The following is a 56207-nucleotide window of genomic DNA, read 5'->3' as shown; positions in this document are numbered from 1 at the left end:
TCATCGCCAAGTCGTAGCCGGGGCCGGCGGCGGGTCCGGTGCCCATCGAGACGCAGAAGCAGGTGGCGCCGGGCTCCGTGCACTCGACCACGATCAGCAGTGCCCCGGAGCGCCGCCCCGCGTAGACGGGGTCGCGGTACGCCCCACCGGTCAGTACCCGGTCCTGGATGGCGATGGCCCGCAGGTCACAGGGACGCACGCCGAGGAAGGCGTACCGGGAAGGCGCGGCCTGGTCGGCCGTGAGGACCAACTCGCCCCCCACCCGGTCGGCGCTCCACTCCCGCACCCGCGCCGGATGCAGGAACGACTTCCAGGACTGGGGGCCCGCCGCGTTCGCGAAGGCCGCGCCGTCGGACCGCTCGCGCAGCCGGTACCGCCCGGCCTCCAGCTCCACGCCCCATCCGTACGGCAACTCGTCGGCCGACCGCAGCTCCGCCAGTACGATCGCACTGTCCCGCACCGTGGGGCCGATCACGGTGAACCCGCGTCCGATCAGCACGTCCACGAGCGCGGCCATTCCGTCCTTGCCCATCACGAGCCCGTCGGTCGCGGCAGGCGGGAAGGCGTTCGCATCGACATCGGTGCTCATGACCGATCTCCTTCAGCGCCGTGGACGGCAGAGCTGGCGTCTTGCCGTCCTCTCAAGCCCACGATCGCAGCATTTACGGTGCGGCGACGCGCCGATAGAGCCATGTGGGCACCTTTTCAGTCCATTTGTCCCGTTGTTCCCATCGGAGCAGCCGACAGCCCCCGCGCAGGATGGATCGCAGTTCGGCGTGCTCCTCGGCGACGAGCCGGACGTCCACTCGGCCCTCGGGCAGCTGCGCCCCGAGGCCACCGTCGAACACGACACGATGACGGCCGTGGACGACCAGCAGGCCGGCCGGTGCGAAACGTGGCGACGCCATGGCGCCCACTCCCAGCAAAACGTGTGAGCCGTAGCCGAGGCGCCATACCCGTCACCTCCCGGGAACGCGACCTGGTCGTCGTCTCAGGCAGGCGGCAGCAGTGGACCTGAGCCGTCCGGGCACGTACGGGGGCCGTTCGACCCAGTGCGGGCGGAGCGGCCCGGACGGATGGTTGAAGAAGGCCCGAAGGAAGGAGGGCTGGCATGCGGTGGGAGACGATCCGGAAGGACACTCCGCCTCGGATTGCCCCCAATCTGGGTGACTACGACGAGGAGTGTGCCGGCTTTTCGTGGTCAGAGGCACGAGCCAGGCTGGAGGGGCTGCCCGGCGGGCGGGGACTGAACATCGCGCACGAGGCCGTTGACCGGCACGCGGCATCGACCCGGGCGACCGCAGTCGCGCTGCGCTGCGTCGGGCGCGACGACTCCGTGACCTGCGTGACCTACGCGGATCTGGCCCGTTCGACGGCACGATTCGCCAACGTGCTCCGTACCCTCGGGCTCGGTCACGGCGACCGGGTGGTGACGCTGCTGGGGCGGTGCCCCGAGCTGTACACCGTGGTTCTCGGCACACTGAAGAACACCAGCGTTCTGTGCCCGCTGTTCTCCGCCTTCGGACCCGACCCGGTCGCCCAGCGAGTGACACTGAGCGACGCGCAGGTGCTGGTCACCACGGCGGAGCTGTACCGCAGGAAGGTCGCCGGACGACGCGGCGCACTTGCCGCCCTGCGCCATGTGCTGATCGTCGGCGAAGGCGCCGATGAACTGCCCGGCACTGTTCCCCTCACCGCACTGATGGCCGACGCGGCCGACACCTTCACCATCCCGCCCACGTCGCCCCACGACATGGCCCTGCTGCACTTCACGAGCGGCACCACAGGCATCCCCAAGGGCGCAGTGCACGTGCACGAGGCGGCCGTCGCCCACTACATCTCCGCGCTCTACGCCCTCGACCTCCACCAGGACGACGTGTTCTGGTGCACCGCCGACCCGGGGTGGGTCACCGGCATGTCCTACGGGATCGTCGCACCGCTCATGCACGGCGTGACGGTCGTGGTGGACGAGGGCGACTACGACGCCCGTCGCTGGTACCGGATCCTCGCCGAGCAACGGGTGAGCGTCTGGTACACGGCGCCGACGGCCCTGCGCATGCTGATGCGGACAACGCCGAGGACCGGACCGTACGACCTGCCTCACTCGTTCGACCTGAGCGCGCTGCGGTTCATCGCGTCGGTCGGCGAGCCGCTCAACCCGGAGGCCGTGGTGTGGGGACGGGACGTGCTCGGAATGCCGGTGCACGACAACTGGTGGCAGACCGAGACAGGCGCGATCATGATCGCCAACTTTGCCGGCTGCGACATCCGCCCCGGCTCCATGGGCCGTCCGCTGCCCGGTGTGGAAGCAGCGGTGCTGCGGCGTGGCGAGGACGGCCGGGCCCAGATCATCGGCGGACAGGTCACGACGCTGGAGGAGCCCGGCCTGGAAGGCGAACTGGCACTCCGGCCCGGCTGGCCGTCCATGTTCCGCGGCTACCTGCACGACGAGCCACGCGCTGCGGCGGCCTTCGCGGACGGCTGGTACCTCACCGGCGACCTGGTGCGACGCGACGCTGACGGCTGGTACTGGTTCGTCGGGCGCGCCGACGACGTCATCAAGTCGGCGGGACACCTCATCGGGCCGTTCGAGGTCGAGAGCGTCCTGATGGAGCACCCCGCGGTCGCCGAGGCCGGGGTCATCGGCCGACCCGATCCGGTCGCCGGGAACATCGTCAAGGCGTTCGTCGCGCTGCGGCCGGGCTTCGACGCGACCACCACGACCCGGCAGGAACTGCTGGCCTTCGCCAGGCGTCGACTGGGCCCGGCCGTCGCGCCGCGCGAGATCGCCTTCGACCAGCACCTGCCGCACACCCGCAGCGGCAAGGTCATGCGCCGCCTGCTGAGGGCACGTGAACTCGGCCTGCCCGAGGGCGACACCTCCACTCTGGAGAAAGACACCTCCTCCCCCGAGGAAGACGCCTCCTCCCTGGCGAGGACGGAGCAATCCGCATGAGCACCACCCGCACCCCGCACGCACCGCGATCCGCCACCCGGCCGAACCGTCAAGCCGCTCACCGCCTGGCCCTGCTCGAGTCGATGCTGCGCGTCCGCCGGTTCGAGGAACGCTGCGTGGAGTTGTACAGCGCCGCCCGCATCCGGGGATTCATGCACCTCTACATCGGTGAGGAAGCCGTGGCCGTCGGCGTCAACGAGGCGCTCACGGACGACGACGCGGTCGTGTCGACGTACCGCGAACACGGGCACGCACTCGCCCGCGGGGTTCCGGCCGAGGCGATCATGGCCGAGATGTTCGGCAAGGTCACCGGTTGCAGCCGTGGCCGGGGCGGATCCATGCACCTGTTCGACGCCGGCCACCGCTTCTACGGCGGCAACGCGATCGTCGGCGGCGGGATCCCTCTCGCGGCCGGCCTCGCCCTCGCCGACCGCATGACCGGCCGCAACCGAGTCACCTGCTGTTTCTTCGGCGACGGCGCCTTCGCCGAGGGCGAGTTCCACGAGACCGCCAACCTCGCCGCGCTCTGGGGACTGCCCTTGCTGCTGGTCTGCGAGAACAACCTTTACGCAATGGGCGCGGCCCTGGCCCGCCACCAGGCCCAGACCGACCTCGCGCTGCGGGCCGCCGGGTACGGCATGGTCTCCTGGGCCGTCGACGGCATGGACGTCTTCGCCGTCGAGGACGCAGCCCGGCGGGCGGCCGAAGGCGTGCGTGCCGGAACCGGACCCCACTTCCTGGAGATGCACACGTACCGCTTCCGCGCCCACTCCATGTACGACCCCGACCGTTACCGCGACAAGGCCGAGATCGAGCACTGGAAGGAGCGCGACCCGGTCGAAGCGCTCGCCCGGCGCCTGCGGGATGCGAAGGAGCTGTCCGACAAGGCCCGCACCGCCCTGGAGGACCGTCTGTCCGCCGAGATCGACAGTGCCGTCGAGGCCGCCGAGCAGGCTCCCGAAGAGCCCATCGAGGATCTGCTGAAGTACGTCACCAGCCCGGTGGAGGCGAGCCGGCCATGACCGCGACCCACACCCGTACCGCCAAGCCCGCTGCTTCCTCCGACCGGAAGACGACCTATCGGGAGGCGATGCGCGAGGCCCTGCGCGAGGCGCTGCGCACCGACGAGCGCGTGTTCCTGATGGGCGAGGACGTCGGCCGGTACGGCGGCTGCTTCGGTGTCAGCCTCGGACTGCTGGAGGAGTTCGGACCCGGATGCCCCGCTGTCGGAGTCCGCCTTCGTCGGCGCCGGCATCGGCGCCGCCCTGGCGGGCATGCGGCCGATCGTCGAGATCATGACAGTCAACTTCAGCCTGTTGGCCCTGGACCAGATCCTCAACAACGCGGCGACCCTGCTGCACATGTCGGGCGGTCAGCTGCCGGTACCGATCGTGATCCGGATGACCACGGGTGCGGGTCGGCAGCTGGCGGCCCAGCACTCTCACAGCCTGGAAGGCTGGTACGCGCACATCCCCGGCCTGCGGGTCCTGGCCCCGGCGACCCTCACCGACGCCCGGTACATGCTGGCCCCCGCGCTCGCCGATCCCGACCCCGTGCTGATCTTCGAGCACGGCAGCCTGTACAACGTCTCGGGCGACCTGCCGGCCGACGCGGGCCCGGTCGACATCGATCACGCGGCCGTCCGCCGACCCGGCACGGACGTCTCCCTGATCACTTACGGCGGCTCGCTGCCCAAAGCACTCGCCGCCGCCGACGACCTGGCGAACGACGGCATCAGCGCGGAGGTCGTCGACCTGCGTACCCTGCGCCCCCTCGACGACACCACCATCGGCGACTCCATCGCGCGCACCCACCGTGCCGTCGTCATCGACGAGGGATGGCGCACCGGCAGCCTGGCGGCGGAGATCTCTGCACGCCTCACCGAGCAGCACTTCTACGACCTCGACGCCTCCGTGGAGCGGGTGTGCAGCGCCGAAGTGCCCATGCCGTACGCGCGCAGGCTGGAGGAGGCCGCGCTGCCCCAGGCCGGCGGAATCGTCGCCGCCGCACGCCGCACGGTCGGCGACCCCATGCCGACCGGTCCCGACGCGGCGGAACAACAGGCGGTCACGGGGAGGACGGGCTGAGATGACCGAGTTCACCATGCCCTCGCTCGGCGCGGACATGGACGAAGGCGTGTTGCAGGAGTGGCTCGTGGGCCCTGGCGACCGGGTGCGCAAGGGCGATGTCGTGGCGGTCGTGGAGACCGACAAGGCGGCCATCGAGGTCGAGTGTTTCGAATCCGGCACCGTGGGACAGCTGCTCGTCCCGCCGGGGACCCGGGTGCCGGTGGGGACACCTCTCGCGGTGATCCAAGGCGAGGGCGCACCCGAGGTGCAGGCGAGGATCGCGGCGGAGCAGGGCTCCCCCCTGGCCGCCGAGACGGTCGCCGAAGTTCCCCATCGGGAGACGGCCCGGGCGCCCCAGCACGCCAAGGCCGAACAGGAGCCGCTTGCGCACGACGAGCGTCCACAGTCTCGCCGCAAGGCAGTCCGCGAGCGGAAGTCGGTTCAGGAGCCAGCACGCACGAAGTCCCGGAAGAAGTCCGCCGGGCAGCCCGTACGCGCAACGGGCAGCCTCACGCACCCGCCGCCGGAGATGTCCCCCGAGGCCGAGTCGGCCCTGGGAGCCGGACCCCTGGTGCGGCACCTCGCGACGCTGCGGGGCCTCGACCTGACGACACTGCACGGCACAGGACCCGGCGGACGGATCACCCGTGCCGACGTGGAGCACGCCCCACCGCCCCTTGCGCCCAGAGTGCGGGCCACCCCATACGCCAGGCGGCTTGCCCGTGACCTGAGCATCGACCTGACGGCGCTGCAGGGCACCGGGGACGGCGGAGCCGTGCGAGCGGCGGACGTGCACACAGCTGTGCGCGCACGCGCCGGGCGGCACGAACCGGGCGAGCCGGCCGAACGCCGTCGGGACGACGAGCAGCACCCGCACATCACGGTGCCGACCGACAGCGGGGCGGAACAGCGTAAGGACACCATGCGCCGTACCATCGCCGACCTCATGACCCGCTCCAAACGGGAGATCCCCCACTACTACCTGTCCACCACCATCGACCTGACAGCGGCCGGGGACTGGCTGCACCGGACCAACCGCGGCCGCCCGCCCGCCGACCGCCTGGTGCCTGCGGCTCTCCTGTTGAAGGCCGCCGCCGTGGCGGCACACGAAGTGCCGAGCCTGAACGGCTACTGGCAGAACGACAAGTTCGTCCCCGGCCCCGCGGTCAACCTGGGTGTCGCGGTGTCGCTCCGGCAGGGCGGACTGCTCGCCCCGGTCATCCACGGCGCCGACACACTGCCGCCCGACGCCCTCATGACGGTCCTCAAAGACCTGGTCCAGCGCGCCCGCCGGGGAAAGCTGCGCGGCAGCGACATGACCGGCGCCACCCTGACCGTCACCAACCTCGGCGACCAGGGCGTGGAGACCGTCTTCGGTGTCATCCATCCGCCCCAGGTGGCCCTGGTCGGCTTCGGCACGGTCGTCGAGCGGCCCTGGGCCGCGAACGGCATGCTCGGCGTGCGTCCCCTGGTGACCGCGACTCTGGCCGCCGACCACCGGGCCACGGACGGTGCCGTCGGGGCCCGCTACCTCACGGCGGTCGACCGACTGCTGCAGAAACCGGAGGAGTTGTGAGTCAGATGAAGCCCCTGGACAACGCTGAGGCCATGGCCGTGGTCAAGGAGTCGATCACCCAGATCATCCCCGACGCCGACTTCACTCAGGTCGAACCGGACGACAAGTTCCGTGATGTTCTCGAACTCGATTCGCTCGACTTCCTCAGCCTGGTGGAGCTGCTGTCCGAGCGCACGGGAATCCGGATCGACGAGGAGGACTACCCGGAACTGACCACGCTGTCCGCTGCCACGCGGTTCCTGGTCGCCAGGTCGCAGGACAGTGCCAGCTCGGCGCGGTGGCGGTGGTCGTTCAAAGCTGACCATCCTTGACTTCTCCCCTTCCTGAAGGACGGAGTATCCACGGAGGGATCAGATGACACCCCCGGTCAGGCGCCGCTGGAGGGACGCCGAGCGTCGTCCGTGCGATAGGCGATGTGGCTGTGGACCGAGACGACGCCATCGACTCCGCGGCACAATTGTTCAATCACGGGGATCAGACCCCTGTACTCCACGGCGCCATCGAGGGCAACCCGCCCGTCTCGTACCTCGACCGTCACCTCCGTCGGATCGATCCCCATGGTGTGCCGCAGCAGGTCGCCGGTGATCTCCTCACGGATGGCGTCGTCACGGCGCAGGAAGATCCGCAGCAGATCACCACGGCTGACGATGCCCAGGAGCCGGTCCGCCTCATCCACCACGGGCAGCCGCTTGACGTGCTGGGCCTCCATGAGGCGGGCAGCCTCGACAACGCTCCACTCCGGGCGCGCGCACACCGCCGGGGCCGACATGAGTTCCTCGGCGCGGGAGCCCTCGGCCTTGGCCCGCTCCCAGGCTTCCAGGTGCGGAACGGGGGTCCTGCCCGACGGATCGGCCTGATCGGCGCTCTTGCGCAGCAGGTCGGCCTCGGACACCACCCCCATGGGGCGGTCCAGATCGTCCACCACGGGCACGGCAGTGACATCGTTCTCCGCCAGGAGCCTGACGAGCTCCTTGAACGGCGTGTCACGTCGAGCCCGGACGACGCCCCGGGTCATGAGCTCATCGACCGTTCGGTGGTGCATGGTGCCTCCCGGATGCGAACCGCCCGCCTCGCGGACGCGGAGCTCTCGGCCGTGCGGCGGTCTGTCCCGCGGGGCAGGTTGGATACAGCACCATTCTGAGGAGAGGGCGGCGATCATGCGAGCTCACCTCGGCGACCAACTCGTCATCGAAGGTCCGACGACCGGCGCCGCCAGGCGCGACGGCGAGATCGTCGGCCTCCATCACGAGGACGGAACGCCCCCTACGACGTGCGCTGGTCGGACACGTACGAGGTGACGCTCGTGTCCCCCGGGCCGACGCGCACATCCACCACCTGGAACACGGACAGCCCGAGGCCACGCACGACTCACGGCAGGACACCGCTGAGGCGGCGGCCGTGTCTCCGTCTGCCCCACCGAGCGGGGCAACCAACCCCGTCGGCATCGGCCGACGCGTGGCCGCCGAACGCCGGAGACACGGGATCAGCCGGGAGGAAACAGCCCGCCGCGCCCGGATGTCGCCCGGCCACCTCACGTACCTCAAGCCGACGGGCCGCCCGGTCCGGGAGCCGGTGGGTGTGTCGCGGCGATTCGCGAACGGTGCGACGGTGTTTACAGGAGGCGCCCGACAGTCGGACGGAGAAGGCGGTGGCGATGATGGAACTCCCGCTGGTCGTGGGTATCGACGGATCGGACTCCAGTCTGCTGGCGGTCGACTGGGCGGTGGACGAGGCGGCGCGGCGCGGGCTGCCGCTGCGCCTGGTCCACGCCTCCCTGTGGGAGCGCTATGAGGGAGTCCGGCCGTCCTTCGGCACCGACCGTCCTGCCGAGCAGGTCATGGCAGAGCACATCGTCGCTTCCTGCGTGGAGCGTGCCCGGCTGCGGAATCCCGAGGTCAAGGCGTCGGGCGAAGTACTGCCCGACGACGCCGTTTCCGCGCTGCTGCAGGCGGGGCCCGAGGCCTTCGCCCTGGTCACAGGCGTTCGTGGGCGGGGCCAGATAGCCGGGCTGCTGCTGGGGTCGGTCAGCCTCGCGGTGGCGGCTCGTGCCGTGTGCCCGGTCATCGTGGTCCGTGGCGCGGAGCGTAACCGCCAGGGAGTACTCGGCCGCGTCGTGGTAGGGGTCGGGGACCCGACCGGCAGCGCGAGCGCTGTGCGGTTCGCCGTGCGCGAGGCTGAGGCGCGCGGCTGCGACCTGACGGCCGTGCGAGCCTGGCGCAGCCCGGCCAACGAGCCCGTGGACCACATGCTGATCGCCGACGACGCCGCCCGGCTGCGCGAGGAGCGGGCCTCGGCCGGCATCGACGACGCCCTGCGCGAGATCGAACAGGAACACCCACGGGTCGATATCCATCACCAAACGGTCGAAGGCCCCGCCCACCACGTCCTGCTGGATGCGACAGCCGAGGCCGACCTGGTCGTCGTCGGCGCTCTGCGCCGCCCCGGTCGCTTCGGTCTGCAACTCGGCAGGGTCGCCCACACCCTGCTGCACCACTCGGGATGCCCGGTCGCCGTCATCCCCCAGCCAGTCTGAGTCTCACCGCACGGGCTACGACCCCGCTGCCGAACAGTTGCCTGAATCGCTCTGCACTCTCGGCAGTGGGTACACCTGGTCAACCTCCCGAACCGGCTGCTCCTCCGGTTCCGTGTGCGCCGCGCCGCGGGAGCGTGGGGCCCGTGGTTTTTCCCTCACACGCACGCCTTCCTGGACCACCGCCACATCCTGGATCTGCGCCGCGCCATCCTCACCAGGTCCTCCGCCACCGGAACGACGAGACGGGCGGCGACGATCGCCGCGGCGAGCAGCACGGCGGTCTGTATCCGCGGCTGGGACGTGTTTCAGAAGTCGGTGATCTGCCTGGTTGGTCGCCCGGGGACGTGGCGGGCGGCCAACCAGACGGTGCGGTCGTGGGCAATGTCGTTGATGCTGGTCGAAGTGATGACCTCGTGTTCACGGCGGCACGCATCGCGGCTGACGACCTCATGGCCGCCTTCGTCCAGGACAGCCACTTGGCGCAAGCCTGTCGGAAGCACATTCGGCCGCCGGCGCGAAGCCTCTACCGTTCGAAGAGTTCGTCGATGTGCCGATCCACGGCTCCGCCGCCTGCACCGTGGAGTGGTGACGCCACGGGCGCAGGCTCACTCACTCCTGACCGCCACCGTGTGCCCGGTCAGTCGTGCGGCACCACCGCCACTGGAGCGGCGGCATGGTGCAGCACTGCTTGCGTCACCGGTCCGATGTGCGGACCGACCGGCGTACGCCGGTTGCGACGCCCGACCACGACCAGTGCCGCGTCCCTGGAGGCGTCGACCAGGTGGGAGCCCGCGCTGCCGACCACCGCCTGCTCGTTCACCTCGATGCCGGGGAACTTCTCCCGCCACGGCCGCAGTACCTCGATCATGTTGTGCCGGACCTGCGCGCGCAGTTCCGCGTTGAGGTCGAGGTCGAAGGCGCCGCCGTAGGCGTAGGAGGACGGCAGACTCCATCCGTGGAGGACGCGAAGGTTCCGCCCGCGCCGAGAAGCGGCTTCGAACGCGAAGCCGATCAGGGAACCGTCCGGGCGCTCCAGGTCGAGGCCGAGCACGACACCGCCCTTCAGGTGGTCGTCTGCGACACGTTCGCCGGCTCGTACGAGGACGACCGGCCGCTCGGTCCTGGCCACGACGGCCAGTGCCACGGAGCCGACGATGAACCCGGTCACTCCGCCGAGGCCCCGGGACCCGAGCACCAGGAGATCAGCCTCCTCGGCGGCAGCCAGCAGCGCGGTGACGGGCTGCTCCGGGATCCGCTCGGCTGAGATGTGCAGGCCGGGGTGGCGCTCGGCAAGGCGGGCGGCGGTCTCCCGCGGCAGGCGCTCGGCCCACTCGCCCTGCGGGTCGTCCACGGGCGGCACGGAGACGCCCGCAAGCGGGGAGTACACGTAGGGCTGCCACTGCCAGGCGTGCACGAGGCGCAGGGGCGCGTCGCGCAGCTGCGCCTCGTGGGCGGCCCAGTCTGCTGCTGCGAGACTCTCGGGCGAACCGTCCAGACCGACGGTGACGTTGCGGGACATGTGCGGACCTCCTCAAGGGGATGCGACTCAGTCTCCGGGTGGCAGGCTCACGTCAGGAGGGGCCGCAGGTCCCGGCCCGGGGCCGAACGGCCCATCCGCACATGCCCCGTTCTCCCGCGAGGGTCCGTTCACACGATCGCGACCGGGCAGTGGGAGTGGTGCAGCAGGACGGCGGTGACCGGGCCCGGTCGCGGGCCGATGCGGTGGGGGTGGCCGTGGGCACCGACGACTACGACGGCGGCTTCGCGGGTCGCCTCCAGCAGCGAGTGCACTCGGCCGGAGTCGAACGTGTGGAGCACCACTTCGACTTGGGGATAGCGCTGCCGCAGCCCGGCAACCGCACGGCGCGGTGCAGCCTGTTCGGTCGGTACTCGCACGACGGCATCGTCCCGCGCCCGATCCGCGTGACTCGGGGCCGGTGGTGCGGGCGCCGGGTGTCGCGAGGCCGCGGCGTCCAGCACACTCAGCCGGACCCCGCGGCGCGCCGCCTCCGCGAAGGCGTATGCCGCGGCATCCGCGTCGGCGTCGCCTTCCATGCCGAGCAACACCCCACCGCGGCGGGCGGACCGGTGGTTCCCGCGTACGACGAGCAGCGGACCGCGCGTCCGCGCGGCCAGCCGCAGGCTCACCGAGCCGAACAGTAAGCCGGCGACACCGCCGAGTCCTCGCGTGCCGACCACGGTGAGCTCGGCGTCCCGACCGTGCTGAACCAGCGCCTGGACCGGTCCGCCCTCGAAGGCGGAGGTCGTGACGGGCAGGCCGGGGTGCCGCTCGTGTACCCGGGCAGCCGCGGACGCCAGTACCGGGCCGGCCTCGTCGAGGTCGGGCACGGCGTACACGATGTCCAGCAGGGCGCCGCGCAGCACCGCTTCCTCGGCGGCCCGGTCCAGCGCCCTTACGGCGATGAGCGTGCCGTCCACGCCGACGGTCACATGACGGGTGGTCATGTCTTTCCCTCCCCTTGGTCGGTGTCGTCTAGGTGGCCGCGGACGCCCCGTCCGCCCGGTTCGCCAGTGCCGCGCGGCCCGCTTCCAGGCGGGCGACCGGAACGCGGAACGGCGAGCAGGAGACGTAGTCGAGGCCGGTGTCGTGGAAGAAGTGGATGGAGTCCGGGTCGCCGCCGTGCTCGCCGCAGACGCCGATCTTCAGGGTCGGGTTCGTCGCGCGGCCCTCCTCGACGGCGATCCGGACCAGTCGGCCGACTCCGTCCCGGTCGAGGGTCTCGAAGGGCGAGGTGGCGAAGATGCCCTGGGCGAGGTAGGCGGGGAAGAAGGACGCCTCGACGTCGTCGCGGGACAGTCCCCACGCCGTCTGCGTCAGATCGTTGGTGCCGAAGGAGAAGAAATCGGCGGCCTCGGCGATCCGGCCGGCGGTCAGCGCGGCACGGGGCAGTTCGATCATCGTGCCCATGGGGCAGTCGACCGTGAGTCCGGACGACTTCGACACCTCGGCGAGTACGCGCTCCGCGGCCGCCCGTACGATCCGCAGCTCCTCCACCGTGCCGACCAGCGGAACCATGATCTCGGCCCGGGGGTCTCCCCCGTCCCGCAGCCGCTCCACGCAGGCTTCGGCGATCGCCCGTACCTGCATCTCGACCAGCCCCGGGACGACGAGTCCGAGGCGCACACCGCGCAGCCCGAGCATCGGGTTGCTCTCGTGCGTGCGCTCCACGGCGGCCAGCAGACGCCGGTCGTGCGCGGTGGGGTGGGTGGCGACACGGACGGCGAGTTCGGTGCGGTCGGGCAGGAACTCGTGCAGCGGGGGGTCGATCAGCCGGATCGTCACCGGCAGCCCGTCCATCGCGGCCAGGATGCCGGCGAAGTCGGCCCGCTGGAGCGGCAGCAGCGCGTCCAGGGCGGCGCGCCGCCCGCTCTCGTCCTCGGCGAGGATCATCGACTCGACCAGGCCGCGCCGCTCGCCGAGGAACATGTGCTCGGTGCGGCACAGTCCGATCCCCTCGGCTCCGTAGCGGCGGGCGCGGGCCGCGTCCTCTGGGGTGTCGGCGTTGGCGCGCACCCCCAGGCGGCGTACGGAGTCGGCGTGTTCGAGGGTGCGGGCCACGGCGTGGGTCAATGCCCCGTCGCGTTCCCCGGTGTCCAGGAAGTGGCCCACCGGCGAGTCGGTCAGCGGCAGTGCCCCGAGGTGGACCGTGCCCGCCGTGCCGTCCACGGAGATCACCGTGCCTTCGGCGAGCACGGTCCGGTCGGGGGCGGTGAGCGTCCGTGCCTCGACGTCCACCGTCAGTTCCTCGGCGCCGCACACGCACACCTTGCCCATGCCGCGCGCCACGACAGCCGCGTGGCTGGTCTTGCCGCCACGGCTGGTGAGCACGGCCTCGGCCGCGACCATCCCGGGCAGGTCGTCGGGGGTGGTCTCCCGGCGTACGAGGATCACCTTCTCCCCCGTCGCGGCGCGCCGCACCGCCTCGGCCGAGTCGAAGGCGATGGCTCCGACTGCGGCGCCGGGGGATGCCGGGACGCCGTGGGCGAGCGGCTTCGTCTCGGCGTGTGCTTCGAAGCGGGGGAACATCAGGCGGCCGAGTTGCGCGCCCGAGACCCGGGCGAGCGCTTCGTCCTCGCCGATCAGTTCCTCGTCGACGAGTGCCTCTGCGATACGGAAGGCGGCCTCGGCGGTGCGCTTGCCGACCCGGGTCTGGAGCATCCAGAGTGTGCCCCGCTCGATGGTGAACTCGATGTCGCACAGGTCGCGGTAGTGGCGTTCCAACGCGTCCATGTGGTTGACGAGTTGCCGGTACGAGGGCGGGTCGAGCCGTTCCAGTTCGGCAAGTGGCACGGCGTTGCGGATGCCGGCGACGACGTCCTCGCCCTGGGCGTCCTGCAGGTAGTCGCCGTAGACGCCGCGGGCGCCGGTGGCCGGGTCGCGGGTGAAGGCGACTCCCGTGCCGGAGTCCGGACCGAGGTTGCCGAACACCATCATCTGGATGTTGACGGCGGTGCCCAGGTCGTCGGGGATGTGTTCGCGGCGGCGGTAGAGGCGGGCGCGCTCGCTGTCCCAGGAGCGGAAGACCGCCCGGATCGAGCGGTACAGCTGCGCGCCGGGGTCCTGCGGGAACTCCTCACCCGTCGCGTCCCGGATCACCTGCTTGTAGTCCTCGACGAGCCGGGCGGGATCGTCGGTGCTCCCCCGCCGGTCGAACAGTTCCGGGGCGATGCCGAGCACCGTGCGGCCGTACATCTGGAGGAGGCGGCGGTACGAATCCCACGCGAAGCGCTCGCTGCCGGTGGCCTTGGCGAGTCCGAGGACGGATGCGTCGCCGAGGCCGATGTCCAGGATCGTCTCCATCATCCCGGGCATCGAGAACTTGCTGCCCGAACGCACGGACAGCAGCAGAGGGTTGTCACGGCACCCCAGCTCGCGTCCGGTGCCTCGTTCCAGCTCCACCAGTGCGTGCGCGACCTGGGCGGCCAGTTCCCCCGGTTCCTCGCCGGTGGCCAGGTACTCCCGGCAGGCGTCGGTGGTGACGGTGAAGCCGGGCGGTACCGGCAGTCCCAGCCGGGTCATCTCCGCCAGGTTGGCTCCCTTGCCGCCGAGCAGGTCCGCCATGTCACGGCCGCCCTCGGAGAACTCGTACACGTAGCTGGTCATCTCGCATCCTCCGGGGCTGTTCAGGCGTGCGGGACGACGGCGACGGGGCAGGGCGCGTGGTGCAGTACAGCGTGCGCGACGGAGCCGAGGTGGGTGCCGAGCCGGGTCTCGCGCACCCTGCGGCCCACCACGAGGAGGGCCGCGCCGGCCGAAGCGTGGATCAGCTCGCCGCCCGCCCGCCCTTCGGTGACGGTCTCGGTCACGGCGACCTCGGGGAACTTCTCGCACCAGGGGCGAAGCGTCGTGACCACGGCGCGCTCGTGCTCGGCGAGCAGCTCGGGGCCGTTCTCGGGGGCGAGCCTGTCGATCGCCGCGTAGGCGGGCGGAGGGCTGAAGGCATGGACCACGCGCAGCGGGGTGGCACGGCGCCGGGCGGCGTCGAAGGCGAACTCGATCAGTTCGTCGCAGGGCCGGGCCGTGTCGAGGCCGAGCACGACCTCGCGGTACGGGGTCTCGGGTATCTCGTCGGGGGAGATACCGTCCACCGCCGAGAAGTGCTCGTCGGCGGTGCACTCCCCCGCCCGCACGAGCACCACGGGGCGCGGTGACCTGGCGACCACCCGCTGTGACACCGATCCGGTCAGGAAGCCCGCGACGCCGCTGATCCCGTGGGAGCCGAGGACCAGCAGATCGGCCTCCTCGGCCGCCGCGAGCAGGGCCCCGACCGGTGCGTCGGCGACCGAGTGGGTGATGACCTGCAGGCCGAAGTGTGCGGCGCGCAAGCTGTCCGACGCCTGCGCCAGCATGTCCTCGGCCCAGGATCGCTGCGACATGTCCGCGGGGACGCTCGGGGCCGGCCGCGGCTGCCACTCCCAGGCGTGCACCAGGCGCAGCGCCGTGCCTCGGCGCATGGCTTCCCTGGCCGCCCAGTGCGCGGCGGCCAGGCCTTCGGGAGAACCGTCGATCCCCGCGGCGACGTGTCGAAGCATGGTCCGCACCTCCTGCGTTGATGCCGGTGGATTCCTCTTCTCCCATCGAGCCTGATACCGGGCCGTGCCCGTGCGCAGGGGCCGGGCAGGCCCTTCCGAGGGGCCCTTCGGCCCATGGTGGAAGGGGGGCCGGGAGCAGAGATTGGAGGTGGCAGGGTCGCGCTCCTGGAAGAGGAGCTCGAGGAAGAGGACACGATCATGAACGCTTCCCCCACTTCCAGCATGCTGCGGGCATTGCCCGCCGAGCACGGCGAGCGGCTGATGCACATCGCCCGGGAGGTGTCGTTCCCGCTGGGAACGCGTCTGTTCGAGGAGGGCCGACGAGCGGACCGGTTCTGGATCATCCGTACCGGCACGGTGGCCCTCGACATGCGCGTGCCCGGCCGCCGTGCGGCCGTCATCGAGACCGTCGGGCACAACGAACTCGTCGGCTGGTCCTGGCTGTTCGGACCGCACACCTGGCACCTGGGCGCCGAGGCCACGAGTCCGGTGCGCGCGTACGAGTTCGACGCCGAAGCCGTCCGCGAGATGTGTCAGGCCGATCCGGCGCTGGGCATGGCCGTGAGCCAGTGGGTGGGAGACACGGTCGCCCGACGGCTGCGGTCGGCCAGGACCCGGCTGCTGGACATGTACGCGCCCTACGGCAGCGGAAGCCTCAGTTGACCACGTCGCAATCCACCGAGGAGTCACCGTGCACGGCACCCCGCACATCGTCAGCGACGTGATGACCCACACCGTCGCCGCCATCGGCCGCAAGGCCAACTTCAAGGAGATCGTGCAGTTGATGGAGCAGTGGAAGGTCAGTGCGCTGCCCGTCCTGGAGGGCGAGGGCCGGGTGGTCGGCGTGGTCTCCGAGGCCGATCTGCTCCCCAAGGAGGAGTTCCGCGACACCGATCCGGACCGGTACACGCAGCTGCAGCGACTCTCCGATCTCGCCAAGGCCGGCGCCGTGACCGCCGAGGACCTGATGACGGCCCCGGCCGTCACCGTCCAGGCGAACGCGACTCTCGCGCAGGCCGCACGAACCATGGCGCACGCCAAGGTCAAGCGGCTCCCCGTCGTCGACGAGGTGGGCCTGCTCGAAGGCGTCGTCAGCCGCGGCGACCTTCTGAAGGTGTTCCTGCGGGACGACGAGGACATCGCCGAGGAGGTGCGCCGCGAAGTGGTGTCGTATCTGTTCCGTGCGCCGTTGTCACCGGTGCGGGTACAGGTGCACGACGGGGTCGTCACCCTCACCGGGCGTGTCCGGGACACCTCGTTGGTGCCCGTGGCCGCGCGCCTGGTGCGGGCCGTCGAAGGTGTGGTGGACGTCGAGTTCGAACTGCCGGGGCCGTCCGGGCAGCAGGAGCGGTGACCGGCGGTCGATTCCAGGACCGGTCTCAAGTTGGGCCGGTCGGCCCTAGTGCGTTCGGCCCCGGAGCGTGATGATCGTCGTCACAACCCGCTCGTGGTCCGCAGTCCACCACTGAAACTGAACAAGGGGTCGTCATGGCCGAGGCGCGCACCTTCACGGAACAGAACCCCATCCGGGTCTTCCTGCTGGACGACCACGAGGTGGTGCGCCGCGGTCTGGCCGATCTCCTGGACGCCGAGCCGGACATCTCGGTGGTCGGCGACGCGGGCAGCGTCGAGCACGCGCTGGTGCGCGGGCCGGCGCTGCGGCCGCACGTGGCCGTCCTGGACGTACGTCTGCCGGACGGTGACGGGATCAGCGTCTGCCGGGAGCTGCGCAACCAGATGCCGGAGCTGGCCTGTCTGATGCTGACGTCGTTCGACGACGAGGAGGCCCTGCTCGACGCGATCATGGCCGGAGCCTCGGGGTACGTGCTCAAGCAGATCAAGGGCTCCGACCTGGTCGCGGCGATCCGCACCGTGGCTTCCGGCCAGTCGATGCTGGACCCCACGACGACGGCCCGGCTCATGCGGTCTCTGCGCGCGGACCCCACCGAGGCCCCGGCACTCGCTCCCGAACTCGCCGGCCTCTCGCCCCGCGAGCGCGACATCCTCGCGCTGATCGGGGACGGACTCACCAACCGTGAGATCGGCAAGAAGCTCTACCTGTCCGAGAAGACGGTGAAGAACCACATCTCCCGACTGCTGGCCAAACTAGGCGTCCAGCGCAGGGTCCAGGCGGCTGTCCTGGCCAGCCAGTTGGAGCACCCCGACACCGCCGACCACCAGACTCGCTGACCCCGGGAGTGCCCTTCAGGGGCGCGGTGACCTGCGCGGCCGGCCCCCGTCACCCGCAGCCGACGGACATCGGACGCACAGGTCACCGACAGTCTCAGCCATTCGCAGGACCGGGCCCCGGACCCGCGCTGGGCGCGCCCACCGGTACCCGCCACACCAGCCGCGTGCCACCGCCCTCGGGCCGCTCGCCGAGCGTCAGTACGCCCCCGAGGGCGACGGCCCGCTCCTCCATGTTCTTCAGCCCGCTGCGCCGTACGTCACCCGACACCCCGCAACCGTCGTCCGTCACGGTGAGCGTCAACTCGCCCCCGGCACAGTGGAGTCGGACGTCCACGGCATGCGCTCCGGAGTGCCGGGCCGCGTTGCTCAGCGCTTCACCGAGCACCGCGACGGCGTGGTCGGCGACGTCCCCGGGAACATCGGTCTCGACGAGCCCCTCGATCCGCAGCGCGGGCGCGAACCCGAACGACGTGGTCGCGGCCGTGACCGCCTCGGAAACCCGGCCGCGCAGACCGTTGCCCTCCCGGCCGGCCCCGCCGTGCGTTCGCAGGCCGAAGATCGTGGAACGGATGATCTTGATGGTGTCGTCGAGGTCGTCGACGGTCCGTGTCAGTCGCTCCATGCCCTCGGCATGCTCCATGAAGCGCTGGGCGCTCTGCAGTGTCATGCCGGCCGCGAAGAGCCGCTGGATGGCGAGGTCGTGCAGGTCCCGGGCGATGCGGTCGCGGTCCTGGAGCAGCGCGATCTGTTCCGCGTCCCGCCGTCGCTCGGCCAGCTCCAGCGCCAGTGCGGCCTGGTCGGCGAACCCGAGCAGCGGTCCGGTGTCCGCATCTCCGAAGGGCGCGCCGCCCTGGACCCGCCCGAGGAGCAGCACGCCCCGGGCCTTCCCGCTGGTACCGAGCGGCACCGCCACGACGGGTCCGAGCCCGGCCCACTGGGCTTCGCCCTCGCCCGCGCGGGCATCGTGTGCGATGTCGGCGCTGACCACAGGCTCCGCGGAGCTCAGCGCGGCTCCGACGAAGCCGTCCCGGGCCGACATCACCAGGCCGCCGCGCCGCTCCGCGCCGAGCCCGACGGCCAGCGCGGGCCTCAGCGCCTCCTCACCCGGTACGCCCTCCGCGATCATTCCCATGTCCGCGGAGACGATCTTCCGGGCCTCGTCGACGATGAGCTCCAGCACCTCCGCGCTCGGCGCGCCGGTCAGCAGGACGCTGGTGACCTTCCCGCTGGCCCCCTGCCAGCGTTCGCGGAGCCTGGTCTCCTCGTACAGCCGCGCGTTCTCGATGGCGACGCCGGCGGCCACGGCCAGCGTCGACAGGACGGACTCGTCCTCCGCGTCGAACTCCCGCTCGTCGCGCTTCTCGGTGAGGTACAGGTTCCCGAACACCTCGTCGCGCACCCGGATCGGTACGCCGAGGAAGGAGTGCATCGGCGGGTGGTGGGCGGGGAAGCCGTACGACTCGGGGTGCTCGGAGAGCTCCGGCAGCCTCAGGGGCACCGGGTGCCGGATCAGCTCACCGAGGAGCCCGTGCCCACTGGGCAGCGCCCCGATCTCGGCCCGCCGCTCCTCGTCGATGCCGACGGTGATGAACGCGGACAGCTTCCGGTCGCCGCCGATCACGCCCAGGGCGCCGTACTCGGCGTCCACCAGGACCACCGCGGCCTCGACGATGCTGCGCAGCACCTGGGGCAGGTCCAGCTCCCGTCCGACGGACAGGACGGCCTCCAGCAGGCTGTGCAGGCGGTCCCGAGTGCCGCGGACGGCGTCGATGCGCACCTGCAGTTCGCCCAGCAGTTCGTCGAGGCGAAGCTTGGGCAGATGCTGCTCGGATCCCCCACGCGTGTCCGCGCCCATCGCTTCCTCCGGCCCATCAAGCGGACAAGGCCGCGCACCAGTTCGCCTGCCCTCACGGTACTGCCTGGGAGGTCTCGGCAGCATCACGCACTGCCTCGACGACGGGAATTCCGAACACAGTTCAGGCCATCGGACCGTCGTCGAGTTCCCGTCCGGTCGCATCACGCTTCAGGTCGGCGTGAGGGCACAACCGGAAAGGTTCCGGTTGCGCCCGGTCCCGAAGCGGCACGGGGTTCAATCCGACCGCACTCCGGACACCAGTTCGGTTCCGATGTCCGTGGCCCACGCCTCGATCTGCCCGAAGTCTCGGAAGTCCCCGCCCTTCCCGGAGGAAACGATCTTCCGGGCGACGAATCCGTTGGCCCCTTCCTCCAGGCAGCCCCCGAACGTGACGTGCGCACGGACACCGAGCCGGGTCATGGCCCGCCGCACTCCGGGGACGGGCGGGATGTCCTTCTCCGTGGCCGAGGCGTCGAGCGGACCGCTACTGAAGAACCACAGCGGACGCCCCGCGAGCACACGGCCGTGCCGACGGACGAAGCGGCGAGCGTCCTTGTGCCAGCGCCCCGCGTACAGTCCACCGCCCACGACCACGGCGTCGTACGACTCGACGCCCGTCACCGAGTGAGCGGGCACCGCCTCGGTGGGCACGCCCCCCTTGCGCAGGACTTTTGCGATGGTCTCCGCGATCCGCGCGGTCGATCCGTTCGTCGTCCCATAGGCGACGAGCACCTTGGTCGGCATGGCGGTACCCCTCCTCTCGCCGTGCTTCACAGCTTGCGCAGCCATTCCTCGGTGACACCGTGCAGGGCCGGCTCGTCCGGCCGCAGGTGCGAGTCGTCCAGTCGGTAGGTCAGGCTGTCGACCACCGCGACCACGCCGTCGATCCGGTCGGTCATGGAGACGGCGATCTCCGCCTCGCTCCTGCGCTCCACATGGCCGGTCAGCGTGACGACCCTCTCGTACACGGCGACCTCGACGGTCGAGGGGCTCAACCACAGCGTGCGGACCAGCACCTCGTCGATCACCTGGCGGCGGATCACGTCGTCCGGCTGCAGGAAGACCTGGATCAGATCGCGGCGGGTGACGATGCCGACGACCCGGTCCTCGTCGTCCACCACCGGCAGCCGCTCCACGCGGCTGCGCGCCATGGTCCGGGCGGCCTCGGCGATGGTTTCGTCGGCGTGCACGGTGACCGGTGGCACGGACATCAGCTGTCCGGCGGTACGTGCGTGCCCCTTCGCGGCCTGCCGTCGGGCTCCGCGGGTCAGCCCGGTGAACCGGAAGCGGCGCGGCGTCCCGTAGGGCTCAGGGACGCCCGACTGCCGGACCATGAGGTCGGTCTCGGAGATCACACCGAGGACCTTGTCGTCCTCGTCGATCACCGGCAGCCCGCTGACGCGGTGCTCGGTGAGCAGCCGTGCCACTTCCTTGAAGGGGGTGCCGTACCGGGCCGTGACGACCTTCGTGGCCATCACCGATCCGACCTTGTTCTGCCTCATCTCTGTTCCTCCTCAGCGCAGTCGGCGCAGATAGGGGTCCTGGGCCCGGCGCGGCAGCAGGCGGACGCGCGCGTCGAGCACGGTGACCGCGGCGGGCGTCGCCAGGACGGGGTTGAAGTCGGCCTCGGCGAGCTGCGGCAGGTCGCCCGCCATGCGGGACAGCCGCAGCAGGAGCTGTTCGAGGCCCTGGAGATCGGCCGGCCTACTGCCGTGCGCGCCCAGCAGCAGGGGCGCGCAGCGTGGCGCGGTGATCAGGTCGTGCACGTCGTGGTCGGTCAGCGGGGCGAGGCGGGCGGCGTGGTCGGCCAGCACCTCGGTCGCCGTGCCGCCTAGCCCGAACAGCACCAGGGGGCCGAAGACGTCGTCCTGCGCCACGCCCGCGAACAGCTCGGTGCCGCGCGCCGCCAGCGGCTGGACGACGACTCCGGTCATGAGTCCGGCGAACCGGGTCTCGAAGTCCCTGAAAGCGGCACGTACTTGGGCGTCGCCCTGGAGGTCGAGATGGATCGCGTGCTGTTCGGTCTTGTGGACCAGGCCGGGCCAGTGGGCCTTCATGACCACGCGGCCGTCGGCACCGCGCAACCGTTCGGCGGCGATGACGGCGTCGTCCTCGGTCTCGGCCCAGGCCCACGGGAGTTGCGAGATGCCGTAGCAGGAGAGGAGTTCGGCGCAGGTGCGCGGGTCGAGCCAGCCACCGTCGGGATGTGCGGCGAGGTAGGTCTCGGCGACCGTGTGCGCCGAGGCCGTGTCGACCTCCATCAGCTCCGGGATCGTGCCCGCGGGCCGGTTCAGCCAGGCCGCACGACGGGCGGCGTGCGCCAGGGCACGTGCCGCCGCGACCGGTTCGGCGTACGAGGGGATGGCGCCGCCCTCCCGCGCGGGCAACAGCTTGACCGGCAGGTCCTGCTCCAGGCGTACGACGGCGACGGGCCGTTCCCGCCGTCCGGGACCGTCGGTGACGGCGTGGCCGAGGTCGTCGCCGGTCGCCACGGCGACGGCGGTGGGGACGAGGGCCAGCAGCACGGTGTCGATGCCCGGGTAGCGCAGGAGCCGGTCCACGCAGTCCCTGAGCTGGTCCTCCGTGACGGCCGCCGTGGCGTCGACGGGGTTGCCCACGGCCGCCCCTTCGGGCAGCACGGCGAGCAGGTCGTCGATCAGTTCGGGGGTGGGGGCGGGCAGGGTCAGCCCGGCCTCGGCGCAGGCGTCCGCCGCGAGGACACCCGCACCGCCCGCGTTGGTGACGATCGCCACGCGGGACCCGGCCGGGAGCGGCTGGGCGTGCAACAGGGCGGCGGTTTCGAGGAGTTCGCCCACCGACCGGGTCGCGGTGACGCCCGCCTGGGTGAACAGCGCCTGTCGGGTCATGGTCCGGGTCGCGGCGGCCGCGGTGTGCGAGGCGGCGGCACGGCGACCGGCCTCGGTACGGCCCGCGTCGACCGTCAGTACGGGCATCAGGCGGGTCACGCGCCGGGCGGTGCGGGAGAACGCCCTCGGGTTGCCGAAGGACTCCAGGTGCAGCAGGGCCAGGCCGGTGCGGCCGTCGCTCTCCCACCACTGGAGCATGTCATTGCCGCTGACGTCGTACTTGTCGCCGAGCGACACGAAGGACGAGACACCGATGCCGAGCCGGGACAGCCCGTCGAGCAGGGCGATGCCCACGCCGCCGGACTGTACGGCGACGCCCGCCGTGCCGGAGCGCGCGTGCTCGGCCGCGAAGGTGGCGTCAAGGCGGAGCCTCGGGTCGGTGTTGGAGATGCCGAGGCAGTTGGGGCCGACGAGCCGCATGCCGTAGGTGCGGCACGCGGTCATGAGCGCTTCCGCCTGGTCGGGGTCGAGCCCGGCCGTCACCACGAGCAGCGCCCGTACGCCGGCCTTGCCGCACTCTTCGGCCGTGGCGGGCACGGCGTCCGCGGGTATCGCGAGGACCGCGAGATCGGGGACCTTGGGCAGTGCGCTGACCGACGGGTAGGAGGGCACGCCGAGGATTGAGGAGACGTGAGGGTTCACCGCGAAGAGCCGTCGGGTGAAGCCCCCCGCGTGCAGATGGTGCAGGAGAGCCCGCCCCACCGATCCGGGCCTGCGTCCGGCGCCGACCACGGCGACCGCGTCGGGGCGCAGCAGCGGTTCCAGGCTGGCGACATCGGCGGCCCGGCCACGGGCCTCGACGGCCGCGAGATAGGTGTCGTCCTCGTCGAGCGCGATGGTGCAGCGCACCTCCGGACCCTCGAACCGGCGTCCGGCACGCAGACCCAGGTCGGTGAAGAGCCGCAGCACCTCGTAGTTCTCGCTGAGCGCGTCGGCGGTGAACGTGGTGACGCCGTCCGCACGCGCGGCGGAGACGAGGTGTTCGACCAGGAGGGTGCCGACGCCCCGGTGGTGCAGCCCGTCGGCCACGGCGATGGACATCTCGGCCGTCTCGGGGTCGTCACCGGTCTCGTACTCGGCCAGGCCGATCACCCGGCCCTGCGTCTCGGCGAGCAGTGCCCGGTAGCCGGGGCGGGCCGGCGCCGCGGCCCGGTCGGCGGCCAGGTCGGCGGAGCGGCAGCTCGCGGCGAAGAACCGCAGCCGGAGGTGCTCCGGTGACATCTCCTCGTAGAGCCCTCGCAGCTGCTCGTGGTCGTCAGGCCGCACGGACCGTATGCACACGGTGGTGCCGTCCGCGAGCAAGGCGTGCACGGTGGGGCGGTCGCGCTCGTCGTCCCTCATCTCGGGCCTCCTCAAAACCTCTCGGCCCTTCGAGCATCCAGCGGTGCGAGGCCCCGCCCCAGGGGCTGGTCGGGTGCGCCGCATGGGCCGGTCGGCCCCTGTCTCGTGGTCCGGTCCACGGCGGAGGCTGGACACCCTGGAATCCCGTACACATGGAGGGATGAACCGCCATGACCGAGCCGATCATTGTCGGGGTCGACGCCTCCGCGCCCAGCAGGGCGGCGGCCGAGTGGGCGGCGGGGGACGCGCGGCTGCGCGGACTGCCGTTGCGGGTCGTGCACATCGACGGGGCCGACCCGGCCGGAGGAGTCGCCGGGGCGCTGCTCTCGCTGGGCTCGCGGGCCGCGTGCACCGTTCTCGGGCTGCGCGGCGAGGACGGTGTGCCGGAGCCGGCCGTGGGCTCCGTGGCCCATGAGGTGGCGGCCCGCTCGGACCGGCCGGTGGTGCTGGTGCCGGGCGGTCCGCACCCTGCGAGCGGCGGGCGCCGGACGGAGTGGGTGACGCTGGGCGTCGACGCCCGTGATCCGGTGAGCGGCGCGGTCGTGGACTTCGCGTTCGACGCCGCCCGGCGCCGCGGTGCCCGGCTGCACGCCGTGCACGCCTGGCGGCTGCCCTCCCGCACCGAGCGGTGGATGCCGTACGCACTGCCGGAGGAGGACCGGGGCGCATGGGAGGACCAGGAGGTGCAGCTGCTGTCGGACGCGCTGCGGCCGTGGCGGGAGAAGTATCCGCAGGTGGACGTCTACGAGGACGTCCGCCTGCAGAGCCCGTCGGCCGCCCTGGTCCAGGCGTCGGCCTCGGCGGAGCTCCTGGTGGTCGGCCGCGCGGGCCGGACGCTCGGCCCCACTGTGGGGGACGTGCTGGAGCACACCGAGTGCCCGGTGGCCGTGATTCCGCGCTGATGTGCAAAACCCTACGGTCACCGGTCCGGCAGGCTGAGGGTGCAGGATTCCCCGGGGGCCACGGACACCGTGCGGTCCGCGAGGGCGAGGTCGATCGGGTCCTGGTCGGAAGCCGGCACGGCAATCCTCAACTGGTCCGACGTCAGGCGTAGTTGTACCCCGCGATGGCCGCGGTAGCGGATCCCGAAGCCGTACTCGGAGAACTCCGGCAGCGGCACCGGATCGAGTCGCAGCACGCCGCCCCGGGTCTCCAGACCGGTCAGGCAGCGCTGGACCAGATCGAGGGTGCCCGCCATGGCGCCGAGGTGGATGCCCTCCCCCGTGGTGCCGCCCTGCAGATCGGCGATGTCCCCGGCCAGGGCCTCGTGCACAAACGTCCACGCCTCCGCGCGCCGGGCCCGCGCCAGCACCCACCCGTGCACCACGCTGCTCAGCGTCGAGCCGTGGCTCGTGCGCCGCAGGTAGTGGTCGACGGTGCGCCGCCAGACGGCGTCGTCCACCTCGTGCCCCAGCCTGCGGAACAGCCCGCGGAGCTCGGCGGGCGAGAAGAGGTAGCCCAGCATCAGGACGTCCGCCTGCTTGGACGCCTGATAGCGGTTGACGCTGTCGCCCTCGGCCTCCAGGATCCGGTCGAGCCGCCGGATGTCGCCGTACCGTGCCCGGTAACCGTCCCAGTCCAGCTCCTCCAGTGCGCCGTAGCCCTCGAACTGGCTGATCACCCCGGCGTGAAAGGGCACGTACAGCTTCCGGGAGACCGCCTGCCAGTTCTCGAGTTCGGCCGCGTCGAGGCCGGTGCGCTCGCAGAGGTCCCGGCGCGGCAGGTCGGGCAGGTCGTAAAGGACGTCGAGGGTGCGGGCGATCACCCAGGCCGCGGTGACGTTGGTGTAGGCGTTGTCGTCGAGTCCCGGCCGCTCGGCGCCGGGGTAGGCGTCGTGGTACTCGTCGGGGCCGACGACGCCACGGATCCGGTACCGGGCGAGCGTCTCGTCGTACACCGCGAGGCCGGCCCAGAAGCGGGCGATCTGCACAAGCATCTCGATGCCCTTGGTGTGCAGGAACTCGGTGTCGCCGCTCGCCTCGCAGTACTGCCACACGTTGTACGCGATCGCCGAGCCGACGTGGTGCTGGAGCCGTGAGTGGTCGGGCAGCCAGCGCCCGGAGCGCGGGTTGAGGTGCAGTTGCTGGGTCTCCTCCCGGCCGTCGCTGCCGCTCTGCCACGGGTACATCGCACCGGCGTGCCCGGCGTCGAGCGCGGCCCGGCAGGCCTGTTCGAGGCGGCGGTGGCGGTAGGTGAGCAGGGCGCGGGAGACCTCGGGGAAGTGCAGGTTGAGGTACGGCAGGACGAACAGCTCGTCCCAGAAGACGTGTCCGCGGTAGGCCTCGCCGTGCAGCCCGCGCGCAGGGACGCCGACATCCAGTTCCGCGGTGTGCGGGGAGAGCGTCTGGAGCAGGTGGAAGAGGTGCAGCCGCAGTACCGGGCCCGCGCTGTTCGGCACGTCCAGCTCGGCATTGCGCCACAGCTGTTGCCAGGCCGTGCGGTGGGAGTCCAGCAGGGTCGCGAAGTCCGGAGCGCGGCCGACCCGGTCGAGGGCGGCGTGCGCCGGGTCCTTGCTGGCCGGGTCGTGGGAGGTGTGCAGGGCGACCGTCTTGTCCACGCATACCGTCCGGCCGTCGGCCAGGGAGATCCGCTGCAGTTGAGCGGCCCGCGCGTGCTCGTGTGCGTCCACGGTCCGGGCGGGTACGTCGGCGGCCGTGCGGGCCGCCAGGCCGATCCAGATGTCGGAGGCGCTGGTCCGGCACTCCAGCCAGATCGTGTCCGGCGCCGCGGTGCCGGTCCGGACGTCCGTGAGGTGCCGGGAGGCGAGGGAGCGGTAGCGCTCTACACCGGTGTTGGCGACCGTCCCGTCGAGCGCCGTCTCGACCTCGATCTCCCCGGACCAGCCCTGGGCCGTCAGCTCCGTGCGCAGCAGGGCCAGATGAGGGTCGGCCATGTGAACCAGCCGCACCTGCCGTACGGAGAGGAACCGGCCCTGCTCGTCCTCGTAGCGCAGCGTGCGTTCCAGCGTGCCCGCGCGCAGGTCCAGGGTCTGGCGGTGGTCGAGGACCTTGTGGGTGTCGGGCGTCAGCCAGCTCCCGGAGGCGGTGCGCACGCGCAGTGGCAGCCAGTTGGGGAGGTTGACCATGTCCTCGTTCTCGACCCGGTGTCCAGCCACGTCCGAGGTGAGGCGGTTGTAGCAGCCCGCCGCGTATGTGCCCGGGTAGTGGACGGGGTCCGCCGCGCACTCGGGAGCCGCGCCCCGGGTGGCGAAGTAGCCGTTTCCGAGGGTGCACAGCGCCTCACGCAGCCGCTCCTGCGCGGGCTCGTAACCTTCGTACGCCCAGGTCCAGTCGGGCATCGTCAGCCCTCCTTCTGAGTGAGCAGCTCCGCGAGGTCGTCGACCACCAGGTCCGCGCCGTGCTCCAGGAGGGCGGCCCGGGTGGCCGGGGTGCGGGCGCGGTCGACGCCCAGGACGAGACCGAATCCGCCGCGTCGCCCCGCCTCGACTCCGGCGAGGGCGTCCTCGACGACGGCGGCGTGTTCGGCGGGAACCCCGAGGCGGCGGGTCGCCTCCAGGAAGAGAGCGGGGTCGGGCTTGCCGGGCAGACCGAGCCGGGCCGCCTCCCCTCCATCCACCAAAACGTCGAAGAGGCCACGTACTCCCGCCTGTTCGAGGAGTTCGCCCGCGTGCCGGGAGGCGGAGGCGGCGGCCAACGGGATCCCGGCGGACCGCAGGGCACGCAGCAGGCGGACCGTGCCCGGGTAGGCGTCGACGCCCCCACCACGCAGCCGCTCGGTGAACAGCCGCTCCTTGTCGGCGGCGACGGCGCGGACCTCGGCATCGGAGGGCCGCAGTCCCCGGGCTTCGAGGAAGGCCGTGGCGCCGTCGAGGCGCGACTTGCCGTCGACGTAACGCAGATAGTCCTCGCGCGGGTCGAAGGGGCGCTCGCCGCGTGGGCTCAGAAAGGCGTCGAAGGCCGTCTTCCACGCGGCGGCGTGCAGCCGCGCGGAGTCCGTGATGACGCCGTCGGTGTCGAGGACCACGGCCCGTACCCCCCGCAGCGCGGGGGGTACGCGGACCGTGCCGCTCCGCTCCGAGTTCATCGGTCGTCGGCCACCAGTGCGGTGAGGTCGAGGAGTCGGTTGGTGTAGCCCCACTCGTTGTCGTACCAGCCGAAGACCTTCACCAGGGTGCCGTTGGCCTGGGTCAGGGCCGGGTCGAAGACGCAGGAGGAGGGATCGCCGATGACGTCCCGGGAGACGATCGGCGCCTTCGAGACGCGGAGGATGCCGTTCAGCGGTCCCTCCGACGCCTCGACGAAGGCGGTGTTGATCTCCTCTGCCGTCGCCGCCGTCCGCAGCACCACCGCGAGGTCGGTGAGCGAGCCGTCCTCGACGGGCACGCGCACCGCGATGCCGTCCAGGGCGCCGGCCAGTTCCGGTACCACCAGCCCGACCGCGCGGGCGGCTCCCGTGCTGGTCGGGATGATGCTGAGGGCCGCCGACCTGGCCCGGCGCAGGTCCTTGTGCGGGCCGTCCAGCAGGGACTGGTCGTTGGTGTAGCCGTGGATGGTGGTCATCACGCCGCGCTCGATGCCGAAGGCCTCGTGGAGCACCTTGACCATGGGCGCGACGCAGTTGGTGGTGCAGGAGGCGGCGGACACGATCCGGTCGTTGTGCGGGTCGTAGGTGTCGTCGTTGACCCCCATCACGATGGTGGCGTCCGCGTTCTTGCCGGGCGCCGAGAGCAGCACCGTGTGGGCGCCGCCCTTCAGGTGCAGGGCGGCGGCGTCGCGGTCACGGAAGCGGCCGGTGGACTCGATGACGACGTCGGCGCCGTAGTCGGACCACTGGAGGGCCGCCGGGTCGCGCTCGGCGGAGACGGAGATGCGCCGGCCGTCGACGGTGATCGAGCTGTCGTCGTGCAGAACCTCCCGCCCGATGTGTCCGAACGTCGAGTCGTACTCCAGCAGGTGGGCCAGGGTGGCGGGCGGCGCGATGTCGTTGACGGCGACCACCTCGACGTCCTGGCTGCCCGCCTCCGCGCGGTCGAGTGCCGCACGCAGATATGTGCGGCCGATGCGGCCGAAGCCGTTGATGCCGACGCGTACGGTCATGGTGCTGGACTCCTTTGCGGAGTGAGGGATTTCGTCCGGTGTGGGGTGGGTGATCAGCCGGTCCAGGTCCAGTCGGCAACCTCGGGCAGGTCGGTGCCGTGTTCGCGGATCCAGGCGTGGTGGCGGGTGCGGGCGTCGGCCATCTGCTGGCGGACGGCGGCGGCGCGCACGCCGAGGCCGGGGACACGGTCGATCACGTCCATGACGAGGCGGTAGCGGTCCATGTCGTTGCGGACGACCATGTCGAACGGGGTCGTGGTGGTGCCCATCTCCTTGTAGCCGCGTACGTGGAGGTTGGCGTGGCCCGCGCGGCGGTAGGCGAGCCGGTGGATCAGCCAGGGGTAGCCGTGGTAGGCGAAGATCACCGGTTTGTCGGTGGTGAACAGGCCGTCGTACTCGAAGTCGCGCATCCCGTGCGGGTGTTCATCGCGCGGCAGCAGCCGGGTCATGTCGACGACGTTGACGACGCGGACGACGAGCCCGGGCAGATGGCGCCGGAGCAGGTCGGAGGCGGCCAGGATCTCCTGGGTGGGGACGTCACCCGCGCAGGCGAGGACGACGTCCGGTTCACGGTCCCCGTTCGCCGAGCCCGCCCACTCCCAGATCCCGGCGCCGCGGGCGCAGTGGTCGCGGGCCTGGTCCATGGAGAGCCAGTCGAAGCAGGGCTGTTTGCCCGCGACGACGACGTTGACGTAGTCGCGGCTGCGCAGCACGTGGTCAGCCACCGACAGCAGGGTGTTGGCGTCCGGCGGCAGATAGACCCGCACGACCTCGGGGCTCTTGTTGAGGACGTGGTCGACGAAGCCGGGGTCCTGGTGCGAGAAGCCGTTGTGGTCCTGACGCCAGACGTGCGAGGTGAGCAGGTAGTTGAGGGACGCGATCGGGGCCCGCCACGCCAGCTCCCTCGACGTCTTGAGCCACTTGATGTGCTGGTTGACCATCGAGTCGACGATGTGCACGAACGCCTCGTAGCAGGAGAACAGCCCGTGCCGGCCGGTCAGCGTGTAGCCCTCCAGCCAGCCCTGGCAGAGGTGTTCGGAGAGGATCTCCATGACCCGGCCGTGCCGGTCCAGGTGCTCGTCCACCTGGAGGGTCTGCGCCTGCCAGGCCTTGCCGCTGGCGCCGAGGACAGCTCCCAGCCGGTTGGAGGCGGTCTCGTCGGGGCCCACCAGCCGGAAGTCCCGGCGGTGGGAGGTGTCCTTCATGACCTGTTCGAGGAGGTCGCCGAGGACCCGGGTGGGCTCGTGCAGGGTGGCGCCCGGTTTGTCGACGGGGACGGCGTAGCGGTCGAGGGAGGGGATGGGCAGATCACGGACGAGCAGGCCGCCATTGGCGTGCGGCGTCGCGCCCAGTCGCTTCGAGCCGTCGGGCACGCAGGCGAGGACGTCGGCGACGGGGCGTCCCTCGGCGTCGAAGAGTTCCTCGGGACGGTACGAGCGCAGCCAGGTCTCCAACTGCCGCAGGTGTTCCGGGTTTTCGCGGACCGCGGCCAGCGGCACCTGGTGGGCGCGCCAGGTGCCCTCGACGGGCACGCCGTCGACCTCCGCCGGTCCCGTCCAGCCCTTCGGGGTGCGCAGCACGATCATGGGCCAGCGCACCCGCTCGGCCACGCCGTCCTCGCGGGCGGTGCGCTGCATCAGCGCGATGTGGTCCAGGGCCCGGTCGAAGGCGTCCGCCATCGCGCGGTGTACCTCGTGCGGGTCGTCGCCGGCGACGTGGATCGGGTCGTGGCCGTAGCCGCGCAGCAGGTCGTCGAGTTCGGCCTCCGGGATCCGGGACAGGACGGTCGGGTTGGCGATCTTGTAGCCGTTGAGGTGCAGGATCGGCAGCACGGCGCCGTCGTGGACCGGGTCGAGGAACTTGTTGGAGTGCCAGGACGCGGCCAGCGGCCCCGTCTCCGCCTCGCCGTCACCGATGACGCAGGCGACCAGCAGGTCCGGGTTGTCGAAGGCGGCCCCGTAGGCGTGTGCCAGCGAGTAGCCGAGCTCACCGCCCTCGTGGATCGAGCCCGGGGTCTCGGGCGCGACATGGCTGGGCACCCCGCCGGGGAACGAGAACTGCCTGAACAGCCGCTCCATACCGGCCGCGTCCCGCGAGACGCTCGGATACGTCTCGCTGTAGGTCCCCTCCAGCCAGGAGTTGGCGAGGACCGCGGGCCCGCCGTGTCCGGGCCCCCACACGCACAGCGCGTCCAGACCACGGGCCTTGATCACCCGGTTGAGGTGCGTGTGCACCAGGTTGAGGCCGGGTGAGGTCCCCCAGTGGCCGAGCAGCCGCGGCTTGATGTGCGCGGGGGTCAGGGGCTCGGTCAGCAGCGGGTTGGCGAGCAGGTAGATCTGGCCCACGGCAAGGTAGTTGGCGGCTCGCCAGTGGGCGTCCAGGGTGCGCAGTTCCTCGTCGGTAAGTACGGTGCTGTCCTGGTGTTCGACCTTGTGCGGTTCGACCTTGGGCATGGTGACTCCGTAAGTCATCGAGGTGCGTCACGAGGCGTGTCGCGGGGCGTGTCGCAGGGTGTGGCATCGGTGTGCGTGATCGAGCGGAGGAGGCGGCATGGCCGGCGAGAAGACGGCGAAGGTGCCGGTTGCGGCGTACGAGCGGGAGCTGCTGCGCCTGCAGACGGAGCTGGTGAAGCTTCAGGAGTGGGTGCGCACGGAGGGCGCCCGGCTCGTGGTGGTCTTCGAGGGCCGGGACGCGGCGGGCAAGGGCGGCACGATCAAGCGGGTGTCGGAGCTTCTCAACCCGCGCGTCGCACGAACCGTGGCGCTGCCCAAGCCGACCGAGCGCCAGCGCACCCAGTGGTACTTCCAGCGGTATGTCGAGCATCTGCCCGCCGCCGGGGAGATCGTGCTGTTCGACCGGAGCTGGTACAACCGCGCCGGCGTCGAGCAGGTCATGGGCTTCTGCACGAAGGAGGAGCACCAGCTCTTTCTTCGACAGTGCCCGATCTTCGAACGGATGCTGGTCGAGGAGGGGATCCTGCTGCGCAAGTACTGGTTCTCGGTGAGCGACGCGGAGCAGCAGAAGCGGTTCCGGCGCCGGCTGAAGGATCCGACGCGGCGCTGGAAGCTGTCCCCGATGGACCTGGAGTCGATCACCCGCTGGGAGGCGTACTCCCGGGCGAAGGACGAGATGCTGGTGCACACGGACGTCTCGGAGGCTCCGTGGTACATCGTGGAGAGCGACGACAAGCGCCGGGCCCGCCTGAACATGATCGCCCACCTGCTCGGCTCCGTTCCTTACCACGAGGTGAAGCCACCGGTTCTCGAACTGCCGCCCCGGCCGCCGTCGACGGGCTATGTGCGCCCGCCGCGCGATCTGCAGACGTACGTCCCCGACCACGCGGCGACCCTCTGAGTCGCTCATCCCCGTTGCGGTACGACGGCGACCGGGCAGGCTGAGTGGTGCAGGAGCGTGTGGGCGACCCGGCCGAGCTGGAGTCCGGCGAGTCCGTGGTGGCGCCGGACTCCGACGACCAGCAGGTCGGCGTCGTCCGAGGCGTCCAGCAGGATCCGGCGAGCGCTGCCCTCGGCGGTCCTGCGGCGCAGGGCCACAGCCGGATGCTCGGCCGCGGCCTTGCTCAGGGCCGAGTCCAGGATCTCCGCGGCCCGCTGCTCGCGCAAGCGGGCCGGTTCGCCCGCGAGCAGGGGGTGGTCGGTGCTCTCGTACGTCGGGCAACGCCAGACCCGTACGGCGTCCAGGGCGGCCTTGCGGGTCTCGGCTTCCTCGAAGGCGAACCGTGTGACCTCCGCGGCGTGCGGCCCCTCCCCGACTCCGAGAACCACGCGCCGGTGCGTCCCGGCCCTTGCCTGGTTGTCCTGGTCGCCGCGCAGCACGATCACCGGGCACGCGGCGCGGCCGGCGACCTTGAGGCCGACCGAACCGAGCAGCAGTTCGGCGAGGCCGCCACGTCCGCGCGACCCGACGACCAGCGCGACGGCGGTGTGCGCCTCGTTCAGCAGCACGCTCGCCGCGTCGTCGGGCAGGATGTCGGTGCTGACCTTCAACTCGGGGGCCCGGCGGTGGGCCCGTCGCGCGGCGGCCTCGACGATGTTGTCGGCCATCACCTGCTCCGAGGGCCTGTCGACGCCCTCGGCGAGCGCGGCGCCCTCGTAGCGCTCCCAGAGCGAGGCGTACACCAGGCGCAGCGGTACGCCGCGCAGCGCGGCCTCGTCCGTCGCCCAGTCCACGGCGCGCAGGCTGGACTCCGAGCCGTCGACACCCACGACCAGGGGCAGCTCCACCGTCCTCACCGTCCTTCACCGACGTCTTCACCGAAGTCGAAGACGATCCGGGCCTTGACCTGACCGCGCAGCACGGCGTCGATGGACTCATTGACGGAGACGAGGGGCCGGGACTCACGGATGACCCGGGTGCGGCCCGCCGCGTGCAGCTCGAAGACCTCGGCCAGGTCCTGCCGGGTGCCCACGATCGAGCCGATCACCGACGTGCCGTTCAGTACGGTGTCGAAGATCGGGACCTGGATGGTCCCGTGCGCGGGCAGTGCCACCATCACGAGCTTCCCGCCGCGCCGGAGTCCTCCGTACACGGCGGCGAACGCGGCCTCGTTCACCGCGAGCGCGATCGCCGCGTGCGCGCCGCCGAACCGCTTGAGCACTTCGGCCGGGTCGTGTGTGCGGGCGTCGATGACGAGGTCGGCGCCGAGTTCCGAGGCGAGTTCGAGCTTCTCGTCGGTGACGTCGATCGCCGCCACCGTCGCCCCGGCGATCTTCGCGTACTGGACCGCCAGATGGCCCAGTCCGCCGATGCCCGAGATGGCGACCAGCTGGGCGGGGCCGGCACCGGCGACCTTGAGGGCCTTGTACGTCGTGACCCCGGCGCAGGTGAGCGGGGCGGCGTCGAGCGGCGAGATCCCGTCGGGCACCGGCTGGGCGAAGTCGGCCCGGGCAAGCATCTTCTCGGCGTAGCCGCCGTCGCACCCGTATCCGGTGTTGACCTGCTGCTCGCAGAGCGTCTCCCAGCCGGACAGGCAGTGCTCGCACCGTCCGCAGGCCGAGCCGAGCCAGGGCACCGCGACGCGCTGCCCGAGCGCGAGGTGCGTGACGCCGTCGCCCAGGGCCTCGACCACCCCGACGCCCTCGTGACCGGGGACGAAGGGCGGGTTCGGCTTCACCGGCCAGTCGCCGTGCGCGGCGTGGATGTCGGTGTGGCACAGCCCGGAGGCCTCCACCCTGACGCGGACCTGGCCGGGGCCGGGCTCGGGATCGGGGCGCTCCTCTATGACCAGGGGTTCGCCGAACGCTCGTACGACTGCCGCTTTCATGGGGGTCTCTCCTCGGATGGTGAGGCGTCTCTGGTGGTGAGGCGTGTCGGGTGATCGGTCGTGTCGGGCGGCCGGTCGTGCGGGGCGTCAGTCGTGCGGGACCACGGCGACGGGGGCGGTGGCGTGGTGCAGTACGGCGTGGGTGATCGGCCCGATGTGGGCGCCGAGCGCCGAACGGCGGATACGGCGGCCGACGACCACCAGGGAGGCCTCTGCGGAGGCGTCCACGAGATGGTTGGCCGCCTTCCCGGACAGGGAGTCCTCGACGACGTCCACCGTCGGGAACTTCTGCCGCCACGGCCGCAGCACCTCGCTCACGGCGGCGGCCTCCTCGGCGCCGAGCTGGGCGTTCAGTTCCGGGTCCGGGGGCATGCCGTACGCGATGTAGGGCGGCTCGTTCCAGCCGTGGACGACCCGCAGGGAGGCGCCGCGCAGGACGGCCGCCTCGAAGGCGAAGCCGATCAGGGTGTCGTCGGGAGCCCCGGTGTCGAGGCCGAGCACGACGGGCCGGGAGGGCAGGACGCCGGCGTCGGTGCCCGAGGTGTCTCCTTCGGCCCGTACGAGAACGACCGGGCGCTCGGCGTGCGCCACGACGGCCAGGCCGACGGAGCCGACCATGAATCCGCCCACCCCGCTCAGGCCACGGGATCCGAGCACCAGCGGTTCGGCGTCCTTCGCGCCATCGGTCAGCACCTCGGCCAGTCGGCCGGTGACGTGCTCGGCGAGCACGTCGACCCCCGGGTGGGCCGCCCGCAGTCCATCGGCCGCTTCACGCAGTATCCGTTCGCTCCATTGCTGGTGGGTCTCGGGCCCGGGCAGCAGTGCCTGGGCGATGGGCTCCGGGACGGGCTCCCAGACGTTGACCAGCTTCAACGGCAGTCCGCGGAGCTTCGCCTCACGGGCCGCCCAGTCGGCGGCGGCACGACTCTCGGGCGAACCGTCGAGGCCTACGGTGACGGTGCGGGGCATGCTCTCCACCTCCTGAACCGGGATCGTGAGGTCCCGGTTCCAGCGTCGTGTCGTGGGGGATTCGCGGTGCAGGGGCCGCAGGTCCCCGGAAGGGGCCGATCGGCCCTATGGACCCGCGGGGCGGGCGTGGGAGGGCGGCCCTTTCCGGATGCCGTCCTCCCTTCCGCGGTCAGCGCAGCCAGCCGTGGTCACGGACGACCGGCAGCTTGGCCCAGAGCTTGCCGACGCCCAGGGTGTCGCCGGCGGCGGCCAGTGCCAGGGCGATGAGGACGACGGCGTAGACGAGGTGGTAGTCCGCGAACGGGTTGGTGGACATGCTCGCCGTTCCGTCGGAAAGGTGCTTGGCGGGCGGCCACTCGGCGACCCACATCAGCGCCATCATCGCGGTGCCCGCCACGGCGGCCAGGCGCAGCGCGATCCCGCCGATCAGGGCGAGCCCGATGCCGAGCAGTCCGGCCATGAACAGCCAGTCCGCCCAGGTGTCGCCCGCCCAGGAGTGGAAGGTGGACTCCATCGGCCCTGCGGCGACGCCGCTGAGGAAGCCCTTGGTCGGCGAGCCGCCGTCGATCCAGCCCTTGCCGGAGGGGGTGGCGTAGCCGAACCCGAAGGTCTTGTCGAGGAACGCCCACAGGAAAACGAATCCGGTCAGCAGGCGCAGCGAGGCGAAGGAGTAGGCCCTCAAGGTGTGCGTGTCGGTGCTCGCCGACACGGCGGACCCAGAGGTGGACGCGGCCCGGTTCCTGCGGAAGGACGGCAGGTGGAACCCCGGGCTCCGGTGAGGGTGCTCGTGCACGGCCATGGCGGTGATCCCTTCGGGGAATCGGAGAGTGTCGGACCGGTGCCCGACAGCGACCACTCTGGTGGCGCGGGACGGGCAGCACCGGGTGCCGAAGGGCCGTGATCGGGTGGCCGAACGGCCCTGTCTGCTGGGGCTGTTGGGCTTGCCGTACGGGATCTCGGCGGCACTGCGCGCGCAAGCGGCCCCGGGCAGTCGCCCCACGTCGTGGCTCACCTGTCCGCACGGTCGCGCGGACAAGGGCCGTTCGTCCCCTGCCGAACGTGCGGTCTCAGCGGTGTGATGGAGAGGGAGGGCATGAGCAAGCACCCGCCGCGAGATTCGAGGGCACACCATGGACCGGCGCATCCCGTGGAAACTGTTCCGCCGCCCCACCGCCCTGCTCTCCGGCCGACGGTTCGAACCACTGCTGCTGGCGGCCACCGCCGGCGCCCTGACCGCCGGTGGCATCGCCTGGCTCGCCGGTGCGCCCGACATCGCCGACCTGTGCTGGGGACTGGGCACCGTGATCGCTGTCGTGCCCGCCGTCGTCTGGGTACTGGCCGCGCTGCAACAGGGACACGCGGGCGTGGATCTCATCGCGGTCCTGGCACTCGGCGGGACCCTGGCGGTGCGGGAGTACCTGGCCGGGGCGCTGATCGCGCTCATGCTGGCGTCCGGAAGGACTCTGGAGGCCGCGGCCCAGCGCCGCGCCTCGCACGATCTGCGCGCGCTGCTGGAACATGCGCCGCGCTCCGCCCGCGTCCGGACCCTGGACGTGGTCAGGGAGGTGTCACTCGCCGAGGTCGCGGTCGGTGACCTGGTGGTCGTCGGTCCGGGCGAGGTGGTCCCGGTCGACGGTCGGGTGGTCGGCGCCACGGCCGTGCTCGACGAGTCGGTGCTCACCGGGGAGTCCCAGCAGGTCGAGCGTGCCGGCGGTGAGCGGGTGCGCAGCGGTGTGGTCAACGCGGGTGGCGCCTTCGAGCTGCGGGCCACCGCTGCCGAGCAGGACAGCACCTATGCGGAAATCGTCCGGCTGGCGCAGCAGGCCGGTGCCGAGTCCGCCCCCGTGGTCCGGCTCGCGGACCGGTACGCCGCCTGGTTCCTGCCGCTGTCCGTGGCTGTGGCAGGGCTGGCCTGGTGGGTCAGCGGTTCCGCGGTGCGGGCCGTCGCGGTCCTGGTGGTCGCCACCCCGTGCCCGCTGCTGCTCGCCGCGCCCGTGGCGATCGTCTCCGGCCTGTCCCGGGCCTCCCGCTACGGCGTGGTCGTCCGCGACGGCGGCGCCCTGGAGAACCTCGGCCGGGCCCACACCCTGCTGCTGGACAAGACCGGCACCCTGACGTCCGGCCGCCCACGGGTGCTCGACGTCGTCGCCGCACCGGGCCGGGAGCCGACGGAGATCCTACGACTGGCGGCCTCGCTCGATCAGCTCTCACCGCACGTCCTGGCTCATGCCCTGGTCGACGCCGCCCAGGCACGGGATCTGGAACTCTCCATGCCCGCGGACGTCGCCGAGGAGCCCGGTCTGGGGGCCACCGGCACCGTCGAGGGCCACCACCTCGCCGTCGGCCGCCACGGCGTCGGCACAGAGGACCCGGCGTGGGCACGCGCCGTCGACAACCGTGCCGTGCTCGACGGCGCGGCCGTCGCCTGGCTGACCGCCGACGGCCGCCTCGCCGGCGCCGTACTGCTGCGCGACCCACTGCGCCCCGACGCTCCCCGGACCCTGCGCCGCCTGCGCGCGGCGGGCATCGGACGGTTGGTGATGCTCACCGGCGACCGCACGGAACCCGCCCGCGAGGTGGCCTCGGTGCTCGGCCTCGACGCCGTCCAAGCCCACCTCACGCCCGCCGACAAGGTCGCCGCCGTACGCGCCGAGCGCGCCCTCGCCGTGACCGTCATGGTCGGTGACGGCGTCAACGACGCCCCCGCCCTCGCCGCCGCGGACGTCGGCGTCGCCATGGGGGCCCGCGGCTCCAGCGCCTCCTCCCAGGCCGCGGACATCGTGCTGACCACCGATCGGGTGGACCGCCTCGCCGACGCCGTCACCATCGCCGTACGGGCCCGGCGCATCGCGGTGCAGAGCGCGCTCGGCGGCATGCTGATGTCGCTCGCCGCGATGGCCGTGGCCGCCTTCGGCATGCTGCCGCCGGCCCCCGGTGCCCTGCTCCAGGAGGGCATCGACGTCGCTGTCATCCTCAACGCGCTGCGCGCCCTGCGCGCCGACCGGCAGAGCCGCCCGGCCCTGGAGCCCACCACCGAGGCCCTCATCCACCGCTTCGCCGCCGAGCACGACGATCTGCAGGAGGTCCTCGAAGCGGTACGCGGCGCCGCCGACCAGCTCTCGAACTCTCCAGGGCCCGCGGCCCTCGCATCGGTACGTGAGGTGCAGCGCCTGCTCACCGAGCGGCTGCTGCCTCACGAGTACGCCGAAGAGCACCAGCTCTACCCGGCCCTCGCCTCCTCGCTCGGCGGCCCCGAGACCACCGCCACCATGAGCCGCGCCCACGCCGAGATCGAGCGCCTCGCCGGACGCATAGCCACACACCTTGCGCTCAGCGGGACCGACGGCGCACCGCGCCCCGAACAACTCGACGACCTGCGCGCCTGTCTGTACGGCCTGCACAGCGTGCTGCGCCTGCACTTCACGCAGGAGGAGGAGAACTACTTCTCCCTCGCCCAGTAACGGCCGCCGCGTCGGAGCCACTCCCGGTACGCGGCCAGGGCCGTGGGCAGAGTCGGGAAGATCCGGTCGGTGCCGATGGCCTCGGTCAGCCCGAAGGCGTCGAGGTCGTCGCGCAGGTCCTGCTTGACGCGGGCGAGCGCGAAGACGATGTGACGCTGTTCGAATTCCTGACGCAGGGCGTCGACCGCGTCGAGCGCGGTGATGTCCACCTCGACGATGGCCTCGGTATTGAGGACGAACCAGTCGACAGCACCTTCGTGTCGGTCGACCGCCGCCAGCGCCCGCCGCTTGAAGTCCTCGGCGTTGGCGAAGAACAGGGGCGAGTCGTAGCGGTAGACAAGCAGGCCGGGGACCGTGCGGGCCTGCGGATAGTCGTCCACGTCGTGCATCCCGGCCAGGCCCGGCACCAGACCCTCGACCGCGTCGTGCGGGCGGGCCACCCGGGTGAGCAGTTCCGCGACGGAGAGGCCGACCGCCACGAGCACGCCGTACAGGATGTCCAGGGCCAGCACTCCGGCGAGACAGCCCAGGGCCAGGAGCAACTCCCGGCGCCGAAAGGCTGCCAGCCGCCGGAACCCGGCCAGATCCATCATGCGGACCCCGGCATAGACGACCAGGGCGCCCAGCACGGTCGACGGCGTGTGCGCGAGGAGCGGGCTGAGGAACAGCAGCACGGCGAGGACCACTGCCCCGGCGACGAGCGAGTACGCCTGGCTGCGGCCCCCGGCCGAGTGCGCGAGCGCGGTACGACTGGCGCTGCTGCTCACCGGGAAGCCGTGCAGCACACCCGCGCCCAGGTTCGCGGCCCCCAGGGCCAACAGTTCCTGGTTGGGGTCGAGTTCGTCGCCGCGAGCCGCGAAGGCGCGCGCGGTGAGGATGACGTCGGTGTAGCCGACCAGGAGCACGCCGAGTGCCGGCAGTACCAGTTGCCGCAGGTCGCCCGGCGTCGGCAGGCCGGGGCTTGGCAGCCCGGCCGGTACCGCGCCGATGACGGCGATGCCGTGGTCCTCCAGTCCGAAGACCACGACGGCCGCCGTGCCGAGCACCAGGGCCAGCAGAGGGCCCGGGACACCGGGAAAGAACCGCGCGACCGCGAAAAGGAACGCGATCGCCGCCACGGAGAAGATCACCGTGGCGGGATGGGCTTCTCCCAGGTTCCTCACGAAGGAGAGCAGTTGAGGAAAGAACTCGGATCCCGAGGTGCTGACACCGGTCAGTTTGGGGAGCTGGTCGACGATGATGATGAGCGCCACGCCTGTCAGGTAGCCGACCAGGATCGGCCGTGACAGCAGGTCGGCGAGGAAGCCGAGCCGCGCCACCCAGGCCACCAGGAACATCGCCCCGACCACGACCGCGAGCCCGGCGGCGAGCGCGGCGTACCGGTCCGGGGCGCCCGCGGCGAGCGGCCCCACCACGGTGGCGGTCATCAGTGCGGTGGTCGACTCGGGCCCGACGGACAGCAGCCGTGACGAACCCAGCAGGGTGTACAGCAGCAGGGCGGGGAGGATCGCCCAGAGCCCCGCGACCGGCGGCAGTCCCGCGAGGCCCGCATAGGCCATGACCTGCGGAACGAGATAGGCCGCGACGGTCACTCCGGCCAGCAGGTCGCCGCGCAGCCACGAGCGGTGGTAGCCGGCCAGTACGGTGAGTCCTGGAGCCACCCGCCACACGAGACCGCGTCGGCCTACCCCGGCGGCCGCACCCGGGCGCTCGGACATGGGGCTCCCTTCGTCACCGTCTTCAGCATCGCCCCACGGGCGTCCGACCGCGAGGGCCGGTCGGCCCCCATGGGCGGCGCTCCGTGCTCGCCGGGCATCGCGGCGGAGCCGGCGTTGGCGTGTCGGACGTCATGCTGGATCACTCCCTGCCGGCTGCTGCCAGGAACGTCCCATGGGCGCCCCGCACCGGGGAGGGACCGACCGGGCACTCCTACCGGGACCGGCAGGCCAACCTCCGGTCCGAAGGGGACCACCCGGCACCGCTGCCCAATACCGGTACCCACACAGCCTCGGGTTGGGGCCGGACGGCCCCTTCGCCCCGCTCCGCCGACGACAGCAGGCTCAGAACATCGCAAGCCCCGCAGCTCGCCTTGTCCGGGAGGAGGCCCTCATGTCCGGCACGTATCTGGACTCGTCGGCGTTGGAGAAGCTGATCGCTGCGGCCGTCGCCGCGCCCTCGATGCACAACACGCAGCCCTGGCGCTTCCGCCTCGACGCCGACTCGACCACCGTGGAGATCCACGCCGACGCCGGACGGGCACTGCCGCACGAGGATCCGCACGGCCGGGCCCTGCACATCGCCACCGGCGCGGCCCTGTTCAACCTGCGGGTCGCGGTGAGCCACTTCGGCTGGAAGCCGGTCACTCGGCTGCTCCCGGATCCCCGCCACCCCGGTCTGCTCGCCTCGGTGCACATCACTGGGCGCGCCAGCCCCCGCACACTCCACGGCGACGAGCTGTACGAGGCCATCCGGCACAGGCACAGCAGCCGCTTCCCCTTCGGCGATCAGCCCGTTCCCGTGTCCGTTCGCCACGAGCTTGCCGAAGCCGCCCAGTCCGAAGGCGCCACGCTCGCCGTCACCGGCCCGCGCGAGACGGCGCGGCTGCTGCGGATCACCACCGAAGCGGAGCGCCGCAACCACGCCGACCCGGCACGCAGCGCCGAAAGCCGCCGCTGGTCGAGCCGCGACGGGGTCGAGGACGCGGGCATCCCGTCCGCGGCACTGGGGCCGCAGGACACTTTCGAGCAGCTCCCCATGCGTGATTTCGGCGCACGGCGATCCCTGGAGCGGCTGCCGGCCCGGCCCTTCGAACGGACACCCGCGTTCGCGACGCTCAGCACCGGCCACGACCGGCGCACCGACTGGCTCCGGGCCGGACAGGCGCTTGAGTGCGTCCTGCTCGTCGCCACGGCGCACGGTCTGCGCACCTCACTCCTGCACCAGGCTCTGGAGTGGACCGACCTCCGCGACGACCTGCGCCCCGCTGCCTCCCCCTTCGACCACGTGCAGATGCTCGTCCGATTCGGCTACGGCCCGGAAGGGCCTCCCACGCCCCGTCGCACACCGCGGCTCTTCGTCGACCTCGACGGCGCCGTCCCTCAGGGAGACCGGTACTGACCGAGGACGAATCACCCCTCCCCCGGGACCTGTCGGCCGTGGCCGGGGCCGACCGGCCCATGGGGCGACGGTCGAGAGCACCGCACAGTGGAGGGGAAGGCACGTGACGAAGGAGGCGGAAGTCATGAGGCACCGGATGGTGAGCGATCTGATGACCACTTCGGTCGTACGGGTGCGGGAGGACGCCGGGTTCAAGGACATCGCCAAACTGCTGGCCGAGTACGACATCACGGCGATACCCGTCGTGGACGACGACGACCGGCCCGTGGGCGTGGTGTCCGAGGCGGATCTGCTGCGTAAGGAGGCGGGTCAGCTGGACCCCGCAGGACTGCTGCCGGTCCTGCACCCGCGCCCCGCCGACCGGACCAAGCAGGAGGCGACCACCGCCCGCGGGCTCATGAACAGCCCGGCCATCACGGCCCGGCCGCAGTGGACGGTGGTGGAGGCCGCGCAGGTGATGGAGCGCTACCGTGTCAAGCGGCTGCCGGTGGTGGACGAAGCCGACCGGCTGGTCGGGCTGATCAGCCGCGCCGACCTGCTGCGGGTGTTCCTGCGCGGTGACAGTGCCATCCGCGAGGAGATCTCCGGGGACGTGCTGGTCCGCACCCTGGGCATCGCGCCCGACTCGGTGACCGTGCGGGTCGTGGACGGCCGGGTCTCCTTGACGGGAACCGTCGAACGGAAATCCCTGATCCCCGTCGCCGTGCGGATGTGCCAGGGCGTGGACGGAGTCGTGGAGGTCACCGAACATCTGAGCCACCGGACGGACGACACCTCCGAAAACCTGTACGCCGACTCACCGCGCCACACCCAACTGTCACCTTGACGAGCGCGGTGCGGCAGCACCTTCCGGCGGGGGGACGCCGACCTGCGTGTGCGCTCAAGGAGAGATACAAGTGGGGGAAGGAACCGACGCGACGCGATGCGACGTTCAGCCGACCTGCGGCCTCTGCTGTGTCTCCCCAGAACCCGAGAGTTCCCGGGGGGCAGGATGGGCGATGATGGGACATGGAGAATGCCGGCCCCCTGGGAAACGGCCTCGGTCAGCTTCCGGACCCGGTCACCTCGGCCACGGCGGTCGTCGACGCGCGGGGGACCGTGACGGGGTGGAGTTCCGGCGCGCAGCGGTTGCTCGGGTACCCGTACGAGGACGTCGTAGGGCGCCCCGCGGCGCGTCTGTTCGACTGCGCCGCCGATGCGCCGGCGGACTTCTCCGCGGTACTTGAGGGACGCGGCGGGACGACCCCGCTGCGACACCGTGACGGCCATCATGTGGAAGCCGAGCTGTGGGCGTACCCGTCACTCGACCGTGAGGGCAACGCGCAATGGCTCATCGTGGCCACGCCGCCACAACGGCCTCGTCCGGGTCGGGCGCCACCTCCGGACAAGGACGAGGCGACGACGGAGGAAGCCTTCGCCCAGAGCCACCTTCCTGTGATGATCTACGACTCCGATTTGCGGGTCCTGCGCGGCAGCGCCGGCGCGACCCGTCAGCTGGGGCTCACGGAGCGGCAGATGCGCGGTCGGCGTGTCACCGACATCCTGCCGCCCCATGTCTGCACCACGGTCGAAGAGGGGATGCGCCGGGTGTTCGACACGGGGGAACCGGAGCTCTTCCACGTACATGGCCCACCCCGGCCCGGAGCCCATGGAAGGTTCTGGGCAGTCACCGTGTCCCCCGTCAGGAACCCCGCGGGAGAGGTGCGGCACGTACAGGTCGTCGCGCTCGACGTCACCGAGCAGCACCGGGCCCGGGAACGGCTCGCCCTGCTGAACGACGTCAGCGCACAGGTGGGCAGCACCCTCGACGTGACGCGCACCGCTCAGGAGATGGCCGACTTTGCGGTGGGCCGGCTCGCCGACTTCATCAGTATCGACCTGCTGGACTCGCTGTTCCGCGGTTTCGAGCCCAGGCCTCCCAGCGAGGGCTCCATCGGTCTGCGCCGGGCCGCGCAGCAGTCCGTCCTTCCCGGGGTCCCCGAGTCGGTGATCCAGCCGGGAGATGTCGACTACTACCCGGATTCCTCACCGCCCGCCCGCTGCCTTCTCACGGGGCATTCCTCGCTGCACAGCACCCTGGACGAAGCCGTCGAGAGCTGGCGGACGGCCGACCCCGAGCGCGCGGTGAAGGTCCGCACCTTCGGAATGCACTCGCTCATGGTCATCCCGCTGCGCGCCCGAGGCATCACGCTCGGGATGGCCGTACTTGTCCGCCACCGGCGCCAGGAGCCCTTCAACGAGGACGATCTGCTCCTCGCGGAGGAGATCGCCGCACGCGCCGCCGTGGCCGTGGACAACGCCCGCCGGTTCACGCGCGAGCGGACCACTGCCCTGGCCCTGCAGCGAAGTCTGCTTCCGCAGCGGCTCGCCGCCCAGGAGGCCGTGGAGGTGGCGCACCGCTACCTGCCGGCTCGCTCCCGGGCCGGGCTGGGCGGCGACTGGTTCGACGTGATCCCCCTGTCGGGGGCCCGGGTCGCCCTGGTCGTCGGAGACGTGGTGGGCCACGGTCTGCGCGCCTCCGCCACCATGGGACGGCTGCGGACCGCGGTACGCACTCTGGCGGACGTCGACCTGCCTCCCGATGAGCTCCTCGTCCATCTGGACGACCTGGTCACCCATCTCAGGTCGGAGGAGGGCACGGGCACGGAGGACCCGGAGCTCGACAACGTCACCGATGTCATCGCCACCTGTCTGTACCTGGTCTACGACCCGGTCACGCGCCGCTGCACGGCCGCCGCAGCAGGGCATCCCCCGCCCGCCGTGGTGACGCCCGACGGCACGGCGGAGTTCGTCGACCTGCCGGTCGGCCCTCCGCTGGGAGTGGGCGGGCTGCCTTTCGAGGCGGTCGAATGGGAGGTGCCCCGCGGCAGCCTGCTCGCGCTGTACACGGACGGCCTCGTCGAGGTCCCCGAACACGACCTCGGCAAGGGCATGGCGCTGCTGCGCCGGCGCCTGGAGCGGCCCGCTCGCTCGCTGGAGGCCCTGTGTGACGACCTGGTGCGGACCCTGCTCCCCGCGCAGCCGTCGGACGACGTCGCCCTGCTCGTCGCACGCACTCGCGCCCTCGACTCGGACCGGGTCGCCACCTGGGATCTGCCTGCCGACCCGGCCGCCGTGGCGGGCGCGCGTGGCGAGGTTTCCCGTCGCCTGGCGAAGTGGGGACTGCAGGAGGTCTCCTTCACCGCGGAATTGGTGGTGAGCGAGCTGGTCACCAACGCGATCCGCTACGGCGGCCCTCCCATTCAGCTGCGCCTGATCCAAGACACCGTGCTGATCTGCGAGGTCTCCGACGGCAGCAGTGCCGCCCCGCACATGCGGCGGGCCCGCACCTTCGACGAGGGCGGGCGCGGGTTGTTGCTCGTGGCCCAGTTCGCCGAGCGTTGGGGCACACGCCACCTGCCCGCAGGGAAGTCGATCTGGGCGGAGATCGACATCCAGAACGAGCGGACGTAACGGCGACCGAACATGTCTGTAGACGAACGCAGCCCGCGCTCACCTCAGACACGATCGACCGCGGTGCGGCCAGAATGAGACATGCCCGAGTGATCGTGCCCCAAGTGCGCTGAGATGGCCCGAACGACCCCATGCGGCGGGTCTGTGGGGGGCGAACGTGGGAGAAACGATCAGTTCAACATCGGCCACACCGGACTCTGCGTCGGGCTGCGCGGCGTTGATGTGCTGTGCCGGGGAGTGCGGTACCGGCTCGGTAGGCGCCGAGGACAGGTTTCGCGGGCTTCTGGAAGCGGCGCCCGACGCCATGATCATCGTGGACGACACCGGAACCATCAGACTCGTCAACGCACAGACCGAAGCGCTCTTCGGCTACGGCCGTGAGGAACTCCTCGGCCGAACAGTGGACTTGCTGGTACCCGAACGCTTCCGGGCCCACCACTCACTGCACCGCACCGGCTACGCCGAAAATCGTCAAGTGCGTCCGATGGGCGCCGGCCTCGAACTCCACGGCCTGCGCAAGGACGGCACCGAATTCCCCGTCGAGATCAGCCTCAGCCCCCTCGAGACCACCGACGGCCTCCTCGTCTCCGCCGCCGTCCGCGACGTCAGCGACCGCAAGGCGGCCGAGGACCGGTTCCGGGGATTGCTGGAGGCTGCGCCGGACGCCATGGTGATCGTGGACGACACCGGGACGATCAGACTCGTCAACGCCCAAACGGAAGCGCTCTTCGGCTACGGCCGCGAGGAACTCCTCGGCCGAACAGTGGACTTGCTGGTACCCGAACGCTTCCGGGCCCACCACTCACTGCACCGCACCGGCTACGCCGAAAATCGTCAAGTGCGACCCATGGGCGCCGGCCTCGAACTCCACGGCCTGCGCAAGGACGGCACCGAATTCCCCGTCGAGATCAGCCTCAGCCCCCTCGAGACCACCGACGGCCTCCTCGTCTCCGCCGCCGTCCGCGACGTCAGCGACCGCAAGGCAGCCGAGGAGCGCATCAACGAACTGGCTGCGCTGGTCGAGTCCTCTCAGGACGCGATCCTCGCCAAGACCCTCGACGGGCACATCACCTACTGGAACGCCGCCGCCCAACGTCTCTACGGGTACACACGCGCCCAGGTCATGGGCCACCACGTGTCCATGCTGGCCCCGCCCGACCACGGCCACGAGATCGATGTCCTGATGGACCGTTTGCGCAACGGGGAAAGAGTCGAGCACTTCGAGACACTGCGGGTCACCCGGCAGGGTGACCTCCTCGACGTCGACATCACTCTGTGGCCGACCCGTTCCCCCGACGGCGAGGTCATCGGCGCGTGTGCCATCGTCCGCGACATCAGCGATCGCAAGCGGGCCGAAGCCGAGCTGACCGTCCTGTACGAGCAACAGCGGCACATCGCGCTGACCTTGCAGCGCAGTCTGATGGGTACTCCGCCCGCCATCCCCGGTCTCACGACCGCCAGCCGCTACCGGCCCGCCACCCAGGGGGCCGGGGTGGGCGGCGACTGGTTCGACCTGGTCCCGCTGGGCGCCGGCCGCGTCGGTGTCCTGATCGGCGACGTGATGGGACGCGGGCTGGAAGCCGCCGCAGTCATGGGCCAGTTGCGTTCCGCCGCGCACGCCCTGGCCAAGACCGGTATGCAGCCCCGCCAGCTCATGCAGGCCCTCGACGCGGCCGTCGCCGACCTCGACGTCCCGGACCAACTGGTCACCTGCTGCTACCTGGTGATCGCGGCCGACGCGGGCGCGGTGACGATCTGCTCCGCCGGACATCTGCCCACCCTGGTGGCCACCCCGGGCGAGGGCGCCCGTGCGCTGCCCGTGCCCGTCAACGCGCCCCTCGGCGTGGGTGATGTCCTCTACCAGCAGTGCAGCGCGGTCATCCCGCCCGGCGCCACCCTCGTGCTCTACACCGACGGACTGATCGAAACCCCCGGCAGCGACATCGAGGACCAGCTCTCGCAGCTCACCGCCACACTGAGCGACCTGTTCACGACCGCCCCCGACCTGGAGGTGGCTGCCGACCACGTCCTGAGCACCTTGCTGCCCGACGCCGAGGGTCACAACGACGATGTCACCCTGCTGCTGACTCGGCTGCCCGACGCGCCGCTGGCCGCCGTCTCCCTCGACCTCCCGGCAGTTCCCGACTCTGTCCCCGAGGGCCGAGCCTTCCTCAGCAAGGCCCTCACCTCGTGGGGCTGCGCCACAAAGGCGGACGACGCGCGGCTGCTGCTCTCCGAAGTCCTCACCAACGCCGTTCAGCACGCCCAGGGCCCCATCGGACTGCACCTGTGCCGGACCGACTCGGACCTGACGGTCGAAGTCGGCGACCACAGCCCGCAGTTGCCTCAACCCCGCTTCGCGGCCGACGACGACGAGTCCGGGCGCGGACTGATCCTCGTCCGCGCGCTCGCCGACAACTGGGGCGTACGACCCACCGACGACGGCAAGACCACCTGGTTCACCCTCCACCTGTGAGCGGACCCGCCGTCATCGTGCTGCCTGGTGCCATCGTGCTGCCCGGCGTCGCCTCGTCCGGCGCTCACTGGCCGGACGAGGTGGCGGTGCCCGAGCCGCTGGACGGGCCCTGACCGCTCAGGACGAGTTCCTTCGCCCGGCGGAACTCGTCGTCCGTGATGTCGCCGCGGGCGCGGATCTCGGACAGCTTGGCCAGTTCGTCGACGCTGCTGGTTCCGGTGCCGCCGCCCGCCGTCTGCCGGATGTAGGAGTCGAAGGCCTCCTGCTGCGCGCGGGCCTGATTCACCTCTCGGCGGCCCATGTTCTTGCCGCGGGCGATCACGTAGACGAGGACGCCCAGGAAGGGCAGGAGGATCACGAACAGGAGCCAGCCGGCCTTGGCCCAACCACTCAGCTCGTCGTCACGGAAGATGTCGATGATGATCCGGAAGAGCAGGATGAACCACATGATCCACAGGAAGAACCAGAGCATGCTCCAGAAGACGCTCAACAGCGGGTAGTCGTACGCGAGGTACATCTGTGTGCTCATGTCGCTCCTCCATCCCGGGCGTTCGCCCGGCAGTCGTTCCTCCCGATTCAGCATGCGCACGGCAAGGTTCGTCCGGCCTCACCCGGGACGGGTGAACGTTCGCGCGGAGTCTCAGGGCGACTGGGCGGAGCCGTGCGGGTCCGCGGCACGTGCGCGGCGCAGTGCGGCCCGCCAGGCGAAGGCGAGGACGAGTTCGATCAGGCCGAGCAGCACGAGCCACAGGCCGAGCAGCCGGGTCAGGGCGCGGGCGGACTCGGTCGGCAGGGCGAGCACCACGACTCCCGCGACGATGCCGAGCGCCGCGGCGCAGAAGACGACGCCACGGTGCGGGAGGGCCTTCATGGCGATGGCCGTGTAGGCGGTCAGCATGCCGGACACGAGCCAGACGATGCCGACGATCAGCGAGAGCGCGGCGATGGTCTGCAGCGGGTTCCTCAGGCACAGCACCCCGGCCAGCACGAACAGCACCGAAAGCAGCAGCCCGGGGAGCCGCTCGCCGTGCTCATCGCGGCCGAAGACCGCCACGAAGCGGAACACCCCGGTCACGACCAGGTAGAGACCGATGAGTACTGCCAGGATATGCAGGGTCTCGTCCGGCCACACCAGTACCAGGATGCCCGGCACCAGCGTCGAGATCGCCGAACCCAGGATCCAGGTCCATGAGCGGCCGAGTCCTGCCAGCAGTTCCTCGGGGTCTGCGGGCGGCGCGGAGGCCGGCCCTTCGGGCCTTGGCCCGGGTTCGGTACGCGGCGCCGGACCACGCGATTCGGTCATGGCTCCTCCTCACGCGGTCGAGCGGGTCGTCGCCGGACCGCCGACGGGACGGTGTGCGGGGACTTCACCGGGTCAGCGTCCCGCGCGCCGCCCGCTGCCGGGTCACCCCCGACGGGTGATCGTCCCTACCCCGGGGCGTGTGATCGTCCCTACCCTCGGGACGGCGTACGCCCGGTCACTCCGGTAGTCGGCGCATCTCCACGACGTGCAGTCCCAGCGACTGGCAGCGGGCCAGCAGCCCGTACAGGTGCGCCTCGTCGACAACGGGGCCGAACAGGACGGTCTGACCGGACATCACCACGTGATCCATCTCCGGAAACGCCTTGGTCAGCGTCTCCGTCATGTGTCCCTCGACACGGATCTCGTAGCGCATGGGCTCAGAACGACCTTTCAATGCGTCAGGACCAGCTTGAACGAGATGATCAGCAGGCCCAGCAGCAGATTGATCGAGGCGGTGACGGCCGTAAGAGACCAGGAGGCGCCCGCACTCCGTGCCGCGGCCGCCGACCAGCCCACCTGCCCGGCCACGGCGACGGCTAGCGCCAGCCAGAAGCTGCCTTGGAGGTCGAGGCCCAGGAGCGGGCTGACGGCCACGGCCACGGTCGGCGGGACGGCGGCCTTGACGATCGGCCACTCCGCACGGCACACCTCGACGACGGTCCTCCGGTCCAGGGACTGCCGGGCCAGACGTGCCCCGAAGAGCTGGGCGTGCACGTGCGCGATCCAGAACGCCACGCCGGTGCCCAACAGCAACACCGCCAGTTCCAGGTGGGGGAACGAGCCCAGCGTGCCGGTGCCGATCACCACCGATGCCGCGAGCATGGACCCGTAGACACCACCGGTGTAGTCGGCGTGCGCCCGATGGTCGGCGTCGGCCGCTGAGGGTACGGCGGGTTCGGTCCGGGACATCAGGGCCTTCTTTCCGATCCGGCGCACCGGACCGAGGGCGTCGGCCGCATCGCCGGATTCGGGATGCGTCGGGCGCCCCGCCCGGTCGGGAGGTGCGTGGTGCCGCCACTCCCATCGCATCGGAACGGCTCGTCCCGCGCCTCACCCGTGACGGGCGAGGGTGCTCACCGGTACGGGTTCACAGCAGCCGCAGCTCGCGCGCCCGGCGCACCGCTTCGTTGCGCCGGTTCACCGCCAGTTTCCGGTAGACGCTCTTGAGGTGGGTCTTGACCGTGTTCACCGACACGCAGAGGTCGGCCGCGATCTCTTCCGTCGACATCGTCTGGGCCAGTCGCTGGAGAACGTCGCGTTCGCGTTCGCTCAGCTCCTGTACGACGAGCGGCGCGGGTGTTTCGAGCCGGGGCGCCTCGCCGGTCGTCAACCAGCCAGCGGCCAGTGGCCGCAGTGGCGCCGTGCCCAGGAGACGTCGGATCCGCGGTCCTGCCTCGAGGAAAGGACGCCGCAGCCGCTCGCGCCGGGCCTCCAGCAGCGCCTGGCCCACCAACTTGCCCGCGGCGGCGGAGTCACCCGCCTCCAGTGCGGCCTGCGCCCGTGTCAGCATGGCCCGCACGGTCACCGCCGGACCGGCCGGACCCTCGGTGCGCAGACGGTCGAGCAGGTCGAGCGCGCCGGCCGGGCGGCCCGCCGTCAGCTGGGCCCGCGCGGCCTCCACCACACAGGCCGGGTGTTCGTCCGGCACTTGTCGCAGCACCTCGGCGGCCGCGTCCGGTCGGCCCTCGGCCAGGTGGGCGGCGGAGGCGACGAGAGCGACATGAGCCTGTGCCCAGGGTGATGCCACGTCCGCGGAGACCGCCGCGTCCACCGCCGCCAGGGCGGCTCGGGTCTTGCCTCGGGCCAGCAGCAGACGTGCCGTCACGATGGACCGGCCCGTGGCCGACACCGGGTCCCGTGTCGCCAGGCGCAAGCCGACCGCCTCGTCGAGGAGGGCTTGGGCCTGATCCAGTTCGTTCCGTTCGACGGCCACGGCGGCCAGGACCACCCGCCCGATGTCCGAGCCGGACGACCCGCACAGACCGAACCGCTCCGAGTCGGTCGTCGCCGCCAGTGCCTTGCGCTCCGCCCTTCCGTGCCAGCCGTTCAGGTAGTCGATCAGCGCCAGGTGCCCCAAGGAGTCCTCTCGCGGAAGCACTGTCGAGGCCCCGCCGGGACAGCCCGCAGCCGCGGACAGCGCGATGCGGGCGTCCTCGAAGCGCCCGGCCCACAGGCGCGTCGAGCCCAGATGGGTCAGCAGCAGAGCGATGAGTTCGGGATGCTGCCCCAGGAGCTGGGCGGGAACCGCCTGTCTCAGTTCCTCGGCCGCCTCCGCGGCCCTCTCCGCCTGGAGCGGGGACCCGGCCAGACGGGCCGCCAGAGCCTCCAGCAGTGCGCAGCTCAGCCGGGCCGCCGCCGGGCCGGGCACGTCGGTGGCCGCGTCGGGCACGTCCGCGGCCAGGGCCGCCTCGGCATGGCGCAGACGGGCCAGACCACGGTCGAGGTCGCACTGGGACAGATCCAGGGCCGCTCGGACGACGTCCGTCGCGGAGCTCGTGGCCTCGGGGCCCATCCGGGAGAACAGCTCGGCCAGCTCGTCACGGCGCAGACCTGTGAAGAGCTGTCCGATCGCCAGGCCGTCGACGAAGGCACCGGCGGTGAACTCCCAGTCGCCCGCGGCGGCGCCGTGGACGATCGTCTCCGGGAGGGATCCGGAGCTCAGCAGCCACCGGGCGGCCCGCCGGTGGAGTTCGGGCTCCAGTCCAGGACAGCGCTCCCGCAGATGGGCCCGGAGGATCTCCCCGAACAGCGGGTGGAGTCGATACCACGAGTGTCCGAGGTCTTCGACAAACGCGTTCTCGCGGTGCAGCTCGGCGAGAATGGGCTCGGCGTCGGTGCGCTGCGTCAGCGCGTTGGCCAGATCGGGGCAGAGGCGCTCCAGGACGCTGACCCGCAGCAGTAGGTCCTGCGTCTCGGCGGTTCGCCGCTTGAGCACCTCGGCCAGGAGGTAGTCGGCGACCGTACTCCGCCCCGCCTCGAATTCCTTCAGGTATCTCTCCGGATCCGGGCTCTCCCGCGCGGCCAGGGCGCACAGCCGCAGACCGGCCGCCCATCCTCCGGTGCGGTCCACGAGCGCCCCCACCGCGTGCGCGGGCAGGCGCAGGCCGTGCAGCTCCAGGAGTACGGCCGCCTCCTCGGGTGTGAAGGCCAGTTCCGCGTTCCGGATCTCCGTCAGGTCACCGGCCGCCCGGTAACGGTGCACCGGCAGCAGCGGCTCGGTGCGGGTGACGAGGATGAGGCGCATTCCCGGTCCGGCATGGTGCAGGACGAATTCCAGCTGTTCCGCGATCTCCGGCGCGGTCACGCGGTCGTATTCGTCGAGCACGACGATCGCCGGCCGGTCGCGTCCGCTCAGCTCGGCGGCGAGCCGTGCCAGCAGTTTGGGGTCCACCCGGCTCGCGTCGACGGGACAGCGAATGTCGCTGGGGACCGGCACGCCCGAGGCCCGCAGGGCCTGGAGCACGTACGCCCAGAACATCCCGGGCTGCTGATCCGCCGCGTCGGCGGTGAACCAGGCGACCGGCTGCCCCAGTCCAGTGACCCACTCGGCGACCAGCAGGGTCTTCCCCGCCCCGGCCGCTCCGTTGACCACCGTCAACGGGGTCAGCAGGGCCTGGTCCAGGTGTTCGACCAACCGCTCCCGCCGCAGGAACGTGACGGGCCTCGACGGCGGCGCGAACCGCGTGCGCAGAAACGGGTCTCCCATGGGATCGACCCATCCGACGGTCGACCCCTGGCCGCTCTCCTCGATCCCAGCCATGGTGATCGCCATTATCCCGTCAGATCACGCGCGGCGCTCGTCTCACCACTGCCCGCGATCCCGAGCCCCTCACCAACGTGCCGTAAGCACCACATCCTCTCTGGTTCGGGAATTTCATTTCCGGTCATCCACAATGGCATTCTCGCCGCAGGCCGCGACGCCGGCCCCGGCCCCGAGCGCCGTGACGGAGCAGCGCGAGCGCGCCGTGGTCGTGGGCACCTGCTTCGGCGGTGGCATCACCGCGCTGCGGTGGGCCTGTCCCACGGTCGCCGCCGGAACTCGCCCCTGTCGACGTCACGTTGACACGGCCGGTTGCCGGGCGTTGACTGACGGCACGGTGCGGAGCTCCTGCCATTCCGGTGACACCGACGCGGCCGGTACGACGTACAGGAAAGCGGCACACGATGATGTACGACCAGTCACGCGCCCAGCAGCCTCCGGACAAGCAGTCCGGTCCGGCCGGACGTCGGACGCCGGGCCCCGAGCCACTGCTCCCGTCGGACGAACGGAACAAGCTCGCCCACCGCCTCCAACACGCCCTCAACACCTTCGCCGACAGCCCGCGTGAGGCGTTGGAGGAGGCCGAGACCGCATTGGACGAGGTCACCGCGCAGCTCATGGGCACGCTCGCGGAACGTCGGCGCGTCCTCCACGAGACTTGGCAGGACCAGGGCCCCGGGACACAGCCGGACGAACTCCGGCACGCGCTGAGGGAGTACCGGGAGATCACACAACGGCTGCTGCGCCTTTAGACACCCACCATGGCCTCGCCTCCGAAGACGCGATTAGGGTGCCGGTGTGCCGTCGTACAGCATTGGCCAGGCCGCGCGCCTGCTGAGGGTGAGTCCAGAGACCGTGCGCCGTTGGGCGGACGGGGGCCGGCTTCCCATGGGGAGGGACGGTTCGGGGAACCGGGTGATCGACGGCGTAGGGCTGGCCCGGTTCGCCCGGGAGCGTGCGGCCGAGGACGAACCCGGCACCGCCGGCGGCGGGCCGCCCACATCGGCGCGCAACGCGTTCACGGGCATCGTCACGGCCCTGACGGTCGACGACGTCGTGGCGCAGGTGGAGATCCAGGCAGGGCCGCACCGCGTGGTGTCGCTCGTGACCCGGGAGGCGGTCGAGGAGCTCGACCTCGCGGTCGGCGTCACGGTCACCGCGCGGGTGAAGTCGACGAGCGTGCACGTGGATCGCTCGTAGCCGAAGGCGTACGGCACAGCAGAGCGGCCCAGAGATCGAGGCGGTCGTAGAGGCGGGACAGATCGCGGCCGGTGAAGTGCTCGACGCGCTGGATCCGGTAGTGGACTGTGTTGACGTGCAGGTGCAGGACCTCCGCCGTGCGGGCCCATGAGCCGTCGTGGGCGAGGAAGGTCTCCAGGGTCTTCAGCAGTGCGGCGGCGGAGGCGTTACGGGTGTCCAGCAGGGGGCCCAGAACGGTGTGGCTGAAGGCGGTGCGGACCTCGGCGGGTATGCCGGTCAGCAGGGTGTCGAGTCCGGTGAGGGACGAGGAATCGACGACGGACGAGGAGTCGGGGGCGGTGGTGCGGGCCGAGGCCAGTGCGTAACGGGCCTCGGACAGTGCCCCGTTCAGGCCCTGCGGCCCGGCGGCGGGCGAGCCGATACCGCCGTGCAGCGGGATGGACGGCTCGCAGGCGGCGACGAGCGGCCAGAACTCCGCACATCCCCCTGCGGCGTCTTCTGTCTCCGCTACGACCGCGAACGCCGTGCCGTCCGGCAGCCGCCCCACGGACGCGCGCCCCGGCCCCGCATGCGCGACCGCCTCCGTCAGCGCCCCCTCCGCCAGTCCCGCCCGTTGCGATCCCGTCTCGGCGACGATCACCCGGTAGGGGCCCTCGGCCGGGAGCCCGCAGGTCCGCAGCGCTCCTTCCACGGCGGCGACCTCGGCTCCGGGTGAGGAGAGCAGGGTGCCGAGTTCGTCCGCCGCCTGGTGTTCGGCGGCCCGGCGCCGGGCTCGTGACTCCTGGCAGCGGGCCAGGATCGCGGCGATCTCGTGCAGCATGCGCGGCGGGGTACCGCCGGGCTCGGGCAGATACAGGTGCCAGCGCTCGTACGGGGAGACGGCGTCGGAGTCGACGGACACCGTGATCCCCGCGTCGTGGGCCAGCAGCGCGACGGCCTCCCGCGCCGGAACCGTCCGCGCTCCCTCCGTGGCCGCGACGGTCCGCCCCGCGGGTGTGAAGACGTACGCGGCCGCCCGGTCGACGTGGGCGAAGGCGTTCTCGACGATCACGTCGGGGCCCGCGTCCTGGGCGACGAGTCGGCTCAGCCGGACGCGCACGCCCTCGGGCAGCGCGTGGAGGCGGTTCAGTTCGCCCCACTGCTGGAAGTACACGGTGTCGGTGATCGCGCGGAACATGATGTGGGCCGGGACCGCCGCCAGCGGGACGCCGTGTCGCGCACATGCCTCGATGAGGCCGTCGGGCACTGCTCCATGGGTCTCCTCGCCCGCCAGCAGTACGGCGGCGCCCGCCGTCCGCAGCGCGGAGACGAACCGCTCCGCCTTGTCCCGCCCGCCCTCGGCCGTCCACCACACCAGTCCGCTGAGCACGACCTCGCCAGGGCGCACGAAACGGGCGGGATCCTCCAGATCGGTGACGGTCACCCCGCTGATCTCCTGCCTCAGCTGTGGTTCCTCGGCCCACAGCAGGCGCAGGCCCAGGGACTCGTCCTTGAGGAGGTGGTCGACGTGCATGTGCTCTGGCTCCTTGTGCGGCAGCCGGGCACGAGGGCGCGTGCCCGGCATCTCACATTCACCAGGTGCATGCGAGTCATCGCATCGTAAGTGCAAGGCGAGACAAGCGGTATGCCTCTTGGTTGATCCTCCAGGACACCCGCCGGAAAACTCGGCGATTCCGTGTGGTGAACCAGTCGTCCCGAGCCCGGTCGCGTTGCTTCACTGGCGGTCATGGACCTGAACACCGTGGTGGAGATACGGGACGCACGGCATGCCGCGCCCTGGCGGCCGGACGACGCCTGGCTGGGCGGCGGGACGTACCTCTTCTCCGAGCCGCAGCCGCACCTGCGGCGACTGGTGGACCTGAGCCGGACCGGTTGGACATCGGTGCGGCCACACCCGGACGGCTCGCTGGAGATCGCCGCGACCTGCACGATCGCCCACCTGTCCCGGTACGCGAGGGAGCTTCCGGCCGAGGCGGCGCCCCTGTTCGAACAGTGCTGCCGCGCGTTCCTCGCCTCCTTCAAGATCTGGAACATGGCCACGGTCGGCGGGAACCTCTGCAACGCCCTCCCGGCCGGCCCGATGATCTCCCTCACCGCCGCCCTCGACGGAGAGTGCCTGCTGCACACCGAGAACGGCGTACGCCGCCGGGTCCGCGTCGTGGACTTCGTGACCGGCGCGGGCCGCAAGGTCCTGGCCGAGGGCGAGCTTCTGCGGTCCATCACCCTGCCCGCCCGCGCCCTCGCCTGCCGTACGTCCTTCCGGCAGGCGTCCTTGTACGGGCTCGGCCGCTCGGGCGCACTGGTCATCGGCACCCTGGACCCGGTCGACCACTCCCTCGCGATCACGATCACCGCCTCGACCGTCCGCCCGCTCCGGCTGTGGTTCCCGTTGCCGCCGACGGCGGACGGACTGCGTACGGCCATCGACGCGGCCGTCGCCGACGACGAGTGGTTCGACGACATCCGTGACTCCTCCTCCGGCTGAAGCCGGGGGCTTCTCGCTATGCCGGGTTGGCGTTGCGGCGGACCAGCCCGGCCCGTAGGACGTTGGTGGCTGCCACTGTGTCGGCGTGGGCGTGGTGGCCGCAGGCGATGCAGTGGAATTTCTCCTGTGTGGGCCGGTTCTCCTTCGCGGTGTGCCCGCATGCGGGGCAGGTGCGGGAGGTGTTGCGGGGGTCCACGGCGATCA

General features: G+C 71.4%; 46 protein-coding genes and 2 pseudogenes (1 of these 48 running past the window's edge). 20 read left to right on the top strand and 28 right to left on the bottom strand.

Features of this window, described 5'->3' with window-relative positions; all coding sequences use genetic code 11:
- Both ACFVWD_RS26680 and ACFVWD_RS26675 read right to left on the bottom strand, forming a co-directional pair.
- Positions 1–589: the 5' portion of a 4Fe-4S dicluster domain-containing protein gene (locus ACFVWD_RS26680; RefSeq protein ID WP_389599609.1), read on the bottom strand. 590 nt of this gene lie to the left of the window's left edge; only the first 589 of its 1179 coding nucleotides appear in the window; the start codon lies at positions 587–589; its stop codon lies off the left edge, out of view.
- Positions 590–662: 73 nt separating this feature from the next.
- On the bottom strand, positions 663–908 hold the full coding sequence (locus ACFVWD_RS26675; RefSeq protein ID WP_389599607.1) for a hypothetical protein: 246 nt from the start codon (positions 906–908) through the stop codon (positions 663–665).
- Between the two features lie 203 nt (positions 909–1111).
- Between ACFVWD_RS26675 and acsA the strand changes: the two genes are divergently transcribed.
- The 5 genes and pseudogenes from acsA to ACFVWD_RS26650 all read left to right on the top strand — a co-directional run bounded on the left by acsA (position 1112) and on the right by ACFVWD_RS26650 (position 6912).
- Positions 1112–2956, top strand: coding sequence for an acetate--CoA ligase (gene acsA / locus ACFVWD_RS26670; RefSeq protein WP_389599605.1), 1845 nt, complete (start codon positions 1112–1114; stop codon positions 2954–2956).
- A complete protein-coding gene (gene pdhA / locus ACFVWD_RS26665; protein WP_389599603.1) occupies positions 2953–3978 on the top strand; it encodes a pyruvate dehydrogenase (acetyl-transferring) E1 component subunit alpha in 1026 nt (341 codons plus the stop codon). Before acsA ends, pdhA begins: the two co-directional genes overlap by 4 nt.
- Positions 3975–5043 (top strand): annotated as a pseudogene (locus tag ACFVWD_RS26660) (alpha-ketoacid dehydrogenase subunit beta). Before pdhA ends, ACFVWD_RS26660 begins: the two are co-directional and overlap by 4 nt.
- Position 5044: 1 nt before the next feature.
- Positions 5045–6601, top strand: coding sequence for a 2-oxo acid dehydrogenase subunit E2 (locus ACFVWD_RS26655; RefSeq protein WP_389599601.1), 1557 nt, complete (start codon positions 5045–5047; stop codon positions 6599–6601).
- 5 nt (positions 6602–6606) lie between these two features.
- Positions 6607–6912, top strand: a complete 306-nt coding sequence (locus ACFVWD_RS26650) for an acyl carrier protein (RefSeq protein WP_389599599.1) — start codon at positions 6607–6609, stop codon at positions 6910–6912.
- A 56-nt stretch (positions 6913–6968) separates the two neighbouring features.
- On the opposite strand, the gene ACFVWD_RS26645 is transcribed toward ACFVWD_RS26650, so the two are convergent.
- Complete coding sequence (locus ACFVWD_RS26645) at positions 6969–7643, bottom strand: CBS domain-containing protein (RefSeq protein ID WP_389599597.1); 675 nt, start codon at positions 7641–7643, stop codon at positions 6969–6971.
- A 115-nt stretch (positions 7644–7758) separates the two neighbouring features.
- Between ACFVWD_RS26645 and ACFVWD_RS26640 the strand changes: the two are divergent.
- Together ACFVWD_RS26640 and ACFVWD_RS26635 are read left to right on the top strand one after the other, a co-directional pair.
- Positions 7759–8144, top strand: a pseudogene (locus ACFVWD_RS26640) (DUF1918 domain-containing protein); the annotation flags it as partial.
- A 114-nt stretch (positions 8145–8258) separates the two neighbouring features.
- A complete protein-coding gene (locus ACFVWD_RS26635) occupies positions 8259–9134 on the top strand; it encodes a universal stress protein (RefSeq protein WP_389599662.1) in 876 nt (291 codons plus the stop codon).
- Between the two features lie 305 nt (positions 9135–9439).
- Here the strand turns inward: ACFVWD_RS26635 and ACFVWD_RS26630 are convergent, their stop codons facing one another.
- The 5 genes from ACFVWD_RS26630 to ACFVWD_RS26610 form a co-directional block, all read right to left on the bottom strand.
- Positions 9440–9610: a hypothetical protein gene (locus ACFVWD_RS26630; RefSeq protein ID WP_389599595.1), complete on the bottom strand. Its 171-nt coding sequence runs from the start codon at positions 9608–9610 to the stop codon at positions 9440–9442.
- A gap of 161 nt (positions 9611–9771) precedes the next feature.
- Entirely contained in the window at positions 9772–10653 is an 882-nt protein-coding gene (locus ACFVWD_RS26625; RefSeq protein ID WP_389599593.1) for a universal stress protein, read from the bottom strand.
- A gap of 128 nt (positions 10654–10781) precedes the next feature.
- Positions 10782–11600 (bottom strand): universal stress protein, encoded by an 819-nt coding sequence (locus ACFVWD_RS26620; protein WP_389599591.1) that lies wholly within the window; start codon positions 11598–11600, stop codon positions 10782–10784.
- Between the two features lie 28 nt (positions 11601–11628).
- A complete protein-coding gene (gene ppdK / locus ACFVWD_RS26615) occupies positions 11629–14259 on the bottom strand; it encodes a pyruvate, phosphate dikinase (protein ID WP_389599589.1) in 2631 nt (876 codons plus the stop codon).
- Positions 14260–14279: 20 nt separating this feature from the next.
- A complete protein-coding gene (locus ACFVWD_RS26610; protein ID WP_389599588.1) occupies positions 14280–15188 on the bottom strand; it encodes a universal stress protein in 909 nt (302 codons plus the stop codon).
- A gap of 198 nt (positions 15189–15386) precedes the next feature.
- Here ACFVWD_RS26610 and ACFVWD_RS26605 point away from each other — a divergent pair, with 198 nt between their 5' ends.
- The 3 genes from ACFVWD_RS26605 (at position 15387) to ACFVWD_RS26595 (ending at position 17378) form a co-directional block, all read left to right on the top strand.
- On the top strand, positions 15387–15851 hold the full coding sequence (locus ACFVWD_RS26605; protein WP_168514907.1) for a Crp/Fnr family transcriptional regulator: 465 nt from the start codon (positions 15387–15389) through the stop codon (positions 15849–15851).
- A gap of 28 nt (positions 15852–15879) precedes the next feature.
- Positions 15880–16542, top strand: coding sequence for a CBS domain-containing protein (locus tag ACFVWD_RS26600; protein WP_389599586.1), 663 nt, complete (start codon positions 15880–15882; stop codon positions 16540–16542).
- 134 nt (positions 16543–16676) lie between these two features.
- Positions 16677–17378, top strand: coding sequence for a response regulator (locus tag ACFVWD_RS26595; protein ID WP_389599584.1), 702 nt, complete (start codon positions 16677–16679; stop codon positions 17376–17378).
- 94 nt (positions 17379–17472) lie between these two features.
- Here ACFVWD_RS26595 and ACFVWD_RS26590 read toward each other — a convergent pair whose 3' ends face one another.
- The 4 genes from ACFVWD_RS26590 to ACFVWD_RS26575 form a co-directional block, all read right to left on the bottom strand.
- On the bottom strand, positions 17473–19233 hold the full coding sequence (locus tag ACFVWD_RS26590; protein WP_389599583.1) for a GAF domain-containing protein: 1761 nt from the start codon (positions 19231–19233) through the stop codon (positions 17473–17475).
- Positions 19234–19467: 234 nt separating this feature from the next.
- Positions 19468–19977, bottom strand: a complete 510-nt coding sequence (locus tag ACFVWD_RS26585; RefSeq protein ID WP_389599581.1) for a flavodoxin domain-containing protein — start codon at positions 19975–19977, stop codon at positions 19468–19470.
- Positions 19978–20003: 26 nt separating this feature from the next.
- Complete coding sequence (locus ACFVWD_RS26580; RefSeq protein ID WP_389599579.1) at positions 20004–20735, bottom strand: CBS domain-containing protein; 732 nt, start codon at positions 20733–20735, stop codon at positions 20004–20006.
- A 12-nt stretch (positions 20736–20747) separates the two neighbouring features.
- Entirely contained in the window at positions 20748–23441 is a 2694-nt protein-coding gene (locus ACFVWD_RS26575; RefSeq protein WP_389599578.1) for a GNAT family N-acetyltransferase, read from the bottom strand.
- Positions 23442–23611: 170 nt separating this feature from the next.
- Between ACFVWD_RS26575 and ACFVWD_RS26570 the strand changes: the two genes are divergently transcribed.
- Positions 23612–24343 carry a universal stress protein gene (locus ACFVWD_RS26570; RefSeq protein ID WP_389599576.1) on the top strand — a complete coding sequence of 244 codons (732 nt, stop codon included), beginning with the start codon at positions 23612–23614 and terminating at the stop codon, positions 24341–24343.
- A gap of 17 nt (positions 24344–24360) precedes the next feature.
- On the opposite strand, the gene ACFVWD_RS26565 is transcribed toward ACFVWD_RS26570, so the two are convergent.
- The 4 genes from ACFVWD_RS26565 to ACFVWD_RS26550 are packed head-to-tail and all read right to left on the bottom strand — an operon-like array spanning position 24361 to position 30951.
- Entirely contained in the window at positions 24361–26739 is a 2379-nt protein-coding gene (locus tag ACFVWD_RS26565) for a glycoside hydrolase family 65 protein (protein ID WP_389599575.1), read from the bottom strand.
- 2 nt (positions 26740–26741) lie between these two features.
- Entirely contained in the window at positions 26742–27485 is a 744-nt protein-coding gene (locus ACFVWD_RS26560) for an HAD family hydrolase (RefSeq protein WP_389599574.1), read from the bottom strand.
- Complete coding sequence (gap, locus tag ACFVWD_RS26555) at positions 27482–28498, bottom strand: type I glyceraldehyde-3-phosphate dehydrogenase (protein WP_389599572.1); 1017 nt, start codon at positions 28496–28498, stop codon at positions 27482–27484. Before gap ends, ACFVWD_RS26560 begins: the two co-directional genes overlap by 4 nt.
- Before the next feature lie 53 nt (positions 28499–28551).
- Positions 28552–30951 carry a phosphoketolase gene (locus ACFVWD_RS26550; protein ID WP_389599571.1) on the bottom strand — a complete coding sequence of 800 codons (2400 nt, stop codon included), beginning with the start codon at positions 30949–30951 and terminating at the stop codon, positions 28552–28554.
- A 97-nt stretch (positions 30952–31048) separates the two neighbouring features.
- On the opposite strand from ACFVWD_RS26550, the gene ppk2 reads away from it, so the two are divergent.
- On the top strand, positions 31049–31852 hold the full coding sequence (gene ppk2 / locus ACFVWD_RS26545; protein WP_143629847.1) for a polyphosphate kinase 2: 804 nt from the start codon (positions 31049–31051) through the stop codon (positions 31850–31852).
- A 5-nt stretch (positions 31853–31857) separates the two neighbouring features.
- Here ppk2 and ACFVWD_RS26540 read toward each other — a convergent pair whose 3' ends face one another.
- The 4 genes from ACFVWD_RS26540 to ACFVWD_RS26525 form a co-directional block, all read right to left on the bottom strand.
- Positions 31858–32739 (bottom strand): universal stress protein, encoded by an 882-nt coding sequence (locus tag ACFVWD_RS26540; RefSeq protein ID WP_389599569.1) that lies wholly within the window; start codon positions 32737–32739, stop codon positions 31858–31860.
- A gap of 5 nt (positions 32740–32744) precedes the next feature.
- Entirely contained in the window at positions 32745–33779 is a 1035-nt protein-coding gene (locus tag ACFVWD_RS26535; RefSeq protein ID WP_389599568.1) for a zinc-dependent alcohol dehydrogenase, read from the bottom strand.
- Between the two features lie 87 nt (positions 33780–33866).
- A complete protein-coding gene (locus tag ACFVWD_RS26530) occupies positions 33867–34748 on the bottom strand; it encodes a universal stress protein (RefSeq protein ID WP_389599566.1) in 882 nt (293 codons plus the stop codon).
- 169 nt (positions 34749–34917) lie between these two features.
- Entirely contained in the window at positions 34918–35547 is a 630-nt protein-coding gene (locus tag ACFVWD_RS26525) for a hypothetical protein (RefSeq protein ID WP_384923423.1), read from the bottom strand.
- 331 nt (positions 35548–35878) lie between these two features.
- Between ACFVWD_RS26525 and ACFVWD_RS26520 the strand changes: the two genes are divergently transcribed.
- Positions 35879–38209, top strand: a complete 2331-nt coding sequence (locus ACFVWD_RS26520; protein WP_389599564.1) for a heavy metal translocating P-type ATPase — start codon at positions 35879–35881, stop codon at positions 38207–38209.
- Here the strand turns inward: ACFVWD_RS26520 and ACFVWD_RS26515 are convergent.
- Entirely contained in the window at positions 38188–39927 is a 1740-nt protein-coding gene (locus ACFVWD_RS26515) for a SulP family inorganic anion transporter (protein WP_389599562.1), read from the bottom strand. The two genes, ACFVWD_RS26520 and ACFVWD_RS26515, sit on opposite strands and share 22 nt — an antisense overlap.
- 391 nt (positions 39928–40318) lie before the next feature.
- On the opposite strand from ACFVWD_RS26515, the gene ACFVWD_RS26510 reads away from it, so the two are divergent.
- The 4 genes from ACFVWD_RS26510 to ACFVWD_RS26495 all read left to right on the top strand — a co-directional run bounded on the left by ACFVWD_RS26510 (position 40319) and on the right by ACFVWD_RS26495 (position 47255).
- The gene (locus ACFVWD_RS26510; RefSeq protein ID WP_389599560.1) at positions 40319–41326 is read left to right on the top strand and encodes an Acg family FMN-binding oxidoreductase; all 1008 of its coding nucleotides are present in this window, start codon (positions 40319–40321) and stop codon (positions 41324–41326) included.
- Positions 41327–41450: 124 nt separating this feature from the next.
- Positions 41451–42152, top strand: a complete 702-nt coding sequence (locus ACFVWD_RS26505; protein WP_389599559.1) for a CBS domain-containing protein — start codon at positions 41451–41453, stop codon at positions 42150–42152.
- Between the two features lie 182 nt (positions 42153–42334).
- Positions 42335–44779: a SpoIIE family protein phosphatase gene (locus tag ACFVWD_RS26500; RefSeq protein WP_389599557.1), complete on the top strand. Its 2445-nt coding sequence runs from the start codon at positions 42335–42337 to the stop codon at positions 44777–44779.
- A gap of 220 nt (positions 44780–44999) precedes the next feature.
- Positions 45000–47255 (top strand): PAS domain S-box protein, encoded by a 2256-nt coding sequence (locus ACFVWD_RS26495; protein ID WP_389599660.1) that lies wholly within the window; start codon positions 45000–45002, stop codon positions 47253–47255.
- Between the two features lie 64 nt (positions 47256–47319).
- Here ACFVWD_RS26495 and ACFVWD_RS26490 read toward each other — a convergent pair whose 3' ends face one another.
- The 5 genes from ACFVWD_RS26490 to ACFVWD_RS26470 form a co-directional block, all read right to left on the bottom strand.
- Positions 47320–47784, bottom strand: a complete 465-nt coding sequence (locus tag ACFVWD_RS26490) for an SHOCT domain-containing protein (RefSeq protein ID WP_389599556.1) — start codon at positions 47782–47784, stop codon at positions 47320–47322.
- A gap of 111 nt (positions 47785–47895) precedes the next feature.
- Positions 47896–48558 carry an HdeD family acid-resistance protein gene (locus ACFVWD_RS26485; RefSeq protein WP_389599554.1) on the bottom strand — a complete coding sequence of 221 codons (663 nt, stop codon included), beginning with the start codon at positions 48556–48558 and terminating at the stop codon, positions 47896–47898.
- Between the two features lie 175 nt (positions 48559–48733).
- Positions 48734–48931 carry a hypothetical protein gene (locus ACFVWD_RS26480; protein ID WP_101402986.1) on the bottom strand — a complete coding sequence of 66 codons (198 nt, stop codon included), beginning with the start codon at positions 48929–48931 and terminating at the stop codon, positions 48734–48736.
- A gap of 17 nt (positions 48932–48948) precedes the next feature.
- Complete coding sequence (locus tag ACFVWD_RS26475; protein WP_389599552.1) at positions 48949–49467, bottom strand: hypothetical protein; 519 nt, start codon at positions 49465–49467, stop codon at positions 48949–48951.
- Positions 49468–49645: 178 nt separating this feature from the next.
- Positions 49646–52318, bottom strand: a complete 2673-nt coding sequence (locus ACFVWD_RS26470; protein WP_389599551.1) for a LuxR C-terminal-related transcriptional regulator — start codon at positions 52316–52318, stop codon at positions 49646–49648.
- A 404-nt stretch (positions 52319–52722) separates the two neighbouring features.
- Here ACFVWD_RS26470 and ACFVWD_RS26465 point away from each other — a divergent pair, with 404 nt between their 5' ends.
- Complete coding sequence (locus tag ACFVWD_RS26465) at positions 52723–53070, top strand: hypothetical protein (RefSeq protein WP_389599549.1); 348 nt, start codon at positions 52723–52725, stop codon at positions 53068–53070.
- Positions 53071–53116: 46 nt separating this feature from the next.
- Positions 53117–53518, top strand: a complete 402-nt coding sequence (locus ACFVWD_RS26460; RefSeq protein ID WP_389599547.1) for a molybdopterin-binding protein — start codon at positions 53117–53119, stop codon at positions 53516–53518.
- Here the strand turns inward: ACFVWD_RS26460 and ACFVWD_RS26455 are convergent.
- On the bottom strand, positions 53472–55031 hold the full coding sequence (locus tag ACFVWD_RS26455) for a PucR family transcriptional regulator (protein WP_389599546.1): 1560 nt from the start codon (positions 55029–55031) through the stop codon (positions 53472–53474). The genes ACFVWD_RS26460 and ACFVWD_RS26455 overlap by 47 nt on opposite strands.
- A gap of 213 nt (positions 55032–55244) precedes the next feature.
- On the opposite strand from ACFVWD_RS26455, the gene ACFVWD_RS26450 reads away from it, so the two are divergent.
- Complete coding sequence (locus ACFVWD_RS26450) at positions 55245–56003, top strand: FAD binding domain-containing protein (RefSeq protein WP_389599544.1); 759 nt, start codon at positions 55245–55247, stop codon at positions 56001–56003.
- A gap of 16 nt (positions 56004–56019) precedes the next feature.
- On the opposite strand, the gene ACFVWD_RS26445 is transcribed toward ACFVWD_RS26450, so the two are convergent.
- Positions 56020–56207 (bottom strand): zinc ribbon domain-containing protein (locus ACFVWD_RS26445; RefSeq protein ID WP_389599542.1); only part of this gene is annotated, 188 nt, incomplete at its 5' end.

The sequence above is a fragment of the Streptomyces sp. NPDC058086 genome (assembly GCF_042885015.1).
Classification (GTDB): Bacteria; Actinomycetota; Actinomycetes; order Streptomycetales; family Streptomycetaceae; genus Streptomyces.
The sequence above is the reverse complement of the archived record's forward strand: the minus strand, read 5'-3'. Positions and strand labels throughout refer to the sequence as shown.

What these genes read in the sequence shown, in the direction of transcription:
- ACFVWD_RS26490 (WP_389599556.1), bottom strand. Translation starts at nt 47,784, where the DNA reads ATGAGCACACAGATGTACCTCGCGTACGACTACCCGCTGTTGAGCGTC.
- ACFVWD_RS26500 (WP_389599557.1), top strand. Translation starts at nt 42,335, where the DNA reads ATGGAGAATGCCGGCCCCCTGGGAAACGGCCTCGGTCAGCTTCCGGAC.
- ACFVWD_RS26655 (WP_389599601.1), top strand. Translation starts at nt 5,045, where the DNA reads ATGACCGAGTTCACCATGCCCTCGCTCGGCGCGGACATGGACGAAGGC.
- ACFVWD_RS26620 (WP_389599591.1), bottom strand. Translation starts at nt 11,600, where the DNA reads ATGACCACCCGTCATGTGACCGTCGGCGTGGACGGCACGCTCATCGCC.
- ACFVWD_RS26450 (WP_389599544.1), top strand. Translation starts at nt 55,245, where the DNA reads ATGGACCTGAACACCGTGGTGGAGATACGGGACGCACGGCATGCCGCG.
- ACFVWD_RS26550 (WP_389599571.1), bottom strand. Translation starts at nt 30,951, where the DNA reads ATGCCCAAGGTCGAACCGCACAAGGTCGAACACCAGGACAGCACCGTA.
- ACFVWD_RS26675 (WP_389599607.1), bottom strand. Translation starts at nt 908, where the DNA reads ATGGCGTCGCCACGTTTCGCACCGGCCGGCCTGCTGGTCGTCCACGGC.
- ACFVWD_RS26470 (WP_389599551.1), bottom strand. Translation starts at nt 52,318, where the DNA reads ATGGCTGGGATCGAGGAGAGCGGCCAGGGGTCGACCGTCGGATGGGTC.
- ACFVWD_RS26455 (WP_389599546.1), bottom strand. Translation starts at nt 55,031, where the DNA reads ATGCACGTCGACCACCTCCTCAAGGACGAGTCCCTGGGCCTGCGCCTG.
- ACFVWD_RS26535 (WP_389599568.1), bottom strand. Translation starts at nt 33,779, where the DNA reads ATGAAAGCGGCAGTCGTACGAGCGTTCGGCGAACCCCTGGTCATAGAG.
- ACFVWD_RS26590 (WP_389599583.1), bottom strand. Translation starts at nt 19,233, where the DNA reads ATGGGCGCGGACACGCGTGGGGGATCCGAGCAGCATCTGCCCAAGCTT.
- ACFVWD_RS26650 (WP_389599599.1), top strand. Translation starts at nt 6,607, where the DNA reads ATGAAGCCCCTGGACAACGCTGAGGCCATGGCCGTGGTCAAGGAGTCG.
- ACFVWD_RS26595 (WP_389599584.1), top strand. Translation starts at nt 16,677, where the DNA reads ATGGCCGAGGCGCGCACCTTCACGGAACAGAACCCCATCCGGGTCTTC.
- ACFVWD_RS26645 (WP_389599597.1), bottom strand. Translation starts at nt 7,643, where the DNA reads ATGCACCACCGAACGGTCGATGAGCTCATGACCCGGGGCGTCGTCCGG.
- ACFVWD_RS26475 (WP_389599552.1), bottom strand. Translation starts at nt 49,467, where the DNA reads ATGTCCCGGACCGAACCCGCCGTACCCTCAGCGGCCGACGCCGACCAT.
- ACFVWD_RS26625 (WP_389599593.1), bottom strand. Translation starts at nt 10,653, where the DNA reads ATGTCCCGCAACGTCACCGTCGGTCTGGACGGTTCGCCCGAGAGTCTC.
- ACFVWD_RS26525 (WP_384923423.1), bottom strand. Translation starts at nt 35,547, where the DNA reads ATGGCCGTGCACGAGCACCCTCACCGGAGCCCGGGGTTCCACCTGCCG.
- ACFVWD_RS26565 (WP_389599575.1), bottom strand. Translation starts at nt 26,739, where the DNA reads ATGCCCGACTGGACCTGGGCGTACGAAGGTTACGAGCCCGCGCAGGAG.
- ACFVWD_RS26485 (WP_389599554.1), bottom strand. Translation starts at nt 48,558, where the DNA reads ATGACCGAATCGCGTGGTCCGGCGCCGCGTACCGAACCCGGGCCAAGG.
- acsA (WP_389599605.1), top strand. Translation starts at nt 1,112, where the DNA reads ATGCGGTGGGAGACGATCCGGAAGGACACTCCGCCTCGGATTGCCCCC.
- ppdK (WP_389599589.1), bottom strand. Translation starts at nt 14,259, where the DNA reads ATGACCAGCTACGTGTACGAGTTCTCCGAGGGCGGCCGTGACATGGCG.
- ACFVWD_RS26530 (WP_389599566.1), bottom strand. Translation starts at nt 34,748, where the DNA reads ATGCCCCGCACCGTCACCGTAGGCCTCGACGGTTCGCCCGAGAGTCGT.
- ACFVWD_RS26605 (WP_168514907.1), top strand. Translation starts at nt 15,387, where the DNA reads ATGAACGCTTCCCCCACTTCCAGCATGCTGCGGGCATTGCCCGCCGAG.
- ppk2 (WP_143629847.1), top strand. Translation starts at nt 31,049, where the DNA reads ATGGCCGGCGAGAAGACGGCGAAGGTGCCGGTTGCGGCGTACGAGCGG.
- ACFVWD_RS26570 (WP_389599576.1), top strand. Translation starts at nt 23,612, where the DNA reads ATGACCGAGCCGATCATTGTCGGGGTCGACGCCTCCGCGCCCAGCAGG.
- ACFVWD_RS26480 (WP_101402986.1), bottom strand. Translation starts at nt 48,931, where the DNA reads ATGCGCTACGAGATCCGTGTCGAGGGACACATGACGGAGACGCTGACC.
- pdhA (WP_389599603.1), top strand. Translation starts at nt 2,953, where the DNA reads ATGAGCACCACCCGCACCCCGCACGCACCGCGATCCGCCACCCGGCCG.
- ACFVWD_RS26610 (WP_389599588.1), bottom strand. Translation starts at nt 15,188, where the DNA reads ATGCTTCGACACGTCGCCGCGGGGATCGACGGTTCTCCCGAAGGCCTG.
- gap (WP_389599572.1), bottom strand. Translation starts at nt 28,498, where the DNA reads ATGACCGTACGCGTCGGCATCAACGGCTTCGGCCGCATCGGCCGCACA.
- ACFVWD_RS26635 (WP_389599662.1), top strand. Translation starts at nt 8,259, where the DNA reads ATGGAACTCCCGCTGGTCGTGGGTATCGACGGATCGGACTCCAGTCTG.
- ACFVWD_RS26515 (WP_389599562.1), bottom strand. Translation starts at nt 39,927, where the DNA reads ATGTCCGAGCGCCCGGGTGCGGCCGCCGGGGTAGGCCGACGCGGTCTC.
- ACFVWD_RS26560 (WP_389599574.1), bottom strand. Translation starts at nt 27,485, where the DNA reads ATGAACTCGGAGCGGAGCGGCACGGTCCGCGTACCCCCCGCGCTGCGG.
- ACFVWD_RS26465 (WP_389599549.1), top strand. Translation starts at nt 52,723, where the DNA reads ATGATGTACGACCAGTCACGCGCCCAGCAGCCTCCGGACAAGCAGTCC.
- ACFVWD_RS26520 (WP_389599564.1), top strand. Translation starts at nt 35,879, where the DNA reads ATGGACCGGCGCATCCCGTGGAAACTGTTCCGCCGCCCCACCGCCCTG.
- ACFVWD_RS26495 (WP_389599660.1), top strand. Translation starts at nt 45,000, where the DNA reads ATGTGCTGTGCCGGGGAGTGCGGTACCGGCTCGGTAGGCGCCGAGGAC.
- ACFVWD_RS26505 (WP_389599559.1), top strand. Translation starts at nt 41,451, where the DNA reads ATGAGGCACCGGATGGTGAGCGATCTGATGACCACTTCGGTCGTACGG.
- ACFVWD_RS26580 (WP_389599579.1), bottom strand. Translation starts at nt 20,735, where the DNA reads ATGAGGCAGAACAAGGTCGGATCGGTGATGGCCACGAAGGTCGTCACG.
- ACFVWD_RS26585 (WP_389599581.1), bottom strand. Translation starts at nt 19,977, where the DNA reads ATGCCGACCAAGGTGCTCGTCGCCTATGGGACGACGAACGGATCGACC.
- ACFVWD_RS26510 (WP_389599560.1), top strand. Translation starts at nt 40,319, where the DNA reads ATGTCCGGCACGTATCTGGACTCGTCGGCGTTGGAGAAGCTGATCGCT.
- ACFVWD_RS26575 (WP_389599578.1), bottom strand. Translation starts at nt 23,441, where the DNA reads ATGAGGGACGACGAGCGCGACCGCCCCACCGTGCACGCCTTGCTCGCG.